Here is a 57,671-nt window from a genome sequence, read left to right on the forward strand (position 1 = left end):
ATGCGTTTTCGATATTCAGGTCTTCAGCGCAGGCCAGAAGGTCGGCGGGCGACTTGGCCTTGAGTTCCGCAAGATGCATAGAGGACTGCCCTGACTGGCAAGAAAGTTCAGATGGGGAAGGTCTGGACCACGTCATGCCCTGAACATCGGCCAAGGGGATCGGCCATTTGCATGCCCGCCTGCAAGGCGGGGGCGTTCAGGGAAGGGATGGTCCTGACAGGAGATGAGGAAAGCATTGGGCGGGTGAAGTCCGCCAATGTCTGGGGGCGGATACTAGTCAAAACCTCTGCCCTCGTCAAGACGGGCGCGGTTTTCCGGCAGGGGCAAGGGCAGGGACCCTGTGCGGTAGCACTGTGGTCGGGGTGCCTAGCTGATTCCGCCCAGCCAGCCTTTTTTCCAGAACCACAGCAGGGGCAGCACGGTCGTGGCCCCCATCAGCCCCAGCGCATACCAGTATCCGAACGCCCAGTTCAGTTCGGGAATGTTCCTGAAATTCATGCCGTAGATGCCGGCCACCAGCGTCGGGGCCACGCCAATGAAGCTAACCACGGTCAGAACCTTCATGACGCCGTTCTGCTCGATATTGATAAAGCCCAGCGTGGCGTCGAGCAGGAATTCCACCTTGTCCTGCGCCTGCGAAAGATAGGCGTCCAGCGATGACAGGTCGCGGCTGACGGTGGCAATGCGCGCGCGCAGGGCGCCGGGCAGGGTATAGGCGGCGGGCCCGATTTCTTCTTCCCCCGGGGTTGCGGGGGTGATCCGGCGCGTGCCCACGGAAAGGACGGGCATGGCCGACCCGGGGGCCGGGGCGGCCGCTGCGGCCTTGCGGCTTTCGCTCAGGAAAAGGGCGATCCGTTCCAGGCCCAGCAATGTGTCACGCATGCGTGAACACAGGCTGCCCGAACTGCCCACGCGCTGGAGCAGGTCGCGCTGCCAGGATGCAATGTTGCGCTTCACCCGTGTCTGGGGGCGCTGGCGGAAGATATCGTGCGAGAGTGTGTCCAGCAGGTCGCCCACGCTTTCGAGAATATCGGCCAGCCGGTCCACGATGGTCTCGATCAGGGTCACCAGAATTTCGCTGGCGTGGAAGACGACGCCATGGGGCGGGGCGATCACGCTGCCGGCGGCAGCCCCCGTCGCGGGCATGGCAGGCATGGCAGGAGCCTGTTCGGCCACGAGCTGCGTCACCGCCTCGAACGCCTGGTATGACTGGAAGCGGATGGTGAACAGCCGGTCCTCGGTCAGGATGAAACCCACCGGCATGGTCTGGAACTCGGTTCCCGTTTTCTTGAGCAGGGGGGAGGACAGAAAGGCAGCCCCCTTGCGCACGCTGATGCGCGACGAACTTTCAATAGCGTTCAGGTCCGCAAGGGTGGGCAGGGGCTGGCCGCAAAGCTGTTCGGCCAGGGCCTGTTCCTGCGGGGTGGGGTCCAACAGGTCCAGCCATACGCAGCCTTCGGCGTCGTTGGGGGTCTGAACGGCCTGCGCGGGCATTCCGGGCCTGTGGGCCAGAAACATGCGAGTCTCCCTTACTGTCCTGTCATGGCCACAAGCGCTGCCGGCCGGGAATGCTCCGGCTTCTCGCTGGCCGTGCGGGGTATGGCTGCCCTTGTGGCTGCCCGTGTCGTGGGGGGCTGGCCACAGGTGCATGTGGCTTTTTCTCCCCTTTCAGGCCCGCCGACTATGAAGCAGCTTTTCCCGTCCTGACAAGATTGCGGCGCGGGACGGTGCAATTCGGTATTGCTTCTGGTAAGCCGGTTCCACAGAAAAACGGACACGTCACAGTACCGGGAGCCAACGCCCATGCGGCCGCAACAGGGCATGATACCCTGGGGGCCGAATACCACGGCAGGCGGCCGGGCTGGAACACAAGGCGGCGAAGGAGCGGTAGAACTGGTAATGGTGAACCCGACTGAACAAGCGGCGATCCCCCGCGGGGGCAATTCCCTGCAAAGCCAACCCGATGGCAAGGGCCATTTCGGCGGTGTGCATGGCGGGCGTTTCGTGGCCGAAACCCTCATGCCCCTGATCCTGGAACTGGAAGCCGCCTATGCCAAGGCCAAGGCCGATCCCGCGTTCCAGGCCGAACTGGCCTATTACCTGAAGGATTATGTCGGCCGCCCCAGCCCGCTCTGGTTCGCCCGCCGCATGACGGAAAAGCTGGGGGGTGCGAAGATTTACCTCAAGCGTGAGGAACTGAACCATACGGGTTCGCACAAGCTCAACAACGTCATGGGCCAGATCCTGCTGGCCCGCCGCATGGGCCGCACGCGGATCGTGGCCGAAACCGGGGCTGGCCAGCATGGTGTGGCCACCGCCACCGTCTGCGCCCTGTTCGGCCTGAAATGCGTGATCTACATGGGTGCCACCGATGTGGAGCGGCAGAAGCCCAACGTGTTCCGCATGCGCCTGCTGGGGGCCGAGGTCGTGCCCGTCACATCGGGGGCAGGCACGCTCAAGGATGCGATGAACGACGCCATGCGCGACTGGGTGGCCAACGTGGCCGACACCTACATGCTGATCGGCACCGTGGCGGGCCCGCACCCGTACCCCGCCATGGTGCGCGATTTCCAGAGCGTGATCGGGGAGGAAACGAAGGCGCAGATGCAGGCCGCAGAAGGCCGCCTGCCCGACGTGGTGGTGGCCGCCATTGGCGGTGGGTCCAACGCCATGGGCATTTTCTACCCCTTCCTGGACGACAGCTCCGTGCGCCTGATCGGGGTCGAAGCCGCGGGCCACGGGCTGGACAGCGGCAAGACCGCGGCCTCCATCGAGCGCGGGCGGCCCGGCGTGCTGCACGGCAACCGCACTTATCTTCTGCAAAACGCCGATGGCCAGATCGAGGAAGCCCATTCGATCAGTGCGGGGCTCGATTACCCCGGCGTGGGGCCGGAACATTCCTGGCTGCACGATATCGGGCGGGCGGAATATGTCGGCATTACCGATGGCGAAGCGCTTGAGGCCTTCACGTTCTGCACGGAAATGGAGGGCATTATTCCCGCCCTCGAATCCGCCCATGCCATTGCCCATACCGTCAAGATCGCGCCCACCCTGCCCAAGGACGCCCTGATCGCGGTCAGCCTGTCCGGGCGGGGGGACAAGGATATCTTTACTGTAGCCGAACATCTGGGGGTCACGCTGTGAGCCGTATCGCCGCCCGTTTCAAAGCGCTTGCAGACCAGGGTCGCGGCGCGCTCATTCCCTATCTCGAAGCCTATGACCCGGACCGGGAGACCTCTCTCGCGCTGCTGAAGGCCATGCCCGCCGCCGGTGCGGACCTGATCGAGATCGGCATGCCGTTCTCCGATCCGTCGGCCGATGGTCCGGTCATCCAGGCCGCCGCCATCCGGGGGCTGAAGGCCGGGGCCACGCTGGTGGGCGTGCTGGACATGGTTTCCGCCTTCCGTGAGGACGACGCCACGACCCCGGTTATCCTGATGGGGTATGTCAACCCGGTAGAATCCTACGGCTACGAGCGTTTCTGCACTGATGCCGCCGCCGCGGGGGTGGACGGGCTGATCCTGGTGGACCTCCCGCCCGAGGAAGCAGAAGTGCTCGAAGGCCCGGCGGCCAAGGCGGGGCTCGATATCATCCGCCTGGTGGCCCCCACCACTACGGCAGAGCGGCTGGGCTATGTGCTCTCGCACGCATCGGGCTTTGTCTATTATGTCAGCATTACGGGCATTACCGGCACGCGCTCGGCCAGCGCGCAGGACCTGCGTGCCGCCCTGCCGCGCCTGCGTGCGGTAACAGACCTGCCCATAGCCATCGGCTTTGGCGTGCGCACTCCCGAACAGGCCGCCGAGGCCGCCACGATCGGGGATGCCGCAGTCGTGGCATCCGCCCTGCTGGCCACACTGGCCGAAACGCTGGACGATCAGGGCCGGGCGAGCGAACACACGCTACCGCGCGTTCTGAGCCAGATCGAAGACCTGGCCAAGGCCGTGCGCGCCACCGCCCGGACCCCGGCATGACGCTGCGCCCCATGGCATGACGGCGTCACCACGGATCTGCATTATCGGTGGCGGGCCCGCGGGGCTGGCGGCGGCCGAATACCTGGCCGAAGCCGGCTGCGCGGTCCAGATTCTGGACGCCATGCCCAGCTTCGGGCGCAAGTTCCTCATGGCCGGGCGGGGTGGGCTGAACATCACCCATTCCGAGGCATGGCCCACCTTTCGTGACCGCTACGGCCCCGCAAGCGCCTGGCTGCGGCCCGCGCTTGAGGCCTGGACCGCACAGGATATCCGCGACTGGATGACAGGGCTGGGGCAGGAAAGCTTTGTCGGCTCGTCAGGCCGGGTTTTCCCCACCGCCATGAAGGCATCGCCCCTGCTGCGGGCGTGGCTGGCCCGCCTGCGCGATCTGGGCGTCACCTTCACGCCCCGTGCCCGCTGGACCGGCTGGAATGACCAGGGACAGGCGGTTTTTACCCATGAACCACCCATGCCGAATGGGGTCGCCGGCACGGGTGGCGAAGCTGGGCAGGACAGTTTTTGTGTGCAGGCCGATGCCTTTGTGCTCGCACTGGGCGGGGCCAGTTGGCCCCGGCTGGGCAGTAATGGCGGCTGGGTGAATGAACTCACGCGGCGAGGTATCGCCATAGCTCCCCTCCAGCCCGCTAATTGCGGCTTTCGCGTGGGCTGGTCCGACGTGTTCGCGCAGCGTTTCGCGGGCACGCCGCTCAAGCCCGTAGCGCTGTCGTTCGAGGGCGTTCGGGTGCGGGGCGAGGTCACGATCACCCAGGGCGGGCTGGAGGGCGGGGCTCTGTACGCCCTGTCCACCGCGTTGCGCCAGAGGGCGGGCGAACACGGGCGTGCTGTCGTGCTGTGCGACCTGCGCCCCGACATGACGCAGGCCGATATCATCCACCGGCTGGCACAGGTGCGCGCGCGCGAAAGCCTGGCCAACCGCCTGCGCAAGGCCCTGCGCCTGCCCCCCGTGGCGGTGGGCCTGCTGCGGGAGGCCGGACCGATCCCGGCGGAGTCGGCCACATTGGCCGCACGGATCAAGACGCTGCCTGTGGTGCTGGACGGCCCGCAACCCCTGGCCCGGGCGATTTCGACAGCAGGTGGCATCACGCAGGACGCCTGCACGGAGCAGTTCATGCTGCGCGCCCTGCCCGGCGTGTTCGTGGCGGGCGAAATGCTGGATTGGGAGGCCCCGACAGGCGGCTACCTGCTGCATGCCTGTCTGGCCACCGGGCGGGCGGCGGCCCGTGGTGTGCTGGACTGGTTGCATGGGCAGGGGGCAAGGCGGTATCCCCCTCAACCATGAACAGCATGATTACGATGGGTGCGATCCCGGGTGGCGGCCCGGCGCAGATGGACCTTGGCGAACTTCTGGCCACACGACTTCTGGTCCAGGGCAATTCGGGCTCGGGCAAGTCGCATCTGCTGCGCCGGCTGCTGGAACAGACCGCGCGCGTGGTGCAGCAGGCTATTATCGACCCGGAAGGGGATTTTGTCAGCCTGGCCGAGAAATTCGGCCATCTGGTGATCGACGCCGCCGATCATTCCGAAGCCGCGATGCACGCGGCGGGCGAGCGCATGCGCGTGCATCGCGCTTCTGTCGTGCTCAACCTCGAAGGGCTGGATGCCGACCAGCAGATGCGCTGGGCGGCGGCTTTCCTGGGCGGCATGTTCGAAGTCCCGCGCGAACACTGGTACCCCGTTCTGGTGGTGGTGGACGAAGCCCAGCTTTTCGCCCCGGCCGTTGCGGGGGAGGTCTCGGACGAGGCGCGCCGGGCCTCGCTCGGGGCCATGACGAACCTCATGTGCCGTGGGCGCAAGCGCGGGCTTGCGGGCATTATCGCGACCCAGCGCCTGGCCAAGCTGGCCAAGAACGTGGCGGCGGAAGCCTCCAATTTTCTCATGGGGCGCACGTTTCTCGATATCGACATGGCGCGCGCCGCCGACCTGCTGGGCATGGAGCGCCGGCAGGCCGAAGCCTTCCGCGACCTTGCGCGCGGCACGTTCGTCGCACTGGGGCCGGCCCTGTATCGCAGGCCCACCACGGTGCGGATCGGTGCGGTGGAAACCGCCAGCCGTTCGGCAGGGCCCGTGCTGGCCCCGTTCGAACCGCCTTCCGCCCCCGTGCATGAGCTGATCCTGGCCCCTGTGCCGGTGCATGACCTGCCACCCCGCCCGCGCAGGCCCGCCCAGACCCCCATGCCCGACCTGCTGAGCCAGCTTGCCGCCCACGGGGAGGCCCAGGCCAGCGGCGCGCTGAACGGCGATGCACACGGCCAGTCCGATGCCGGGGCGGATGACAGGCCAGCCGAACAGGAGGAGGATACCTCGCCCCAGTCCCGGGCCGAGCGCGAGGCGCAGATGACCGCCATCCTGCGCGACATGCTGGCGGATGAGGACCAGGGTTTCCGCCCCGCCCCTGTTCTGTACCAGGATTTTCTGGTGCGCTGCCGCATTGCGGCCCTGGGGCGCAACGCGCTGGACATGCGTCGCTTCAACCGCCTGCTGGCCACCGCACGCAGCGGCGTGGGCGAGGACACGGCGGGTTCGCCCGACTGGCAGCAGGCCGAATCCCTGGCCAGCACCCTGCCTGAGGATATCCAGGCCGTGTTCCTGTTCCTGGCGCGTGCGGCCATCGAACGGCAGGCCTGCCCGTCGGATGCGCGGATCGCCCAGGTTTACGGCACCGTGTCCAAGGGCCGCGCCCGCCGCCTGCTGGGCTGGCTGGAAGACCGCAACCTGATCGTGCTGCGCGCCGATGGCGTGGGCCGCCGGGTGCTGACCTTTATCGGTTCTGGCTGGGAAACCCTGCCCGGTGCGGCGGAAGGCTGAGCGACATGGGAGCAGGATTTTTGGTGCATCCCGCCACCGGCCTGCCGCGCGTGGCGGGCCCGGCCGTGGGGTGCTTGCGTAAAAAAGTGCTGTTTTGCGGGCATGACGGGCAGGGCAGGGGATGCTATAGGCCGTGGCATGACGGATGACCCGCCCTTGAGCCCGGCCCTGCTGCCCTCCGGCTTTGTTGACCTGCTGACACCTGACGCCCGTACGGAAGCCGAGGGCGTTGCGACGTTGATGGATGTCTTTGCCTCCCACGGGTACGACCGTGTGCGCCCTCCGCTCATGGAGTTCGAGGAGACGTATCTGGCCGGTGCCGGCGCATCCCTTGCCGAGCAGAGCTTTCGCGTCATGGACCCCGATACGCGGCGCATGATGGTGCTGCGGCCCGACATCACCCCCCAGATCGCCCGCATGGCGGCGACTCGCGCAGGGGGGGCGGCGCGTCCGCTGCGTGTGTCCTATGCGGGAACCTGCGTGGTGGTGGCCCCGGTCGCGGCAGAGGAAAGCGGGCGCCAGGTCATGCAGACGGGGATCGAACTGATCGGCCCGGATTCGCCCCAGGCCGATGCCGAAATTCTGGCCGTCGGCGCGGAAGCGCTGGAACGGCTGGGCGTTACGGGTGTGTCCTTCGACCTGACCATGCCCCCGTTTATCCCCGCCCTGCTGGAGGAAGCGGGCATTCCCGCCTCCAGCCGGCCCGCACTCCTGCGTGCGCTGGACCGCAAGGACGCGGCGGCCGTGGCCGAACATGGCGGGGCGCTGTCCACCACGCTGACAGCCCTGCTCGAATCCAGCGGGGCGGCCGAACATGCCGTGGCCCGGCTGACCGGGCTGAACCTGCCGCCGCGCGCGCGCGCCATTCTGGACCGGCTGGTGGATACCGTTGCCGCGATCAGGGAAAGCCGCCCCGACTTGCGCCTGACAGTAGACCCGGTGGAATTCAGGGGCTGGAAATACCATACCGGCGTGTGCGTGACCGTATTCGCCACCGGCCGGTCCGAGGAACTGGGCCGGGGTGGGCGCTACCTGTGCAACGATAACGAACCCGCCTGCGGGCTGACCTTCCGCCCCGATGTGCTGTTCCGCCTCATTCCCGCCGCAGCCCCGCGCAAGCGCGTCTACCTGGCCCCCGATGCCGACCGGGCGGAGGCAGCCCGCCTGCGCGCGCAGGGCTTTGCCACGATCGGCGGTTTTTCGGCAGGCCCCCAGGCCATGGAAGACGCCCGGCGCCTGGGGTGCGATTTTGTATTGTCCGGCCTTGCGCGTACGGACGTTTCCTAGCATCCCCGCACCCGGTGCGGCTTCCTTGTGACCAGCAGACAGAGTTTTCAGGAGCAGACCCTCTATGTCCAACGTAACCGTGATCGGCGCCCAGTGGGGCGATGAAGGCAAGGGCAAGATCGTTGACTGGCTGGCCAGCCGGGCTGACGTGGTCGTGCGTTTTCAGGGTGGCCATAATGCGGGCCATACGCTGGTGGTGGGGAATCAGGTCTACAAGCTTTCGCTGCTGCCTTCGGGCGTGGTCAGCGGCAAGCTGGGCATTATCGGCAATGGCGTGGTGGTGGACCCCCAGGCCCTGCTGGCCGAAATTGCCCGCATTGCCGACCAGGGCCTGAAGGTCACGCCCGAGACGCTGAGCATTGCCGAGAACGTGCCGCTGATCCTGCCCGTGCATGGCGCGCTGGACCGCGCGCGTGAGGCAGCACGGGGCGAGCGCAAGATCGGCACCACGGGGCGCGGCATCGGCCCCGCCTATGAAGACAAGGTGGCCCGCCGCGCCATCCGCCTGTGCGACCTGGCCGAGCCCGAAACGCTGGACTGGAAGCTGGACGAGCTTTTGCTGCACCACAACACGCTGCTGGCAGGGCTGGGTGCGCCCACCTTCACCAAGGCGGATCTGCTGGCCTGGCTGGCCGATGTGGCGCCCAAGGTCCTGCCCTTCATGGCCCCGACATGGGACCTGCTGGACGATGCCCGCCGCCAGGGCAAGCGCATCCTGTTCGAAGGGGCGCAGGCCGTCATGCTGGATGTGGACCACGGCACCTATCCGTTCGTGACCAGTTCCAACACCGTGGCGTCCAATGCAGGCACGGGGTCGGGCATGGGGCCCGGGGCTGCGGGCTTTGTGCTGGGCATTGCCAAGGCGTACTGCACCCGCGTGGGTGAAGGCCCGTTCCCCACCGAACTGTTCGACGATACGGGCCGCCGACTGGGTGAACGCGGGCATGAATTCGGTACGGTTACCGGTCGGCCGCGCCGCTGCGGCTGGTTCGATGCCGTGCTGGTCCGCCATGCGGTGCGCGTGGGCGGGGTGAACGGCCTGGCGCTGACCAAGTTGGACGTGCTGGACGGGTTGGACGAAATTCGTATCTGTGTCGGCTATGAACTGGATGGGCGCAAGACCGAGCGCTTTCCCTCCGCCCCGGCGGCGCAGGCGCGTATCAAGCCGGTTTACGAAACCATCGAAGGCTGGAAGGAAACCACCCATGGCGCGCGCCGCTGGGCCGACCTGCCTGCCCAGGCCATCAAATACGTGCGCCGGATCGAGGAACTGGTGGGCGCGCCGGTCACATTGCTCTCCACCAGCCCGGACCGCGAAGACACCATTCTGGTCCGCGATCCGTTCGAGGGCTGAACAATACCCCAAGGGCCCGCAAAATGGCCGACTGAATATGAAGCCCCCGCCCTGTTGCGGGGGCTTTTTTATGGGAGTGTTCCTTGCAGACTGTTTCAAAAGTCAGTCGGGTCGGGCTGGGCGGGTCTTTTCTGGCCTGCATGCGTTGGCTTTTGAAACAGCCGCTTAACCTTTCAGCCGTTCGCGCGCTGGAGAAAGGGGCCATGCCCTGTCCGGCGGGCGGCCCGTTCGGGCCATGCGCGCGTGGGGGGCAGGGATATGCTGCATAATCAGACTCTGGTCATCGTGTTCAGGCTGGGGTAGCAGCGATCCATGAGCATGTCTTTTCGCAGCAGGATGAATGTGGCGGCCTTCTGGCCGCTGGTGCTGCTTGCGCTTCTGGCACGCCTGTCCTTTGGCAGCATGGCCCAGCCACTGTCTGTCTTCGACGACTCGTTGCGGGAATTGTCCAGGCTTTCCGTTCTTTGCGACGATCCCGCGCCCCTGTCCCACCCGGATGAAAAGCATCATGCATCCGACGATGATCAGAGCGGGTCGTTTCTGCTGGCCGAGGCGCTGGAACTGCTCTGCCTTGCACTCGGCATCTGCTTTCTTGCAGCGTTTTCCGTAAGTTGCCTGGACCCGGTCTGGGCCTTCCCGCCCGTTCGCGGTCCGCCCTTCTGCCGCTGGTCCTCGCTTTGCCCGCAGGGCCCGCCCGCCTGACCTGACTGTTACCGAGCCGCCTGCGCGCATCACGCGCGGGCTTTGCGTGTTGACTGTTCGGGTTCCCAATCCATGTCTTCCTGTTTTTGTACGGCCCGCCACCTGTGTGGCGCAACGGCGGGCGTCATTGCATTTCTCTGTGTCGCGGCCCATGCCGCAGCACCGCCGAAAAACGCGCCTTCCAGGGCGTGGCAGCACAAGCCTGCCCCCAATCCCCAAGGCACTTCCCCCAGGAGTGCGCAGGCGGGTCAGCCCGGTGCCAAGCCCCGTCCGGGCCCCGTGATCGGGCCCAAAGCTGCAGGCCTACCGGCTGTCGAGCATATTGTCGTCACGGGCATCAGCCGCGCACCGGCCACCATCCGCCCGGCGGGGCAGACAACCTATAGTGCGGAGGCAAGCAGTTTTGCAGGCCAGGTCGGCCAGAGCGTTGCCGATATGGTCGTCACCATTCCCGGGGTCAGCTTTACGCAGGGCAACGGCCCGCGTGACACGGTTGTTTCGGTCCGTGGGTCGGGCGACAGGCAGTCCTACGGGTTGAAGAATCTCCAGGTTCTCGAAGACGGTTTTCCCATGACCCAGCCGGACGGCACGGCCCGTGCCGACCTGATCGACCCGCACGCCTATGACGGTGTGGATGTGTTCGAAGGACCGGCCTCGACCGTGTATGGCAATTACGCCATCAACGGCGCCATCAATTTCCGGACCCGCCAGGGGGCGGATATCCACGGGCTGGAACTGGGTTCGGATTTCGGCAGTTTTGGCATGGTCAACACCTACGCCACGCTGGGGCTGGGAAACCACGCCTACGACCTGATGGTGTTCGGCAGCAATGTGCGGGGCAACGGCTTTATCGCAAACAGCCATTACGATACCTCGACCGAAAATATCCGCCTGCGGGTCAATCTTGCACCGTCTGACCGGCTGATCTTCAAAGTCGTCAACAACATCACGCATGCCAATCTGCCCGTGCGGCTCTCTCTCGATCAGTATCGCGCCAATCCCTATCAGCATGGCTGCGCCGATGCGTCGGCGGCTGCGGCCGGGTGCGCTTCTGTCAATCTTCTGCTCAACGGCCGGTTCGGGGCCAGGGAAGCCGTAAGCCCGCAGGCCGCCGGGCTGGGGCGGTTCGATCGCCGCACGATAATCGGCCTGCGGTGGGAGCATGATTTCAGCAGCCGCACGACATGGCGCAACCAGTTCACCTACGATCAGCGCCATATCGACCAGCCGACATCCCCCACCTCTTTCGTGGGGCCGTATAATTCCTACAATGCCAGCAGCGATGTCACGAACCGGGCCAGTATCGGCGGAACGTCGCTGGAAAGCTTTGCCGGCATAAGCTTCGATTATCTCGATTACGGGTATCAGACCTACAATATCCTGCCGCTGGGTGGTGCCGCGCGCGGGGCCATGAGTTCACAGTCCTACGGCCATCAGTGGAACCTGGGCGCGCGCTTTCAGGAAGACTGGCATTTCGCACCGGACTGGCACGCCGTGGTGGGGCTTGGCGGCACCTATTCCGATATCGGGGCGACCCAGGCGCTCTATGCCTATTCAGCCGCAGCCACGACCAGCAACCTTGTTACGGCCAACCGCTTTTTCTTTAACCTCGCACCCGAAGGGGCCCTGATCTACACGCCCGCCAGGGACTGGGCGCTGTATGCGCGGGTCGGGACTGCTTATGGCACGCCGTCCGCCTCGAACCTTTTTATCACCCCGCAAGGGCAGTATGGCAGCAATACGCAGCTAAAAAGCCAGAGCAGCGTGGGGGTGGACCTGGGGGCGGACTGGCGCCTGGGCAAGATCGTTCATGTGCAGGCAACGGGATTTTACGAATTCTATAACAACGAACTGGTCAGCCAGTCTGCTGGTGTCAACACGGTGGGGGCCTATACTTTCAATGCCCCTGCATCGCAGCATCGCGGGGTGGTGCTTGGCCTGGACTACACCCCCATGCCCCATATATTGCCGGGCGGGAAGATCGCGCTCAGCTACACCTACGACAATCAGGTCTACACCAATTATACGGAAGTCCTGTCCAACAGCCAGGTCTCGCGCGGTTTCAGCCGCAAGGGCGATCATATTCCCGGCGTCATTCCCAATTTTCTCAATGCGCGCTTTCTGTATGACCAGCCAACAGGCAGGTTCGAAGGGCTGGGCGGTTATGCGGAAGTCACCTGGCGGGACGCCTACTGGCTGGACAACGCCAATATGCTCAAGGCGCCGGGCTATGCCCTGCTCAACCTGGAAATCCATTACGATCCGCCCAGGCATATGGGCTGGGTGCATCGGCTGCACTGGTATTTCGAGGTACAGAATGTCGCCAACCAGACCTATATTGCCGGTGCGACCCCCATCAGCGACATACTGCTTGCCAACGGGCAGCAGGCCGGGGCCGGTAATCTCGGGGCCAGCACCGGCTCGATCTACGCCGGATCGCCCCGGGCGTATTTTGGTGGCGTGCGGCTCCGGCTTTGATCGGGGCGGGCTTTTTCGGGTGCGGGTTTTTTATCGGTCTCCTGCCTGCCGCCCGCCTAGCGGCCCGGGCGGGTTCCGATATTGCCGCGCAGGGTTGGCGCTTCATACTGCGTGCGGAACAGGCCGCGCCGCTGCAATTCCGGCACGACGGCGCGGGCGAATGTCTCGTGGCTGGACGGGGCCGTTACGGGATCGAGCACAAACCCGTCGCAACACCCGGAGGTGAAGATATCTTCCAGCCTGTCCGCAACCGTTTTGGGGGACCCCACGATCTGTTCGGGCAGCATCTTGCGGGCCGCCGCCAGGAACTCCGTTTTGGCGGTTTTCTGCAATTCCGAAACGTCTTCGATAATCGCGTGCATGCCCTGCGCCCCGGCTTCGGACCCCGGCTTGTCCTTGTCAGAAAGTTTGGTGACATCGACCCCGGCGGATGCGGACAGATGGGCTGCGTTCAGTTCTCCGACAACCAGGCTGTTGATGTAATCGGCCTTTTCGCGCGCGATGGAATCCGTCTCACCCACGATACAGGTGGCAAGCATGGCCACGGCGCAGTCACCTGGCCGCCGCCCGTTTTCGACAATCTTCTGCTTCAATGCGTCGTAATGCGCGCGGGCCTTTTCCCTGGGCGCGTAGAAGGTAAAGACAAGCTCGGCCCAGCGTGCAGCGAATTCCGTGCCCCGTGGGGATGACCCTGCCTGCATGAGAACAGGGTGACCCTGCGCACTGCGCGGAATGGTGATCGGCCCGCGCGTGCGCACGAAACGCCCTTCGTAATTGGCGTAGTGAACCTTGGCGGGATCGCCAAATATGCCGCGCTCCTTGTCCAGCACCCAGGCATCTTCATCCCAGCTTTTCCACAGCTTCATGCAGGCTTCGACAACCTCATCCGCCTGGTCGTAACGCAGATCCTTGTCGGGCAGGCTGGCAAGGCCGTAATTGCGCGCTTCAAGCTCGGTAGCCGATGTCACGATATTCCACGCCACGCGACCACCGCTCATGACATCGAGCGACTGCAAGGAGCGCGCCAGATGGTAGGCTGGCAGCAGCGTCGTGGACAATGTCGCCCCAAGGCCGAGATACCGCGTGGCCGCGGCCATGACGGGCAGAATCGTCATGGGGTCCAGATAGCTTACCTGCCCGCCGTACCGCACATAGGCATCGTAACCCCCGGCATGGATATCGTACAGGCCTTGCAGGTCCGCGAAAAAGCAGCCATCGAAACAGGCATCCTCCAGGGTGCGCGCGATATTTTCATACCGCGAGGGCTTGAGAATATCCCCCAACGTCGCCTCCGGGTGGCGCCAGCCAGCGGGATGCAGCGCGGTCGGCCCTGTCTTCAGATAAGCAAACAGGTTCATTTTTCTGGACATGAGGAATTTCCCGTAAGGCAGGCACCAGCAAAGGCTGAAAAAACACCGATAAAGACGCTACCCGGATTTGCAAGGCAGGATTTGCGGATCGTATCAGATAACGTCCGACCTGACGTGCCGCCCCGGCTTGCCGGGTGCCCTTGGGGAATGGTTCATCCAAGTTTTCTGCCCCAGCAGGGTCAGGGTGTCCGATCCAGCATTCTTTTGACCGCGTCCTTGCCGGGCTGGCCGTCCATCGTGACAATATCTTCCAGCCATGCGGACCATTCAGCGGGATGATCGCGCAGCCATTGCCAGGCGACAGTGGAGGGCTTGGTGCGGTTCTCCTCGATGGCCCGCATCATCGTATTTTCGTCCTGCACGCTAAAACGAATGCGTGTCAGCAATCGCGCGGCGTTCGGGCAGGCCTTGTCGTAACCGGCGCGGATCACGGTATGGACCGATGTTCCACCATCTGCGCCGAACACGCTTTCGCCCCCGGTCAGGTAACGGATTGGAAAGGTCATGTTCATCGGATGGGGTTCCCAGCCCAGAAACAGGATCGGCTGGTGTTTTTGAATATTACGGGCCACCTGGGACAGCATGCCCTGCTCGCTGCTTTCCACCAGGCGGAAATGGCCCAGGTTGAACTGGTTGTGCCTCAGCATGTTCAAAATAAGGGCATTGCCGTTATTGCCCGCCTCAAGCCCGAAGATCATGTAGCTCAGTTGCGGGCCCCAGGCCTGAATATCCTTGTAATCGCGCAGTCCGGCATTCCAGGTGTAATCGGGCACCGCCAGTGTCAGATGCGCCCCCGACAGATTGGTGGCCACCTGTTCGACACTTCCATCGGCCAGGAACGGCGCGATGGCCTGGTGCCCGATCGGCTCCCAATTACTCAGAAACGCATCCACCCGCCGGTCCCGCATGGAAACATAGGTCAACGCCAGGGTCAGCATGGGGGCCTGCGGCCTGTATCCCAGGGCATCAAAAAGCCGCACGGCGACAGAGGTCACCGCTTCCGCATCGGTCCAGCCCACATCGGAAAGGCGGATCGGCGCACAGGACGGCGTATCCGCGACCGGCAGGGCCGCGGCCCGCTGGGTGGGAAGCAGTGTGGACAGGAGCGTCAGCCCGACCAATACGATACGGCCCATCCGCCTGCAATGTTGCAACGCAGGTGCTGCGGCCGTGCCGAACAGGTATCGGAAAAAGGCATTATAACGCATTGCATTGCCTGTCGCGGGTTTGCTCTGGGGGGATGGGATGGGTCACCTCGTTTCAAATCAAGGGGTGTGCGGTTCGGCTCTCAAGCTCTTAGTGCATGATCAGACTGTTCCGCTATGTCAACAATCATTTCAGATACTTACGCGCCTTGCCCGGCCCGGTTCGCAGGGGCCTGCCATGGCGCCCTGTGGACTGCAATGGCGCATTTCCGCGCCTGGATGGTACGCGCCAGCCTGCGCAGGCCGTGACCGGCACCCGGGTCAGAAGCCAGCCCGAATGGTGCCGAAATACTGGCGCGGTGCGCCGACCAGGAAGGACTGGTAATCGCCGGTCATGGGCAATCCGTTCTCACCCATTGTGGAGATATATTTGACATTGGTCAGGTTGTAGACATTGAATTCGAACGTCAGATCCTTGAGCGGGCTGACTTTCTGGATCGTCTTGCCGAAGTGATAGCGCGCGCCAAGGGATTCGACCCAGTAATGGGGCACTTTCATATCGCCCGTATAGCTGAAATTTCTTGTTCCCACATAGCTTGTATCAAAATGCGCATCGAAATCGCGCCATGTGTAGGACAGGCTGTTTTTATACATCAGCCGCGGGTAGGACACGATCTGCTGTCCCTTCAACTGGTAAACGACGCCCGGTTCGGACAGATTGTTATCGTAGGTCGCATGATTGTAGCTGATGCTGTTATAGATCGACAGTCCACGGATCGGGGTCAGGGTCAGTCCCGCATCGACACCGTTCATGGTGACGCCGCCCACATTGGCCACGGTGGAGATCGGGTTGACGATCGTGCCCGAGGTAATCTGCTGCAAGCGGTTTTTGAAATTTGTGTGGTAGGCGTAAATCGAGGCCTGGGCGAACGTATCCGAAAACCGGTATCCCACCGCGTAGTTCCAGTCCGTCTCGGGCTTGAGACCGCCCTGTTTTTGCAGAAGATTGAACGTGCTCTGGCTCAGGGCGAAGGGCGATGCGCCCTGCTTGTAGGCTGCAAGGGGGTAGGACTTAACATTTTCCGTAATATCAAAGAAAAGTTCGTGATGTTTGAGGAAATGCCAGTCCGCGCTGATATGGGGCAGGAACGCCTTGGCCGTGGTGATCGAGCCCGAGGCAAGGGCGCTGGTCCCTGTATAGGATTCAAGATTTTGCGTGTCTCCCGCCCGCGCCGTTTGCAGCAGGGACCGGAAGCCGAAATGCAGCGCCAGATTGGGCAGGGGGCTGTACGTATCTTCCGCAAAGCCGGTCAGGCTGTTGGAATTGATCTGCTCGCCCCATAACGTGGCAAAAGGTGCGGGCAGGGAGCCAAGCGAATTGACCGGCGCGCCTTCGCCCAGCAGCGGTTCCTGGAACGCCGCGCGGCCGACAGAGGCATGCAGCCCTTCGTACCAGATACCGGTGCTGATATGGTTATGCGCGATATCGTAATGCAGGGCGGTGGTGAAGCCGCCCCGCTGGCTGTGCTGGAGCGTCATCTGGTCGATCAGCGGCGCCCCGTTGGGCGATGCCATATAGGGGCTGGCCCAGGTGCCGCGCATATATTGGCCGTGCCCGTAAACGACGCTGTCCCAGCTCAGCCGGTTCGTAAGCAGGAAATGGAAGTTCATGCCGCCAAGGTAATCGCGCGACAGCGTGCCGCCATCGTAATAGGACGCATCCCACGGATCTGACATTTTTTCGTAGCCTGCGGGCAATGACCCGCCGGGCAGGGCGTTCGCGGACAGGGCGGAGCGATAGGCCTTTGCATAGGCATTCCGTGTGCCGATGAAATTATCTATGTCATATCCGCCATTTTTCAACATATCGAACGACATGTCCTGGTAGTTGTACAGTTCTATGTCGCTCCAGTCGAAATAGGCAGAAATCGAACTGGATTCCCCGACCGGCTGGACAAACTTGGCATTGACCTGCTGCGAGAACTGGTTGCCCCCACCTTTCCATTTATGCGTGTCGTTGCGGGCGTAAGAAACATAGAAACGCGACCCTGCGGCGTTCAGGTCGCCCGAATCCCCCCGGAAATAGGTATGGAACATGTCGTTGCTGCCAAAGGTCTGAACGATCTTGGCACCCATCTTATGACTGGGATCGGAAGAATGAAACGCGACAGCCCCGCCCAGATTGCTGGTCGAGGCGGTATCTTCCGCCCCCGCGCTCATTGTCGCATCCATGCGCGAGACATTTTCCGACGTGATGGCGGCTACGGAATTCAGGCCGTTCATGCTATGGAATTCCTGATCGCCCAGCGGAATACCGTCCAGCGTCATGCCGATCTGGTCCTGGAAAAACCCGTGCATGTAAAACTGGTTGGACCAGGTATCCAACCCCAGCGGATCATCGGACTGAAACATCACGCCCGGCATCTGGGCCAGCACCTTCAACGGGTTGCTGCCCGGCACGGATTTGGCGATCAGGTCGCTGCCCACCACAACCGATGTCGATCGCGACTTGTGCAACCCCACCACGCTGAACGATTCGGCGCGCGATGCCACAATGTTTCGTGCCGCATTCCTGCCCACGGGCTTTCCACTGGCCCTGGCTGCATGCGAACCGGGTGCGGAAGCTTGTGCAACGGCTGCGGTCTTGGGGTGAGCACCCGATTGCGCGCTGCCTGGCGCTGCTTTTTTCGCCGCCAGCGCTTCATGCGAGGATGTGACGAGAAGCAGGCTGTAAAATGTGGAAACCAGGTGAATTTTCTTCATCTCAGCGCCTCTCTTGGCATGGAGGGATACAGTATGGTGCGGGCCGCGGGCCAAAGGTTGCTGACAGCCGCACCGCCAGCCCCCGTCACTGCGTGAACAAGGAACAGGCCGGTTTTCATGTGGCTTCGCTCTCGTGCCTGACAGCGGGATATCGTATTCATTCCGTAACGAGTATCGCCCGTGGCAAGGTTGGCATGCGTGACGGTTCACGCCCTTCGTGTCGCGATTTCGGCCATGATCGTGTCAGGAACGAATTGCCCCGGTCTTTCGGGTGGCACAGACGGGAAAGGAAAAAGACAGGATGGCGGACAAGGTGGTGGCCATTGGCGCGGACCCGGCAAGATAGCCCCGCAGGAATGGCATTATGGCGCTGCCCTTTCCTGCGCGAGAGGAAGCTTTGCGCAATAACTGCGCGATTTTTGTTGAAAACGTCCCTCCAGCCTTCGGGATAATCTTCATGACATGCCGTATCGGCTTTCTGCTTATTTCGCGCTTTTCAGCACTTGGCTTTCTCTGCGCCGCCGAACCGCTGCGCGTGGCCAACCGGATGGCCGGCGAAGTCCTGTACCAGTGGGAAATCCTCTCGCTCGACGGCAAGCCGGTCATGGCGTCGAACGCAATGCAGATGGAGGCGGCGCGTTCGCTGGCCAGCGCGGCCGGGGCCGACGCGCAGCCCCTGGACTGGCTGGTGATCTGCGCGGGGTTTTCGCCCCTGGCGGGGCTTGCGCGCACGCATGACCGGACATTGCGCATGCTGGCCCGGCGCGGCGTTCAGATAGGCGGGATCGATACCGGTGCGTTCCTGCTGGCCCGGGCGGGGCTGGGGCGGGAGACACCGATGACAATGCATTGGGAAGCCCTGCCAGCGTTTGTCGAGGCCTTTCCCGACTGGACCGTGTCGCAGGAATTGTTCGAGGACCATGGCGCTGTTTTCACCGGTGCGGGTGGCACGGCCTCGATCGATCTGATGCTGGCGCGCATTGCCACGCTGCGCGGGGCCGGATTTGCCCGGCTTGTGTCGGAACAGTTCATTCATACGGTCATCCGCCGGTCGGATGCTGCGCAGAAAGCGCCGCTGCGCGCGCGTTCGGCAGCCCATAACAGGCGGCTGGCGCGGGTGCTGGCGCTAATGGAACGCACGACCGACCGGCGGCTGGGGGTGGAGGAACTGACCGAAATCGCCTGCTGTTCAGAACGGCATCTGGAACGCATGTTCCATCACGAATTCGGTCGGGGAATGGTCGCCCATCATCGCAAGCTGCGCCTGGCCAAGGCGCGCACCATGCTGCGCGAAACCGACATGATGGTGACCGAAATCGCCACGGCCACCGGTTTCGAAAACCGGTCCAGCTTTTCGCGCGCCTATCGTGACGCATTCGGTATTTCACCCGGTGGTGACAGGATCGAACCCTGATCGCGCCCACCCGTTCGCTGTCGCGGGTTTTTGTCTTTTCCCGAACCGGCGCAATTCAGCCTTGACGTGATCATGGCTGAAATTGCGCCATGGATGGCGCAAACCGTCACGCATGCTTCCCGGCCCGCAGGCGATACTGCTAAAAAGGGGCAGACATGATGCCTGTCCGTCAAAACATGAGAGCGAAGCTGCATGAAAACCAGTCTGTTCATCACTTGTGCGGTTACGGGAGCGGGCGATACGGCTTCCAGCCACCCTGACCTGCCGATCACACCCAGGCAGATCGCGCAGGCCGCGATCGATGCGGCCAAGGCGGGGGCCGCGATCGCCCATATTCATGTACGCGACCCCCAGACAGGCAAGGCGGCGCGCGATGTTGCCCTGTACCGCGAAGTGGTGGAGCGTATTCGCGATGCCGATACCGATGTGATCATCAACCTGACTGCGGGCATGGGGGGCGACCTTGTGCTGGGCAGTGGTGAAGCCCCGCTGCCGTTCAATGCCGCCCAGACGGACATGATCGGCCCGACCGAACGCCTGGTCCATGTGGCGGAACTGCTGCCCGAAATCTGCACGCTGGATTGCGGGACGATGAATTTCTCGCTGGGCGATTATATCATGGTCAACACGCCATCCATCCTGCGCGACATGGCGCGGCAGGTGCAGGCGTTGGGCGTGCAGCCGGAACTGGAGGTTTTCGATACCGGTCATCTGGTCTTTGTCAAACAACTGCTCAAGGAAGGCCTGCTGGACGCCCCTTTGATGATCCAGTTGTGCATGGGCGTGCCTTATGGCGCCCCCAATGACCTGCTGACCCTGCAATCCATGGTCAATGCGCTGCCGGCGGAATGTGTCTACAGCATGTTCGCGCTCGGGCGCTTCCAGCTTCCCTATGTCGGGCTGGCCCCCATGGTGGGTGCCAATATCCGCGTGGGGCTTGAGGACAATCTTTATCTGTCGCGTGGCAAGCTGGCCAGCAACGGCCAACTGGTCGAACGCGCCGCGACGATTCTGAGTGCGATGAATGTCGAGGTCATGGGCCCCCAGGCGGTGCGTGATCTGCTCAAGCTCACGAAGAGAGGCTAAGCCGATGAGCGGACAGGATTTTTCCCCCAGACGCTGCGTGCTGATCGGTGGCGGTGTCATCGGGGCGGGTTGGGCCGCGCGCTTCGTGCTGAACGGTCTGGATGCTGTTCTTTACGATCCCAGTGCCCAGTCGCGGGCGCGTGCCCAGGCCATTCTGGACATGGCGCGCGCGGCCTGGATGCGACTGCTGCCCGGCGCCCTGCCGGCGGAAGGGCGCCTGCATCTCGCCACAACGCTGGAGGAGGCACTGGAGGGTGCTGATTTCGTGCAGGAAAACCTGCCGGAAATCGAAACCCTGAAATTCGACGTGCTGGCGCGCATCGACGCGCTGCTTCCCCCTTCGGTGCCGATTGCTTCTTCCACTTCGGGGCTGTTGCCCACACGGTTGCAGGCGGGGTTGCGCCACCCCGAACGGTTCGTGGTCGGCCATCCCTTCAACCCCGTCTACCTGCTGCCGCTGGTGGAAATCTGCGGTGGTGAGCAGACCTCGGCCGAGACAAGGGACAAGGTTGCGGCCTTCTATACCGCCATTGGCATGCAGGTTCTGCATGTACGCAAGGAAGTAGACGGGTTTATCGCCGATCGCCTGCTCGAAGCCCTGTGGCGCGAAGGACTGTGGCTGATCGAGGAAGGTGTCGCAACCACGGCGGAACTGGATGACGCCATCCGTTATGGCGCGGGCCTGCGCTGGGCATTCATGGGAACGTTCCTGACCTATCGCCTGGCGGGGGGCGATGCGGGAATGAAGCATTTTCTCGCCCAGTTCGGCCCGGCTCTCAAGCTCCCGTGGACCAAGCTTGTCGCCCCCGAACTGACGGACGAACTGATCGAGCGTGTGGCCAGCCAGTCGGATACCCAGGCCGCAGGCGTGAGTGTGCGGGACCTGGAAAGCCTGCGGGACGAGGCCCTGGTCAAGATCATCCGCACGCTGGCCACTGTCGGGCCGCAGGGCTACGCGGCGGGTGCTACGCTGAACGCCTTTGCCGCGCGCCATGCAGGTGAGGGGGCGGATGGTTCGGTGGCGGCAGATGGCACGCTGACAAGCTGGCGCGGCATGGTACCGCTGGACTGGATCGATTATAACGGCCACATGACCGAACATCGCTATCTGCAAGTGTTCGGCGAGGCGACGGATCACCTGCTGGCCGCCATTGGCGCGGGGCCGGATTACGTTGCAACGGGGCATAGTTTCTATACGGTCGAGACGCATCTGCGCCATCTGGGCCAGGCGCATGAAGGCACGGCAATCATGGTGCGGACCCGCGTTCTGGACGCAGACGGCAAGCGGCTGCATATATTCCACACATTGACGGCGGTGGGGGACGATACGCCTTTGGCCACGGCGGAACATATGCTGATCCATGTCGATGCGGCACAGGGCCGCAGCGCGCCGATTCCCGATACCCTCGCCTCCGCCATTGCAACATTGTGCGCAGCCAAGGAGGCATTGCCGCCACCGGAAGGGGCAGGGCGCGCTATTGCGATGCCGCGACGGTCATGACCGCCCTGCGCCTGTTCCTTGCCGTGTTGCTGGCCGTGCGGGTGCTGACCGCCCCCACGACAGCCGCCACGGCGCAACCCGCCCCGGCCGGGGCCCAAACGGGGGCCCAGACGGGGGGCCAGGCAGAGGCCCACCAGATGGGGGCCCACCTGACGGGGCCGCACCTGACACTGGCGCAGTTCGACGCGGCCCGGAAGGTTGTCTCCCTGCCCGACGGGATAGACATGGCCTATATCGATATCGGCCCGCGGGACGGGCGGCCGGTTATTCTGGTCCATGGCTATACCGACAGCGCGCGGGACTGGTTTCCCGCGCTGGGGGCTTTCTCGCCCCATGATGACCGGCTGATTATTGTCGATCTGCGCGGGCATGGACGGTCCTCTAAACCCGCCTGCTGCTACGCCCTGGTGGATTTCGCCTGGGATATCCACCTGTTGATGGACCGTCTGGGCGTGCAGAAGGCCGATCTGGTCGGCCATTCCCTTGGCAGCATGATCGTTCAGGTCTTTGGCGAGACCTGGCCCGAGCGCGTCAGGCATGTGGTGCTGATTTCCTCGACGGGGGGGCCGTCTGCCGCCCCGACACCGCGCGAGCGGGCGGAACGCAAAACGGCCTTCGACTTCCGAACGCCGATCAGCCAGTTGCACGACCCGATCGATCCGAACTCGGCCTTCATGCGGGCGTGGTGGTCGTCCCCCACACCGGTCGATCCGGAATTCCTGAGCCGCCAGCGGGAGGATTCCGCACATATGCCTGCCGCCGTGTGGCTTGCCGTGCTGGACCAGGGCCTGACCGGTTTCGACCCGCAGCCCGGTCTTGCGCGCCTGAAAGCGCCGTGCCTGCTGATCTGGGGTGAAAAGGATCCGATCATGGTGCCCGAAGTCCGTCATTCCCTGATCGCCGCCCTGCCCGGTGCCCAGGTGGCGATCTATCCGGGGCTGGGGCACAATCCGTTCTGGGAACAGCCGAATGCCGTGATCGGGCGGATCGACCGGTTTTTAAGCGGTTTATGACCCGGAACGTGCCAGGAATTTTCTGGAGCCCACACGCGGGGAGGGAGGTAGTATCACCGCAGTACTGTTACCCTGACGCTGCGCGAACAGGGCATGGAAGCGGAAGGGTTGCATGATAAGGCGTTTGCTTGTGGTGTATGTCGTCCTGTGCGCGCTGCCCGTGGCCTGTTCCGATGACCAGGGTTCGGGTGCGATGCATGAGGCGGTTTCCACCTGTTTTGCGCGGTATCCCTTTAAAAAGGGCAGCGCGTATGACCGGTTCATGTGCATTACCGAGGCGCATCTGAAATACGGTCCCAACGCCATCGGCCCGCGTTATGACCTGGTGTCGCAGGTCGATCTGGCCTCGCTGCGTATTGGTCTGGATGTGGATGCGGGTACTCTTACGGTGCCGCAGGCGCAGACGGAACTGAACTGGGTCACGACCAAGGCCCAGACGATCGCGTTCCACAAGCCCAGCACCCCGGTGCCGACCCCGCACGAACGCCAGGAGGTAACCCTGCCCGCGAAATATCAGGTCAACAGATAAAAGTTTTTGGTGAAGCTTTTTTCAAAAAGCTTCAAAGAACGTCATCTTTAAAAAAAAGGCGACGCCCAAAGACTCTTATTAATTACCCCCGGGCATGACACCGGGGGCCAGGGTTGCAGCGAAGAAAATGCCCGTTATTGCGTGCGAGGAATAATGACAGCATCCGAAGATTTCTTGTCCGGATTAAGCAGAGTCATGCCCGACTGGGGTGAATAGGTCGCACCGGTCGACTGGTTGGGGGTGACGGGCGAATGGAAGGCGGAAACCGGGCCGAACACGCCACCGGCGGATTTGTTCATTGTCCCTTCCGGCTGGCGGGCGCAGCCGCGGGTAATAATGGAACAGATCCCGTCCGTTCCGATCATTTCATCGTTGTTGCCGGTATAATGCACATCGGACACCCGGTCATGATCCAGGCGGATCACCGCCGAACAGGATGTTCCCCCGCCGCCGCCAAGCTGGGCAAGGGTGGTTGCGATATCGCCTACGGGAATAAGGGTCGAACCGCCATAGCTCGGCTGTGGCTGGGTTCCGGTATAGACAAAGATCTGCGTCGTATCGTTGATCTGCTTGGTGGCCGTGGGCAAGCCGGCACAGGCCTGCAGATCGTAGGATGTCATTCCGATCATGGTGATCTGCGCCTTGTGGGCAGCCCGCGAATCAAAATAACCGCACCCGCCCAAGCTCAGGAGAAGGGAGGGGACGGCGAGCCAACACACAATGCGACACTTCATTTCCTGGATGATCTCCAAACCTCGATAGGAATACGTCCCGTGGCACGCCCCATGGCATGCCCCGTGGCATGCCTGCCTGACAAGCCTAGTGCGCTCCTTCCAGTCGGCGCAAGGCCTGTTGCCGCGCAAAATGCGCCCCGCCCCGTTAAACAGGATATGAGAGAAAGGGGGTTATCATCCTGTGACCTATTGCTGAATGACGCGTGAACACAATAGGCCATTGCCTTGCGCCCGATGGGCTATCATCATGGGGCCTGTATCGGCGGCCCTTTCGAAAAGGCCATCTCGTGTCATGGCCCGCCATTGTAAACCATATTGGACATTCAGGGAGTTTCTGCCGATCATGTCGCTACTGCCTCGTTTCTCGTCGCATGCCCCGGCCGCGCTTATAGTGGCCCTTCTTGCACTTGGCGCGTGCGTCAACGGACAGCCTCCCGCGCCGCCCCTTCCCCCGTTGCAGAAAGCACCGGCATTCACAGTCGCCGACGCCACGTTCGCGCAGGCCCTCAACGACATGGACCTGACCCAGATCGCGCTTGCGCAAATGGTGCCCACACACGCCGCCCGCGCCGATCTGGCAGCACTTGGCGCAACCATCGCCAAGGATCTGACAGCAAACCAGGCGACACTGACAAAGCTTGTCTCACCGCACGCCATCAGCCTGGCGACAAAACCTTCCAGCGCCGACCAGAAGAATATCGACCAGCTCAAGGGTTTTCATGGCGCGGCATTCGACCGGCGTTATATCCGCTATTTTTCGCGCGACCAGGCCCGGATGAAGCCTGTTCTTGAAAGCGAAATTGCCAATTCAAAAAATCCGGACCTGGTCAAGCTCGCCACCGACACCAAAACCCTGCTTGCGGGGTATGCGGCGCAGCTTAAATAGTATTTCCCGTGCGCGCCCTGTTGGTGCGATCACCCGACGGCGACACATTGGGCCACGGGCGCACCAGCACCGTTGTCGCAAACATGGCCGGTCAGGAGGCGGGCAGCATGCGGGCAAGGTCGGTCGCGATCTCATGGGCGCTGGAATCGACGGGGATCATTCCGACCAGGTGGTTGTGGCCGTCCATCAGGTAAAGCAGGGAGCTATGATCCACCAGCCCGCTTGCCCCCTGGCCCGCATGGCGCCTGACCGTGACATGGAATTCATCCAGCACCGGCCCAAGCTGCGCCTGTGTTCCGCTTAACCCCACGATATCGGGCGAAAAGCGCGAGACATAGGTCCCGACCACCTGCGGCGTATCGCGCTCCGGGTCCACGGAAATGAAGATGGGTGTGACCGATCGCCCCTTGGGGCCAAGTTCATCCAGCGCGGCCGAGACGGTGGCCAAAGTCAGGGGGCAGACATCCACGCAATGGGTGTAGCCGAAATAGATCAGGGTATAGCGTCCCTTGAAATCGGCCTGGGTGACAAGGCGGCCATTGGCGTTTGTCAACCCGAAAGGCCCGCCAATGTCCGGCCCATGCCGCGTACCTACAAGGGCGCGAAATCCCGCAGCACCCGCCAGCAGCACAACAGCCACGCCCGCGATCAGCAGAAATGCCCTGCGGTCCTGTTGCGGGGTAGCCCCCTTGCGTGTTCCGGTGCGACGGTCCTGGCGTTTCATGCAGGTACTATAGGCGCAATCCGTTATTCCCGCACCCTGTTCCGTGGCGCGTGGAGGCTGTATCGCAAGGCAGCGCTGTTCTGATATTTATGGGGTTTACAGGACCGCTCGGCTCTGCGCTTTTGTGAACGCGTACCGTAACCAGGAAAGGCAGGCCGCTGAACACGCCCCACCCCGCATGTTCCATACATGGACCCGGCGTTATCCTGCGCTGGCTGGTGGTGCTGTGCGTCCTGCTGGGGCTTGTCGGCCAGCTTGCGTTGCAAAGCAACACACGTCTGGGTGAAGCACCGCGCGCGACCTTCGAACGCCTGACAGGGCTGCATATCGGCCCCGCCGCCCCGATAACACGCCAGGCCGCACGCCAGACAGCACGCCAGACGGGGCGGACAATGCCCGCCCCTGCCGCCATGGCGGGCATGAGCATGCCCGGCATGGATATGAGCGCCATGGCCATGCCAGCGGCACACACGCCCGACCGGGCCACGCCGGGCAAAATATCGGGGGCCGATCCTGCCGATCCTGCCGGTCCGGCCCGGGGCGGGCAGCATCATCACCATGATGACGGCTATTGCCCGCTCTGCCCGCTTTTACACCTGCCCGTAGTCGTTCTGGCGGTAGCGCTCGCGCTGGCCCTGCTCTGCCTAGTGCTGTGCGGCCTGGCTTACGCGCCCCCACTGCCCCGCATACCGTTCCGTGGGCGCATTGCGGTTCTCCCCCCCGCGACCGGACCGCCCGCTTTCGTCTGAAACACACTGAGCGCTGGCCGTCATGGGTTTTTCCCCCAAGGGGAAAGTCATGGCGCTGGCTGTTACCGTTTCAGACCAGGGCTTTTTCCATGACCTTGTCTTTTCTTCGCTGCGTTCCGCGCGCGGGCCTGCTGGCCTGTGTGGGCGTTGGTGCCATGCTTGCCGAAACACCCGCCCATGGCGCGGATACGGCCCAGCCTGTTCCGGTGGCTCCCATGCCGGCACAGGCAGCCAGCGGAACAGCGGCTGCCCATGCGCACTCCAGCCCCGTCAAGCCGGAGCAGATTACGGTCAACGGCATCAGGCATATGAGCACGACCACCGCGGATACGACCGATCTGTTCCGCCACAGCCTGGGGTTCAGCGCCTATTCGGGGGGTGGTGTTTCTGCCCTGCCGGTGCTGAACGGCATGGCGGATGATCGCGTCGCCACCTTTGTCGATGGCATGCGTATCCAGTCGGCCTGCCCCAATCACATGAACCCGGCCATGTCCTATATCGACCCCGATGCGGTCGAGACGGCCCAGGCCATTGCGGGCATCACCTCCGTCAGCCAGGGGGGCGACAGCACGGGCGGGACCATCGAGGTCAATCGCCGCGACCCCATTTTTTCCTCCACCGCGAAATTGCTGGTTACCGGGCATGTGCGCGGCGATTATCGCAGCAATGGCGGCGGGTCGGGCGCGTCCGGGTCGATCACCCTTGCCAATGACTGGCTGAGCCTGCGCTACACCGGCTCCTACAGCCACGCGAGCGACTACCACACGGGCGGGAACGAACAGCGTGTGCTGTCCACCAGCTATCTCAGCTTCAACCATGCCGTGACACTGGGGGTGAAAAAGGAGAACCACCTTCTGGCCCTGACCTTCGGCCAGCAGGATATTCCCTATGAAGGGTTTGCCAACCAGTACATGGACATGACCAACAACCGCTCCACCTTCGTCAACGGCAAGTACAAGGGCGATTTCAACTGGGGCACGCTGGAGGCACGCGGTTTCTGGCAACGGGTGGACCATGCGATGGACATGCTGTCCGACAAGGGCGGCCATACCGCCACCACCGGCATGCCCATGGATACCGCAACGCGCACGGCGGGCTATTCCATCAAGGCGAGCATCCCGCTGGGGCGCATTCATACGCTGGGGCTTGGCAGTTCCTTCGACCATAACGGGCTGAACGACTGGTGGCCCCCGCTTGCGGGCAGCATGATGATGGGGCCGGGCACGTTCCATAACGTCAATAACGGCCATCGCGACCGGCTGGGTCATTACGTGGAATGGAAAGCCCAGTGGCTGCCGCGTTTTTCGACCGAGCTTGGCATGCGTAGCGATCTTGTCATGATGAATACGGGCCCGGTTTCCCCCTATTCATGGACCAGCATGATGGACATGACCGACGCCATGGCGGCCCGGCAGTTCAATGCCGCAAAGCGCGGGCGGACCGACAGCAATTACGACGTGACGGCCCTTGCGCACTGGCACCCGCTCGACAGCCTGATGATCGATGGCGGTTATGCCCGCAAGACACGCTCGCCCAACCTGTATGAACGCTACGCCTGGGGCATGGGCCAGATGGCCACCACCATGATCGGCTGGTTCGGGGACGGCAACGGCTATGTCGGCAATATGAACCTGACACCCGAGATCGCCAATACCGCCAGCGTGACGCTGACCTGGCACGACCCGGTGGAACACGCGTGGGAGGTCAGGGTGCAGCCTTATTACACCTACACCCATCACTACATCAACGTGGTGCGGATCGGCGCATTTTCGGACGGGCTGTCGAAACTGCAATTCGCCAACCATAATGCGCAAAGCTACGGCATCAACAGTTCCGCCTTCGTGCGGTTGTGGAACACCACCACCTACGGCATGGGGGAACTGCGCGCCAACCTGAACTGGGTGCGCGGCCAGGACCTGGTGACGCATTCCGGCCTGTACCACCAGATGCCCACCAACGGTTCCATCACCCTGCATGAAAGCTGGCAGAACTGGACCGGCCATGTCGAAGTGACGCTGGTCAAGGCCAAGGATACGGTGGACTGGCTGCGCAACGAACCCCGCACGCCGGGCTATGCCCTGCTGGGGCTGGGGGGAAGCTACCGGTGGCGCAATATCACGCTCAACGGCAGTATCGATAACGTGCTGGACCAGAAATACTACCTGCCACTGGGCGGCCTGTCCCTGGGCGATTACGAGGCAACGGGCAATCTGGGCCCGCTGCCCGGACTGGGGCGTTCCTTCAACCTCAGCCTGACAGCCACGTTCTGACAGGAACGGGCAGGGGGCGCAGGTGACCTGGCCCCAAACGCGCATCCCGTAGCAGGGAACGCGCAGGGGGTGAGCCGGTGGCGGCCCGGAGGGCGGGCCACCAACCCGCGCGTGGTGTTACGGCGCGTCCGGCCTGAAGCGAATGCGCGCCAACCTGCTCTCCCGCCGGCTGACTTCTTTGGCCTTACTGGGCGGTGTAGCCGCCGTCGATCACCAGTTCGCTGCCGGTCATGAACTTGGATTCGTCAGAGGCCAGGAAAAGGATGCCGTAGGCGATATCCTCGGGCTCACCCAGATGACCGAGCGGGTGCAGGGCCACCAGTTTCTGGCGGGCGGCTTCGTCCTGCTTGGTCAGCCCCTGCACCATCGGCGTCCAGATATAGCCCGGATGGATGGAATTGACACGGATCTTGTAGCCCGATTGCGCGCAATGCAGGGCGGAGGACTTGGTGAACAGCCGCACACCCCCCTTGCTGGCGTTATAGGCCGCCAGTGTCGGGTCCCCGATCAGCCCCTCGATGGATGAGAGATTGATGATCGAGCCTCCTCCTTCATGCTTGCGCATGGCCTCGATGGCGTATTTCGTGCCCAGGAACACGCCGTCCAGGTTGATCGACTGCACACGCTGCCAGTCATCCAGGCTGGTGCTTTCCACCGTGCCGCTATAGGCGATTCCCGCATTGTTCACCGCAATGTCGAGCCGCCCGAAGGCCGCCAGCGTGGCGGCCATCGCCGCCTGCCAGTCTTCCTCCTTGCGGACGTCGAGCTTGACGAAAATGGCCTTGCCGCCCCCCGCTTCAATGTCGGAAACGACCTTTTTTCCCTCATCCTCGTTGATATCGGCGATGACGACCGCAGCCCCTTGCTGTGCCAGGAGCAGGGCTGTCGCCTTGCCGATACCCAGCGAGGCTCCACTGACAATCGCGACCTTGCCTTTAACGCGCGCCATTTTTCTTTCCTTTGCTTGTTGGGTCGGGACGGGTGGTCCCGTTGCCGGTTGGTGCCGCCGGGGGCAGAACGCTGTCGGGCAGCTTGGGGCGCATCATCGCCCGGCGGTCCAGAACGGGGCCGTCGGTTATGAAGGTGCCGTCCCCCACGGCATGCAGGGTCCTGCGTTCCTTGCGGGCCGGGTCGATATGGGCCGCCACCCCTTCCAGAATGACGATACCATACTGCTCGATAATCTCGACCACGCGGCATTCGATATTCGCCAGGCAGTCGCCCAGCAGGGGGGCCTTCACCTGGCTGGCCTTGTGGCGGCTCAGGCCAAATTTGGCGAACTTGTCCGTATCGCGCCCCGAACACAGCCCGATCCCCACCACCGTGTCGAGCATATCGACCGGTGGAATGGCGATCACGCATTCACGCCGGGTCGTGAGCGCATGCCACGAATAATTCCACTCACCCGTCGTAATGGCGAAACGCGCGGCGAAGTCCAGCACCATTGTCCAGGTAATGGTCATGACATTGTCGCGCTGCCCGTCATGGGTCGCAACAAGCGTCACGGGCCCGGACTCGAGGAAGGTAAACGCCCGGTCGAGCGGAAATGGTTTCATCGGCTCCCCCATGCAGGATCGGCTGCCTGCCTTCCTGATACAACAACGCCGCATGAAAAGCGTTGCGCTCGATCAATCCGCCCTGTCGTGCGGCGAAGAGCCATGTCGTGCGGACACAGGCCATGTGTGGGCAGGCAATGGGTGAGTGGGCGATTATGCACAGGCGGGAGTGTTACAGTCAGCTGGGTGGTTCGGGCGTGTTTTCATAAAAACGTCATACGTCGGTTTCATGTCCGATTTTTCTGGTAATTTCCAATGTTTGCGCGGGGCTGTCCTGTCATGTTTCCTTTGGTCGGGTGTGGGGAGAGTTGTTTTTTGTCATAAGCGCGTCATATCCTCAGGGCGGTCCGAAATAAGGCGAAATACGAATGCAAAAGCCAGATCTGCTGGTTGTCGAGGACGATCCGGCCCTTGCGCGGCTGATATGTTACAATCTCGAGAAACAGCATTACGTCGTCAGGCACGCACCTGACGGGGAAGAGGCCCTGGAGCAGGTACGCAAGCGCCGCCCCGATCTTGTGCTGCTGGACTGGATGCTGCCCGGTATTTCCGGGCTGGAGGTCTGCCGCCGTCTGCGTGAACAGCCCCGGACGGCGGCGTTGCCCATTCTCATGCTCAGTGCGCGGGGGGAGGAAACCGACAGCGTGCGCGGGCTCGATACCGGGGCGGATGACTACCTGGTCAAGCCGTTCGGCATGGATGCGCTCTTCGCCCGGGTCAAGGCCATCCTGCGTCGCGCGCCCCCGGCCGACAAGACCTTGCAGTTCGAGGACCTGAGCATGGACCGCGTCGCCCACAAGGTGGAACGCGGTGGCCGCCTTCTGGCCCTGGGGCCGACCGAATACCGGCTTTTGGAATTCCTGCTGCTGCACCCCGCGCAGGTCTTCTCGCGCGAGGAACTGCTCAAGCACGCATGGGAGCGCAGTTCCAGCGTGGAATTGCGTACGGTCGATGTGCATATCCGCCGCCTGCGCCAGACCCTGAACGAAGGGGGCGAGCCGGACCTGATCCGCACCGTCAGGGCACGCGGCTATGCGCTGGACAAACCCACGGAGCAGGACTGAGCCCGATTACATGAAGGCGCTCTGATCGTGCACGCATGGCTTGCCGCATGCTATGGACTGGTGGGGGGTGGCGTGCTGGTGGCGATGCTGCCAGCCCTTGCGCGCGCGGTTGTCGGGCGTGGGACAGAAACATCCGTTATCCCCGCCCGGCGCGCCAGCCGGGCGGAAGCCGCGTCCATGACGCTCGAACAGCTTATGGACTGCCTGCCCGCGGCAACCCTGGCCCTGAACGAAACACGCCAGCCCTGCGTGATATCGCCCGAGGCCCATCGGCAGTTCAAGGACTGCGTGGGCAGTATCATCCGCCATCCCGCCTTCCAGAACCGGCTGGACCACGTGCTGGCCGATCTGTCCGACAGCCCTGCCCCGGGCGAGGCCGTGGTGGTGCTCGATATTCCCCAGTACCGTGTGGTCCGCGCCTGGATGCGCAAGGCCACGGTTCCCTCGGCCCTGGTGCCAGAAGGCTACCGCAAGCCGGGTTTTTCCCCCACCACCCCGACCACGCTGATTTTTGTCGCCCTGCATGACGAAACCGAGGCTGTCGTGGCCGAACGCCAGCATACGGATTTCGTGGCCTTCGCCAGCCACGAACTGCGCACACCCCTTGCCGCGCTGCTTGGCTTTATAGAAACCCTTCAGGGCCCGGCGGCTGACGATCCCGCCGCCCAGAAGGAATTTCTGGATATCATGGCCGTGCAGGCCCGGCGCATGCAGCGCCTGCTGGACAGCCTGCTCTATCTCTCGCGCGTGCAGATGCAGGAACACCTGCGCCCGACCGATGTCGTGGCCGTGGGGGCCTTGTTCGATCATGTCCGGGCCGAGGCGGCAGGGCTGATGGCGGGCAAGAACGTGCGGCTGGAGGTCACGCCCGGGGCCGAGCCGGGCCTGAGTGTCGCGGGGGACGAAGTGCAGTTGCAGCAGGTGCTGATGAACCTGATCGAAAACGCGCTGAAATACGGCCTGGCCGATCGTGGCCGGCGCCAGGGCCAGCCCTTGTGCATTACCCTGAGCTGCGAACCACCCCCGCCCGATGGCTGCTGGCCGGGGGAACCGGGGGTGCTGCTGAATGTGACCGACACCGGCCCGGGCATACCCGCGCGCCATCTCTCGCGCCTGACCGAACGGTTCTACCGTGTGGCCAGAACGGCGGCCAGCGTGCAGGGCAGCGGGCTGGGCCTGGCCATAGTCCAGCATGTCGTCACCCGCCATGGCGGCCGCTTTGTCGTGGAAAGTGCGGTGGGCAAGGGCACGACATGCCGCATATGGCTGCCGGTTGTCCGCGGCCTGTCATAAAACCGTAACGGAACTGTCCTGAAAACATCACACCGTTTTGGTGTTTGCTCCTTTAAGCACCGGGGGCGCGGCATTGTGTCGCAGGCTCACTGCTAAGGGATTATAGCAACAATGCGTCTCTCAATCAGGTCCGGAGTATGTCTGGCAGCCGTTACGTGCCTTCTGGCCGCCCATCCCGCGATATCCCGGGCTGAAAGCGTGACCGGCGCGGGTTCCAGCTTTGCTGCCCCCATCTATGGCGCCTGGAGTGCAGCGGCCCAGTCCGCCACCGGCGTGACCGTCAATTATCAGAGCGTGGGCTCCAGCGCAGGCCAGAACCAGATCCTGGCCGGCACTGTCGATTTCGGCGCCTCCGACGCGCCCATGGATGTCCAGAAGCTCGAATCCGGGCACCTGTTCCAGTTCCCCACCGTCATGGGCGGGATTGTGCCGGTGGTGAACATCCCGGGCATGAAGGCCGATGCGATCACCCTCGACGGTGCCGTGCTGGCCGGGATCTACGCCGGTGACATCACCGCCTGGAACGATGCCAAGATCGCAGCGCTCAACCCCGGCGTGACCCTGCCTGACACCGCGATCGCGCCGGTGCACCGGGCCGATGGTTCGGGCACCACCTTCGTCTTCACCTCCTACCTTGCGGGTTCTTCCGATAGCTGGAAGCAGAACCAGGGTGCGGGTACCTCCATCAGCTGGCCGGGTGGCCTGGGTGCGCGTGGCAATGACGGCGTCGCCTCCACCGTGCGCAACACCGAAGGGGCTATCGGCTACGTGGAATTCGCCTATGCCAGCCGCAACCACCTGACGACCGTGCGCCTCAAGAACCGTGCCGGCACCAATGTCGCAGCAGGCCTGGACAGCTTCTCCCACGCAGCGGAAGCCGCGGATTGGAAAAATGCTTCGCATTTCGCGGTGGATCTGCTGAACACGCCCGGCAAGAACGCCTGGCCCATCGTGTCGGCCACCTATGTGCTGGTGCCCCTGCCCGCACGCAACCCCTCGCGCGATGCGGCGGTGCAGAGCTTCTTCGCCTGGGATTTCGCCAATGGCGACAGCACGGCCGAAAAGCTTGATTACGTGCCGCTGCCCAAGGCCGTGAAGGACAGCATCATCGCTGCCTGGAAAAGCGGAAAATAAAATAATTCAAGTAATTTAATAGAACGATCCGGACGTGTTTGTCCAAGAAAGCGGCTTTGGCATACAAGGCCGCTTTTTTAATAAATCCGTCATGCAACTATCATCGAAGCGTCACACGCAAGGCGGAACAGGCACGATATCCATCGCTCACCGTTTCAGTTTTGGAATCGCCCAGATGCGTCGTAATTCATTTTTTCCCTCTCTTGCTTTTTCCGCAGCCCTTATGGCGGGAATTGCCCCGATCGCGCAGGCAGCGCCGTCCGACGATGCGCAGCTCAGCGCGCTGAAAGCGGAAATGGCCGAAATGCGCCGCGAGATGATGGGCCAGATCTCATCCCTCAAGGCCCAGCTTGCCAAAAACGAAACCAACCAGAAACATCTCGGCTCGCGCCTGAACGATGTGGCCAACCGTCGCGGTGGCGCCTATCACAGCCAGGTGGCCTCGGGCCCGGCTGAAACCGGCGTGCAGTTCGGCGAAGAAGCGCCCCCGCACAAGAATATCCTGGCGGCGTCGGGCATTGGCCGTCCGCCTTCGGACCGTGGCGACACCATGTCGTGGAAGGATTTTCGCGCTGCCACCCAGGCTGATGAGGAAGTACGCGTCGGCGGCATGATCGTGGGCTTTCCCAAAGGGCGCTTCACGATTTCATCCGAAGACGGCGCTTACGGCTTCTCGGTCGGCCTTGCTTTCCATGAAGACTTCGGCGGTTTCCTGGGCAGCGGTCCGCGCGGCAACGAAACACGGGGTGATTTTTCGAGCTTTACCGAAAACGCCCGTCGTATCCGTATTCCGTTCACCTTCCGCTACAAGGACTGGGTGGCCAACGTAACGCCTGACTTCGGCGCGGGCAGTGCGGATGGCGCGGCAACGGACCAGACCCTGTATGAAGCCAACCTGAACTATACGGGCCTGCACAACACGATCCTGACGGTCGGTTACTTCCAGCCCCGCGTGACGGAAGAAGACTCCGAAAGCTCGAACGATTTTGAAATGATGGAACGTCCGGCCATTACCGATGCCGTGCGCAAGATCGCCGCAGGTGACGCCCGCTTCAGCTTCGGCGGCCTGCATTACGAAAAGCGCTGGTGGATTGCGGCCTACTTTACGGGGCAGAGCTTCGGCAACAGGTCGGCACTCAGCAGTGGCAGCGGTATTGTCAACAGCCAGACCGGTGGCACGTTCCGTGCGGCGGGCCGCCCCTATATGTCCAAGGATATCGATCTGCATGTTGGCGTGTCCGCCATCAGCGCGTTCAAGGTCGCCGCAACCTGTGCAACCGGCAGCAATGCTGCGTGCTCGCGCAGCTTCAGCTTCGGACAGTCGCCCGAGGTCAACCTGACGACCACCAACCTGGCGGTGGCCGCGGTCAGCAACGCATCCTCTGTCTGGGCTGCCGGCCCGGAACTGGGTTTCCGTTGGAAAAACCTGCTGTTGAAGGGTGAATACTACCATATCGGTGTCACGCGCGGCGATGCGGCGAATGTTGCGGGGCAGAACAATCAGGGTACCGTCAACCTCGAAGGGTATTATGGGTCCGCCAATTATACCCTGTTCGGCAAAGGGCGCGCCTATAACGAGAAGGAAGGTGCATTTGGTGCGCCGGGTGTCGAGCACGAGTTTGATCCGCGGCACGGCAGCTGGGGCGCGCTTGAGCTGACCGGTCGTTACAGCGTTACGGATTTTCATGACGTGGGCATTACGGGCGTGTCCAGCGGCGCTGGTATCGCCAACGGAACCCAGCAGACGGTCTGGTCCGGTGGCCTGAACTGGTATCCGAACCGTCATTTCCGCGTCATGCTTGATTTCAACCATTTCATGGTGACCGGCAACGGCAACACGTCGGCTGCCGTGATCAACGAATACGGTCGCACCGGCAATTCGCTGGCAGCGCGTGTTCAGGCGGCGTTCTGATTTAAGCCAGAGGCACAGTATTTCAGCATGGTTTTAACGGAAACGGGCCATTCCAGCGGAATGGCCCGTTTTTCTTTACAAAAGATTCTGGGGCGCGGGCAAGGCTGCGCCGTTTAACGGGGGCCGTAATAGCCAGGCCCATACCCGCCCGAGCCATAAGGCCCAGGAGCGTAGCCGCCGGGCGCATAGCCACCCCCGCCGTAATTGCCCTGCCCGTAATATCCGCCGGGGGCCGGGGCGTTATAGACAGGCGGGACGCCGGGAATGACGTTGTGGTAGGCCGCCATGCATTGCACATAGGCATTGTTGTACTGGACCTGAATGCCGCGCTGGCGGCCCTGGGAATAGGCACCCCCGCCAATGCCACCGCCCACGGCACCCGCCGCGGCCCCGATCCCCGCACCCGTGCCGCCACCCACGGCGGCCCCGAGCCCGGCCCCCAGTGCGGTTGCCGCTATGCCGCCGATCAGGGCTTTTTCGTTCTGGTGGGCGGCCTGGCCCCGCACGGCCTGTTCGGCCTGCGAGCGGCAGAAATTCTGTTCCTGCACGAAGGTGCCGTAATCCTTCCCCGGGGTGGGCAGGACCTGAACGGTAGGGCCCATGGGGGTTTCGGCGCAAGCACTCAGCAGTAAGACCGGTATTACCGCAAGGAACGCTTTGTTCGGGAGCATATGGTGTTTTTCCCTCTGGTTTTCGCTACGGAATACAATCCGCAAATATGTCATTTTTCAGGTGAATGCAGCCGTGCAACGCGCAAGCCCGTGGCGGCGTTGCACGGCCTTGCCACCCGCGCACGGCCCGCTTGCGAAGGGGTGCGACACCGCAAGGATGCGAGGCCGCCATCATGAGCCTGAATGCTTATGAAAGGTTTTAAAGCCTGTTTTAAAAAGCCCCATCATCGGCCGCCTGATACGCGTTTGTGGCATATCGCCATGCGTGGCCCGTTCAGGGGCGTGCCGCAAGGTTGGTGACAAGAAGCTGGTTGATCCGGAACCCCTCCACATCCACCACTTCGAAACGGAAGCCCGCGGCATCCACCCGGTCGGTCCTGCGGGCCATGCGGCGCAGGCGGTGCATGACAAAGCCGCCGATCGTATCGAACTGTTCGTGGCCGGGCAGGGCGGTAATCTGCAATTCGCGAATGACATCGCCAATGGGGGCGGCGCCATCCACCAGCCAGGACTTTTCGTCGCGCCTGACAATGGCCTGTTCTTCGAACGGGCTGGCCAGCCCGTCCATCAGCACGCCCATGATATCCTTGAAGGTGATCAGCCCCACGACCAGCCCGTATTCGTTCACGATCAGGGCAAAGCCGGTACCATGGCTGTCGAACTGGGCCAGCGTGTCCCACAGGTGCAGCGTTTCGGGGACGGACAGCACATCGCGCCGCATGCGGGCTATGGGGTTGTCCGTCGCCTTGCCCCGTGGCGCGTCGGCAGGGTTGACCACGGAGGCCAGCACGTCTTCTGAGCGGATGGAGCCGATAACCCTGTCCAGCCCGCCATTGCACAGCGGATAGCGCGAATACGGGGCCGCGCGCACCTTGTCGTAATTATGCTCGGGCGTATCCTGTATATCCAGAAACACGATTTCATCACGCGGGGTCATGGCGGAGGTGACGGAACGGTCCTGCAACGCCAGCACGTTGCCGATCATCTGGTGTTCCTGCTGCAACAGCGCGCCCGACGCCGTGCCCGCCGCCAGGATGGCGTGCAGGTCTTCGGGGGTGACGGGCTCCACGGCGGAGGCTGCGGGAATTTTCAGCGCACTGAGGATCGCATCGGAAATCTTGGAAAAAATCCAGACGAACGGGTAGAGCACGCGCAAGGCCAGCCGCAGGAACCAGCCCACGGACAGCCCGACCTTGTCGGGGTTGTTCATGGCCACGCGCTTGGGCAGAAGGTCCGCGAACAGCACGAACATGCCGGTCACGAACACAAAGCAGAAAGCCGAAGACAGGTTCTGCGCGCGCCACGCCGACAGGCCCCAGCCTTGCAGGCTTTGCGCCAGAGGGGGGGCCAGCATTTCGGAACTGACAATACCGCCCAGAATGCCCACCCCGTTCAGGCAGATCTGGATCGCGGTCATGACCTGTCCGCTATTGCGGCGCAGGGCAAGGAAGGCCTGCGCCTTGCGGTCGCCTGCATCCGCACGGGTGCGCAGCCTGACCTCACGCGCGGCGGCGAAGGAAATTTCGGACAGGGAAATAAGGACGCTGAAGGCGATCAACAGCACCAGGGCCAGCAGGCCCATAAAAAACAGAAGCACGAGAATATCCGGCACGAAGTGGGCCTTGCGGCCAATTTACCCAATCATAGTCCTGCCCGGTCGCGATCCCTAATGTATTTTTGAAAGGGGCAGGGGTGCGGATGGCTTCAAAAAACTGTCAGCAACGCGACAGGGGGGCTTTGCTGGCGTTAGTGCTGCGCTACCGTGCGCGTAAAGGGGGCGCATGGGCGGCCTTGTGCCGTTTTTCCCTGTTCTGACATGACGGAATATAGAATGTTCGAGGCGCTGTACGTCGAAAAAACTCCAGCCGGGCAGACAACCACCCTGCGGCAACTCTCCGAACAGGATTTGCCCCAGGGCGATGTGACAATCCGCGCCCGCTGGTCTGACCTGAATTACAAGGATGCCCTGGCCGTGACCGGGCGCGGCCCCGTTGTGCGGACATGGCCCATGGTGCCGGGCATCGACTGCGCGGGTGTGGTGGAAAGTTCCTCCAGCCCTGCCTTTACTCCGGGGCAGGAGGTCGTGCTGAACGGCTGCGGGGCGGGGGAACTGCACTGGGGCGGCTTTGCCCAGCGCGTGCGCGTGCCCGCGCAATGGCTGGTGCCCCTGCCGGCGGGGCTGAGCGCATACCATGCCATGGCGCTGGGTACGGCGGGTTTTACGGCCATGCTGTGCGTGCTCGCCCTTGAGCGCGAAGGCGTCAAACCCGCCAGCGGCCCGGTTCTGGTCACGGGGGCAACGGGTGGGGTCGGCAGCATTGCCGTCATGCTTCTGGCAGGCCTGGGGTACCAGGTGGTGGCGGTTACGGGTCGGCTTGCCGAACAGCCCTACCTGCATGCGCTGGGTGCGCAGGACGTGCTGCCCCGCGCGCATTTCGAAGCCCCCTTGCGCCCGTTGGAAAAAGCCCGCTGGGCCGGCGCGGTGGATGTTGTTGGTGGCCATGTGCTGGCGGCCGTATGTGCCTCCATGCGGCCTTCGGGCGTGGTGACGGCCTGCGGGCTGGCCGGGGGCATGGATTTTCCCGCAACTGTCGCCCCCTTTATCCTGCGCGGGGTGACACTGGTGGGGATCGACAGCGTGACCTGCCCGCCCGCGCTCAGGCTGGCGGCGTGGCAACGCCTGGCGGAGGTAATAGACCCCGCCAAACTGGATACGCTGACACGCTGCGTGCCGCTGGCCGATGTGCCGCAGGCGGCACTCGACCTGCTCGAAGGCCGGAGCAAGGGACGTATCGTGGTCGATATTCCGCAGTAAAACCGGCAGTAAAACCGGGCGGGATGGCGTGGAGCGAAGCCACGCAAACGCCCGGTGAAAGCCAGCCCCGCCCGCGACCGGCCGGGCTTCACCCGCCCTGACCCGGGGCGGGGGTATAATCAGCCGGCTACTTCAGGCTTCCAGCCCGCCATCGACGGGAAAGGCAGCGCCCGTGACATAAGAGGAGCGCGGCCCCGCAAGGAAGGACACCATGGACGCGATATCCTCCACCTTGCCGTAAGCGCCCGTGGCGACAAAGCTTGCGATCAGGGCCGCGACATCGCCTTCGGCCGGGTTGAGTTCCGTATCGATCGGGCCGGGTTCGACCACGTTGACGGTAATGCCGCGCGGGCCCAGGTCCCGGGCGACACCCTTGGCAAAGCCGCGCAGGGCGGCCTTGGTGGCGGCGTAAAGCGAAATACCGGGAAAGGGTGCGCGTTCCCCGAAAGCCGAGCCGATATAAATGATCCGCCCACCCTTGGTCATGTGCTTTGTCGCTTCCATGGTCTCGACCATGGCTGCCCGCACGTTCAGGTTGAGGATATGCTCGATCTGCTCCAGGCTCATCTCATCGATCGGGCCGGAAAAGAACGTGCCCGCATTGCAGATCAGCGCATCGATCCGGCCAAAGGCGGCCAGTGTCTGGGTAATGACCGCGCGGTTGCCGTCCATTGAAGCCCCATTGGCCTTGATGGCAACGGCCTTGCGGCCCAGAGCGCTGATTTCGGCCGTGACCTGCTCGGCCGCCGCGACGTTGCTGGAATAGGAAATGGCGATATCGTAGCCATCGGCCGCGAGGGCGCGCGCGATGGAGGCACCGATGCCACGGCTGCCGCCGGTGACGATGGCAACGCGATGTGTCATGAGCAAAAACCTTTCTCTGTCATTCTGTCGATCCGCCCGTTCGCGCTTGCTGGCGTTGGGGCGGCACCGGCTTGCGGTGTCAGTCCAGCCCCAGCATGAGGCGGATATTCTGGAGCGCTGCCCCGGACGCACCCTTGCCCAGGTTGTCCAGCCGTGCGCTCAGCAGGGCCTGGCGGTTGCGCGGGCTGCCATGCACGCGCAGTTCCATCCTGTCGCTTCCGGCCAGGGCTTCGGCCGACAGGGTGGGTTCGGGGGAGAGAACACGCACATGGTCCTGGCCCGCATAATGCGTGGCCAGCACGGCGTGCAGGTCCTCGGCCGTGACATGCCCCGCCAGATCGTCAAGATGCAGCGGGATGGAGACAATCATGCCCTGGGCGAAATGCCCGGCAGAGGGCACGAAAACCGGTCGGCGGGTCAGGGCGGCGTGTTTGTGGATTTCGGGCACATGCTTGTGCTCCAGCGCCAGGCCGTACAGTTCAAAGGCCGGCCCGCCATCGCGTTCATGCGCTTCGATCATGCTGCGGCCACCGCCACTATAGCCGCTGACCGCGTTGATGCAGACCGGGTAATCGGCTGGCAGCACGCCCGCGCGCACCAGGGGCCGCAGCAGGCCAACCGCCCCCGTGGGGTAGCAGCCGGGGTTGCTGACGCGCGGCGCGGTGGCAATGGCGTTCGCCTGTTCGGCTTCCAGTTCGGGAAAGCCATAAACCCAGCCCGGATCGGTACGGAACGCCGTGCTGGCGTCCAGAATGCGGGGGGCGGCATCTCCCAATGTCGCGGCAAGGGCCACGGCCTCGCGCGAGGCATCGTCGGGCAGGCAGAGCACGGCAAGGTCTGCGGCCTGCATGGCGTCGCGCCGCGCCGCGGGGTCCTTGCGCCGGGCCGGGTCGATGGAATGCAGCGTGACAGGCAGGGCGGCCAGGCGTTCGCGTATGCCAAGACCGGTGGTGCCTGCTTCACCGTCGATGAAAATGATGGGTTGGTGTGCCATGCGTTGCTTCCTTCGGTACTGGCCGGGCCTTTCGGGCAGAATAGGCGCATCGGCCAGCCCCGCATAGACGGCGGGGGTTTTTATGGCACAATGCGCTGGCAGGAAAACCCCGCAACCGGCGGGAAGTAGGCAGGAGCAGGGCGCAGGGCATGACCGTATCTTCAGCACCATCGGGCGCACCGCATACGGGTTCGGGCACTGGCGGGCCTGTCAGCAAGGCGGGCCATGAAGTTGCTACCGAACCGGGTCACGAACCGGACCATAAAGGGGGCAGCGAACCGCACAACATCTCTGCCGCCGGCCCGCACGAGGCAGCGCGGCAACTGGAGCGCCTGCTTGCCCTCATGGCCCGGCTGCGCGATCCCGCGGGGGGGTGCCCGTGGGACCGGGAACAGACATTCGAGACCATAGCCCCCTACGCGATCGAGGAAGCCTACGAGGTGCTGGACACCATCCAGCGGCAGGACTGGCGCGCCTTCCCCGATGAACTGGGCGATCTGCTGCTTCAGGTCGTGTATCAGGCGCGTATGGCCCAGGAACGCGGGCTGTTCGATTTTGCCACCGTCGCGCGCATGGTGACGGAAAAAATGATCCGCAGGCACCCGCATGTGACCTTCGGCCCCGACGTGCTGCAAGGCGCACGGCCGGCGGACGCGGCCAATCCCACGGCGCAAACAGGCCCTGATGCGCCGACTGCCCCGGCACAGGCCATGCCCGGTCAGTGGGAAAAGATAAAGGAGCGTGAACGCCAGAAATCGGCAGCACTGGGGCCCGATGGCACGGCCGCGGCGCCGCCCGGGGCGCTGGCTGGCGTGCCGCCATCGCTTCCGGCCTTGCTACGCGCATCCAAGCTGGCCAGCCGTGCCGCCCGCGTGGGGTTCGACTGGCCCGATGTGGCGGGTGTTATGGAGAAAGTGCGCGAGGAAATAGACGAGTTTGCGGTGGAAATGCAAAGCGGCGATCACCCACGCATGCGCGACGAAATGGGGGATATCCTGTTTTCCGTCGCCAGTCTGGCGCGTCGGCTGAACCTGGACCCCGAAGCCTGCCTGCGCCAGGCGTGTGACAAGTTTACCCGCCGTTTTGAAGGTGTGGAGGGCCATCTGGCGGCCCAGGGGCTTTCCATGTCCGAGCAGAGTGTCGAAACGCTGGATGCGTTATGGCGCAAGGTCAAGAAAGCCGAAGCGGCGGCGGGGAAATAAAAAAACCGCCGCCCATGGTCACGGGCGGCGGTTTTCCGGGCGGGGCTTTTGGGCCTCAGCCTGCGGCAGATGGGCTGCCGCCCGCCAGGTAGTCCATCACCCTGCGTGAAAAGACGTTGATATCCTTGGGCGTATCGCCATTCTGGATACAGGCGACATCAAGCAGGATATGCGCCAGCGCATCGATGTTTTCGCCCGCCTGCACCTTGGCGGCGAGCGTATGCATGACCGGGTGCTTGGGGTTCAGTTCCAGAACCGGGGCGGACTCGGTCATGGCATGGCCGCTGCGCTGCATCATTCTCAGCAGTTGCATGTCCGGCCCGCCTTCGGGCGCGCTCAGCACCATGGCGGAAGACACCAGGCGGTCTGTCGCGCGTACGTCGGACACACTCTCCCCCAATGCGGTTTTCAGTGCGGGCAGCAGCACGTCCATATCCGCCTTCTGGGCCGGTGTTTCGTCCAGGATGCCGAATTTTTCAAGATCGTTCAGGCCATGCGCCACGTTGCACAGCTTCTTGCCTTCATAGGTGCCAAGCCGTTCGGGCCAGAAGGAATCAACCGGGTCGGCCAGCAGCAGAACCTCGATCCCGCGCGCCTTGAACCCTTCGATCTGCGGTGACGCAGCCAGGATTTCAGCACTTTCACCCGTGACGTAATAAATGCTGTCCTGTTCGGGCTTGATGCGCGTGATATATTCGTCAAGCGAGGTCAGGCCATCCACCGCGCTGGAATGAAAGCGGCTCAAAGCTGCGACTTCGGTGCGGTAGACCGGATCGTCCCACATGCCTTCCTTCAGCACGGGGCCGAAGTTTTCCCAAAATGGCGTGTAGGTTTCCATATCCTTGCTGCGGGTTTTCAGCTCGTTCAGGACCTTGCTGGTCACCGCCTTGCGAATGCGCGCAAGCACCGGGGTCGCCTGCAACATCTCGCGCGAAACGTTCAGCGGCAGGTCTTCCGTATCGACAACACCTTGCACAAAGCGCAGCCAGGACGGCAGGATTTCGGCATCGTCCGTTATGAACATACGCCGGACATGCAGCCGCAGCTTGCTTTCACGCACCTGTTCGGCAAATTCGAGCGGGCGGGTGGAGGGAATGAACAGCAAGGCTGAAAATTCCATCGTGCCTTCCGCACGCCAGTGCAGCGTATCCCACGGCTTGTCGAAGTTGTGGGTCAGGTGACGGTAGAATTCCTCAAGCTGTTCTTCCGTCACCTCGCTGCGTGGCTTGCGCCACAGGGCCGTGCCGTCATTGGCGGCTTCTTCCTGCCCGTCGCGCAGGATGGTGACAGGCCAGGCGATATGGTCGGACCATTTGCGGATAATGGCCTGCAACCGCCACGGATCAAGGAACTCGTCCGCGTCGGATTTGATATGCAGCGTAATATCCGTGCCCGCCGTCTCACGCGTGGCGGGTTCGAGCGTGTAAGATCCCTTGCCGTCCGAAGACCAGCGCCAGGCCTCGTCCGAACCAGCCCGGCGGGACACCACGTCCACCTTGTCCGCCACCATGAAGGCCGCGTAAAACCCCACCCCGAACTGGCCGATAAGGCTGGGGCGGTCTTCGGGCTTGGCGTCTTCAAGCTGCTGGCCGAAGGCGCGCGTGCCGGAGCGGGCAATGGTGCCCAGGTTGTTTACCAGTTCGTCACGGCTCATGCCCGCGCCATCGTCGCTGATCATCAGCAGCCGGGCATCCCTGTCCGGGTTGATGCTGATCTTGGCATTCTCGGGCAGGGCGCGCGCGCCATCCGTCAGCGCTTCGAACCGCCTGCGATCGGTGGCGTCGGCGGCGTTGGCCACCAGTTCGCGCAGGAAGATCTCGCGCTCGGAATAAAGGGAATGGACCACCAGATCGAGCAGACGTCCGACCTCGGCGCTGAATTCACGCGTCTCGCTGCCTGGGTTTGAAGCATTGCCTGGGGCTGTCTCTGTCATACCTGATTCCCGCGTCTGTTATCGGTGCCCACGCAATAAGGAATGAATGGAGTCGTGGGACATCCCGCACTGTTTTTTATCATATAGACAGACATGTAAATGCCGTAATGTGTTTTCAATGCCCCCGGACGCTCTCTAGCGACGATGGGCCGAAAAATCATCCAGCAGGGCCTCCACCAGCCGGGCGATGGCATCGGCCAGCCGCCCGAATCCCGCATGCGGGGCGTGTGTGGCCTCATCCATATACAGGCTGCGGCGGATTTCGATCTGCAAGGCATGCTGGGGCGTGCGCCCGTCATGCGGTCGGCCGTAATGCTGGGTGATGTAGCCGCCCGCATAGGGCGTATTGCGCGCGGTACTATACCCCAGCCCCTGCACGATCCGTTCCGCCGTTTCCACGAACGTGTTGGCGCAGGCCGCGCCATGCCGATCACCCAGCACGAAATCGGCCGTTTCGTTATCGGGCATGTCGGGCATGGAATGCAGGTCCAGCAATAGGCACAGCCCGTATCGGCGGCGGGTCTGGTCCAGCAGGTCGGCCAGGGTGGTGTGGTAGGGCATCCAGTAATTGCGGATACGCAAGGCGGCCTCGGAAAAGGGCAGGCGCGCGCGGTAAATGGGGCGCTGGTTGCCCGTCATGCGCGGGATGGAACCCAGGCCCGCCAGCCCGCGTTCGGTCGGGCGCACGAAAGAGGGAATGGTGCCGTGGAACATGCGTGTATCCAGGTCCCAGGCGGCGCGGTTGGGGTCGCAGAACACACGCGGAAAAGTTGCCTGCACCAGCGTCGGCCCCAGCGCGTTGGCGGGTTGGGCCAGAAGGTCGATATAGCTGTCCTCTCCACTGCGCAGCACGGCCAGAGGCTGGCGCGACGCCTGGACGAAACGCTCGGGGTAGAAGCGCCCCGAATGGGGTGATGCCAGGACAATGGGCGTCTGGACCGTGCCGGAGACCATGACCGGTGGCGGTGCGGCCTGGCGTTGGGCCATGTCCACCACGGCCCCTTCCACTCCGGGCAGGGTGGGGGGGAAGGTGGCGAGTGCGCTGGGCAGAAGGGCGTGCATAAAATTTTTCATCTCCCGCCATTTTGGAGGCTTGCGCGCACAACGCAAGAAGGATAAAAGGCCACCACACATCGGGAATGGGCGCATAGCTCAGCGGTAGAGCACTACCTTGACATGGTAGGGGTCACAGGTTCAATCCCTGTTGCGCCCACCATTCCCGGATCGCAGAATTCTGCGGTTTTTGCCATGTCATTCCACCAAAGCAAAAAGCCTCTCAGTGGCAATTATCGGCATTAACCGGCACGTAACAGCAATGCGTGTCGTGCTAAATCTGTGCCAGATATTTCACTATTGTTCCCGTTTCTGGCAAATCTTGCCGTTGTCTGCCTTGAGTTTGATACGCATCTGGCATCCTTTTGGCGTAACGAGCTACGATTCTCATCACTGACCAGACAAGGGCCGGCAATTGGAGCTATGGCGGCGCAGGGAAGGTCACATCGCAAATCAGCCCTTAGGGGGCAGCTCCTCGCGTCTCACTGATCCGGGCGTCGGTCGCCATGGGCGTGGCCCATGGCCTGAAGTTCGATGGTCGGGGCAGGTATTCTGCTGCTGCATGTATGAGCGTTGTTTTTGGTGCGCTCGCATCCCGGGAATTGTAGTCGATAATGCTGCGCGCGCCCATACTGTTGCGGGCCAGTAGAAAAAATCGGTTCAGGTCGTGGTGGCGTCCTTCTGGGTGCGTGCGATAAATAACCGCATAAGCGGCATTCCAGCGTTACATGAGCGCATCATTTTCTTCATAGTCCTGATATGCTGGCACTCCGTGCATTTCCTGGGGCAAAGCGCCCGGCATCTACGGGGCGGATCGCACCGTTCTTCGATGGCCTGATGCCAATAGAATTTGGCATAAATCCTGAATCTAGATTAATTATGTGATCGTACGCATCAAAACCCGAAACATGCAGGTGGTTAAGGAATCGCGATCGTGTTGTGAGTTTGAATATAAAACACATAACCCATGCAGCCAGGGCGCCCAAGATGACATCAAAGCTAAAGCTATTTATTCTATATTTTTTATTTTCTGCGATTGCCGGGCTGTCATGCTTCGTGTTTGGCAATCACATGTATATCGATTCCGATGAGGCCAATTACGCCCTGGCAGTGCAGGATATGGCGCAGGGGAACTTTTTTTTAAAGAAATGGATATTCTCGCCGGATAATTTTTGGGTCATTGATTTGATGGGGATGCATGTCCTTACCACTCTATTAGGAAGCACACCCGTTATACCTCATGTTATGGCGGCTTTGTGGTGGGGCGGTGTTACGTTTCTCTGCTTGATATTGTGCAACATGTCCTGCAAAGAGCCGTCTTGGAAGCGTTGCCTTCCCGTTATAGTGTTCATAGCGCTGATGCCACTTTACGATCATGGGCCGGAAAACTTCATAACCTACATACCTTATCATGTCGGTACGGTATTTTACGGATTGTGTATTTTCGTGGCCATACAGGCCCTTCTTGACGGAAGAAATAACATCCTTCCTCTCTTGATGGTGTTTTTGTGTGCCACACTGATATCGACATCTGATTTCTTTGGTGTCGTGACAGCGATAATTCCAGCATTTGCGGCATTGATTTTCAATATGAAATCAGACCGGGTCCGACGGTCTGTCTCTCAAATAACCGTGGCGCTCCTATGCGGATTTATTATGTCGAAAATCCTCCACGGTCTTGTTGCCAGGAATGGGGGATTTCATGCACTGGACATTCACCCAAGATTTGTCGCGTTTGATGCCCTGCCGACCCGTATAATATACACGATCCAGTCTGTGCTTGATTTCTTCGGCGTGGATTTTTTTGGAAAACGGCTGGGAAGTTCATTGATTTGTATGCTGCGGGCGATTCCTTTTGTGGGAATGGTTTATGGTGTCTTTCTATTGGTAAGGAAAGTCACGCCAAGCACATTCAATAGATATGATTATTTGTCTCAGGCGTTTTTCATCGGGTTTTGTATAGATTTCCTGGCGGCCTTCCTGTCGGATTTTTACTTGGAAAAAGAAGATATCATCAGATATTTTCTGCCGTCATTCCTGTATTTCGTATTATTTTTTGCCAGAACATGTCGCATAACGCCCGCCATGTTTTATGTGCCCATATTGGTAACACTGGTCATTTATCCCTTTGCATGGAGGAACATGTCCCGCCAGAAAGCTGACCCTTTTCATGTCGGTCATCAGCTTAATGCAAGCCCTCTCATTCACGTTCTTAACGATAACAACCTGCACAGAGGGTACGCCGGATATTGGGAAGGCTCCCTGGTCACCTATCAGAGTGGGGGAAAGATTGTATCCCGAGCGATATATGATGAACATGCTTCCGATCGTCAGAAGAAATGTAATCTCTATCCCTACCAATGGCTATCCAGACTGGATTGGTATGCCAAACAGAATATCGCAGATGAAAAATATTTATTCTTTATAACGCACAACTCTGTTCCGAATGATAATAAAGAGATGCTCCGTAGGCGGGATGTGTTCAATACGTTCGGAACTCCGGTTAAGTCTTTGAGTGTCGGTGACAATACCAATATAGATATCTATGAAGAAAGCACTGTTGAGGCCTGCTCAAGCCTGTTCATAACATATCTGTTCGACAGGGACGACCCGCCCCGGGCGATCGGTCAGCGATAATCTGGTCGGTGGGTTGGTTCCCGCTTTTTCGGGCTATTCCAAAAAAGCTTCCGCCCTGTGCCGGGTCGTCCGATGCACTTTGCCTTGCCAGGTGTCGTTTTCGCGACCGGTTGCGGGGCAAAGTGCTGGCATGTTGCTGATGGATGGAAGAGCTGGTCCAGGCATTACGCAATCGCTGTGCCTTTTATGGACCGCCTTGGCCTGCTCTTTTCGAACCAAAAAGAGCAGGCATGACAGTGTACGTTTTAGCGCAAGGCGGCACGGAGCGGTCTAGTTTTCAGGCGAGGTTTCGGCGTGGGGCGGTGTGGTTTTCGGGTAAGTTCCCGTTCCGCTCTTGTATTTGCCGGGCTGGGTCGTATGGGACGGTGCCAGGGGCGCTTTTGTCGTCTCGCTCGAATCCGCGGGCTTGTTGTTGGGCGGCGGCTGGGTGCCGGGCTGTTCGTCAACGGTGCGGGGGTTGTTCCACAACTTGTCTGACGGTTCCACGCGCTTGCCGCTTTTATCCTGCGCGGCGGGCGGCGATTTGCCGACCTGCGATGCAGCGGAATTGGCCGTAGGGGCCGTATTGCTGCCAGCCTGCGCCAGGGCAAGTGCCGGTGTTGCGACAAGTGCCGTTCCCAGAAGGAGAGAATGGAATTTGAATGACATGATCTTCCTCTCTGTATCGTGTCATGAAAGCCTCCTCACAGAACGGGCGGGTTTTCCGAGGGTTCCCTTTTTCTTTTGCGGCCTTGCAGGCATGCCCTTGCAGGCGCGTGTTTTGCCTTCCAGTTTTGCTGCTCAACCGCCCGTTTTGGGGGCATGGTTTTCCAGCCAGGTCCGCACGACGTGCAGGTCGCGCACGATGGCCAGGGCTTTGGCGCGTACATCCTGCGTGGGTTCCAGCAGGTCGGGCACGACAATCACGCGAATACCTGCCGCATGGGCCGCCATGGCACCCGAATGGGAATCTTCCAGCGCCAGGCAATAAGGCGGTTCCACGCCAATGGTTCGGGCGGCTTTCAGGTAAGGTTCGGGGTTGGGTTTGCCACGGCTGACATCGTCGCGGGTGATAATGGCGTCAAAGCGTGTGTCCAGGCCTACAAGGCGCAGATGGTGCTCGGCCCGGTACCGGCTGGATGATGTGGCAATGGCGCGCGGCAGGCCCAGCCGGTCCAGCAGGTCGAGCAGGGGCAGCACGCCGTCCTTCAGCGCCAGCCGTCCGGTATCGACATAGCCGCGCAGGCGCACTTCCTGCTGTTCGAAAAAGCGTTCGAGCGGAAAATCCGCCCCATAGGTGTCGCGCACCAGCTTGCGGCATCCATCGGCCGGAACGCCGATCATGCGGCGGCAGAATGCCATGGGCACATCATGCCCCATGTCGCGCCCGGCATCGACCAGGGCTTCCATGGCCAGTGTTTCGCTGTCCAGCAGCAGCCCGTCCATGTCGAATACAACGCCGTGGACCGGTGGTGCGTCCTTTTGCGCCAGAAGGGCCAGTTCGGGGGAAAATACGGTCTGATCGGTCATGCTTCTTTGTGTCCTGTTTCCTGTCCTGGGTTTAGGCGGCCAACCTGCGCAAAAATGCGGGAACATTATCCTGCGAAAGCTGGTGCAGCATGCTTGCGACAGCGTGAACCTGCCTGTCATGGTCGGGCAGTTTGGGCCCGAACACGTCCTGCATGGCCAGGAAGGCGCTGGCCTGTGCGTGGTGGTCGCCCCGCGTGGCGGCGCAGGCGCGTTGCAGGGTTTCAAGGCGCGGGTCTGTCAGCGTCATGCCGGCCCCCTGTTCATGCAGGGCGCAGCAGCGGATCCATGCGGCGATCAGTAGTGTAGCCCCCGGCGCGGGCCGCCCTGCCAGCAGGTTGGCGCGCATGGGGGCCATGACCCGATCCGTCATCTTGACCGAACCGTTGCGGCCGATCCGCGCGGCTTCATGCACGATGGAGGGGTTGCGAAAACGCTCCATCAGGCTTTGCGTATAAGTATCCAGCTCATCGGGGGACAGCGCGACCCCGGCGGATTGTTCGTCGCGTATGAAGCGGGTTGTCAGCCGTGCCAGTGCCGGGTCGTTCATGGCGGCGGCCACGGTGTCCAGCCCGGCCAGTGCGCCCACATAGCCCAGCAGCATGTGGCTGCCATTGAGCATTTGCAGCTTGGCGCGCTCGAACACGCTTACATCCGATACGAAACGCGTGCCCGCATGGGCTTCCCACATGGGGCGGGGGCCGTCGAACGGGCCGATGATCCACTGGAACCACGGTTCGGCCGAAACCGGAACCTTGTCTTCCAGCCCGCCGAGCAGGTGCTTTGCGTCCGCCCTGTCCTGCGCTGTGGTGGTGGGGGCAATACGGTCGACCATGGTATTGGGAAACTGCACGTTGCGTTCTATCCATTCCGCAAGCGCATCCTGCCCCTGCAATGCCGCGAAATCGAGCACGGTCTGGCGCAGGGTGGCGCCGTTTTCGGTCACGTTGTCGCAACTCAGGATAACCGGTGGCGCCCCGCCCCGTTCGCGCACACGCGCAAGGCCCGCGGTCAGGATGCCGACAGCCGTGCGCGGTCGCGTGGCTGCCAGATCGGCGCGGATGGCGTCGGCCTGCGGGTTCAGCCTGCCTGCGGGTGTCAGGTGGTAGCCGCTGGCGGTCACGGTCAGCGTGACGATACGGGTCTGGGGCATGGCCATTCGTTCGGGCAGGCCCAGCGCGTCATCCCCCGCAAAGATGCTTTCATGAATGGAGCCGATGACCGAGGCGGACGACCCCTGGGGTTTTCGCGTCAGCAGGGTGTAAAGGTTATCCTGTGCCCGCAGGTGACGGGCCAGGCCCGGGCGGCGCATTGTCGCGGCCGTAATGCCCCATTTCAGTCCTGTCTCGCCTTCGGCGTTGATAGCGGCCTGCGTTGCCACGGCCTGATGCGCGCGGTGAAAGTTACCGCACCCAAGATGGACAATTCCTGTGCTCAGCATCGCCGGATCGAAAGCCGGGCGACGGACAGGATCAGGCAGGCAGGATAGGGCGGCATGGTTAAGGAACATGGCGCGATATCTCCTGTAAGTTATTGCACGATGAAGCTGCGTTCTCCGTCAGTAAATATTCATACATCGAAACTATATATACATAAACTTATCGAATAAGTAAACCGGAAATGACTCATTCTATCATTCAATAGGATGTCTTTGATATCATGTATGTTTTTGAAAGAATCACGATTGTTTTCTTTTTCGAAAAATTTCCCCAAATATTTTCGGAATACTTGATGTATCGGCGCGGGACGATGCGGGGCCCTTCCGCCGCGGGCCGGCACCGCAGGACCATAAAAACGCGACCTTGGGGGGACTTGCGCGTTATGGCGAAGGGAACGCCGTATTTTCGCCACCTGATATGGGCTATGTTCGGTGTGTTCAATGGTTGGCACTGGCCAGCTATATTTGATGGAGGTCTCGCGTGAGAACGAGAGCAATTGCATTGGCCATGGTTGCGTGCCTCGGTGCGGCACCTTTGACAGCCGCCCTGGCGGACGATCGCGGGGGGCCGGGAGGCCGCGGGGGGCCAGGCGGCCCCGGCGGGCATGGTGGCCCCGGCTATGGCGGCCCCGGTCGTGGCGGTTACAGGGGTGGTCCCGGCTACGGTGGCCCGGGCTGGAGAGGTGGCCCACCCATGCGGTGGCAGCGCGGCCAGCGTTACTGGGGCGGCGATCCGTGGATTGACAACTGGCGCGCCTATCCCGGCCTGTATGCGCCGCCTTATGGCTACAGGTGGGTGCGCTCGGGCGATCAGTTCCTGCTGACGGCCGTGGCGACCGGCATGATCTCGGCCATTATTGCCGGATCCATGCGCTAGGCTGGCCTGCCCTGCGGCACGAAGAACGGGTGGCCCGAAAGGGCTGCCCGTTTTTTTTATACCCGTTTTTATACCCGCTGGCCTGCATGCCCCAATCTGTTCGTTTCGGGTCTGGTGGTTTATACAGTCGCCACAAGCAAGGAAGGGGACGAGGGAATGGACGTCAGAGCAGCGGTAGCGTTTGAGGCAGGGAAGCCGTTGGAGATTGAGACGGTGCAGCTTGAAGGCCCGCGTGGGAGCGAGGTTCTTGTTGAGATCAAGGCGACGGGCCTTTGCCACACGGACAAGTATACGCTCTCGGGCGCGGACCCTGAGGGGCTGTTTCCTGCCATTCTGGGGCATGAAGGGGCGGGTGTGGTTGTCGAGGTGGGGCCGGATGTGCGGCACCTCAAGCCCGGCGATCATGTGATTCCGCTGTATACGCCCGAGTGCCGGGAGTGCAAATCGTGCCTGTCGCGCAAGACGAACCTGTGCACGGCCATCCGTGCCACGCAGGGCAAGGGGCTGATGCCCGACGGCACGTCGCGCTTTTCGTTCAAGGGCCAGCCGATCCACCATTACATGGGCTGTTCGACCTTTGCGAACTACACGGTGCTGCCCGAAATTGCGCTGGCCAAGATCCGGCCCGACGCGCCGTTCGACAAGGTGTGCTACATCGGCTGCGGCGTGACGACGGGGATCGGTGCGGTGCTGTTCACCGCGAAGGTCGAACCTGGTTCGACGGTGGTGGTGTTCGGCCTTGGCGGGATCGGCCTGAACGTGATCCAGGGTGCCAGGATGGTTGGGGCCGACAAGATCATCGGCGTGGACATCAACCCCGGGCGTGAGGCGATGGCGCGGCAGTTCGGGATGACGGATTTCGTGAACCCGCGCGACCTTGGCCCGAACGGGGATATCGTGGGCCATCTTGTGGAACTGACCGGAGGTGGCGCGGACTACACGTTCGAATGCGTGGGCAACCCGACGCTGATGCGCCAGGCGCTGGAATGCGCGCATCGCGGCTGGGGTGTCTCGACGATCATCGGTGTTGCCTCTGCGGGGCAGGAGATCAGCACGCGTCCGTTCCAGCTGGTGACGGGTCGGCGCTGGATCGGCTCTGCCTTCGGTGGGGCGCGGGGCCGGACGGATGTTCCCAAGATTGTGGACTGGTATATGGAGAACCGGATCAACATCGATGACCTGATCACGCACACGCTGCCGCTGGAGCGGATCAATGAAGGGTTCGACATGATGGCGCGCGGGGAGAGCATTCGCACCGTCGTCGAATACTGACCCCACCACCCCGGCCCCCCGGCACAGGGGGCCGGGTGCGTGAAGCCCGGCCCGGTCCCGCCCGTCCCTACAGCAGGGCGAGCACCGTATCCGCCGGGCGGCAGGCCTTTACCCCCTTGGGGGTGACGACCACAGGACGGTTCAGCAGGGCAGGGTGGGCGGCGATGGCGTCCAGGATCTGCGTATCCGTCACGTCGGGCTTGTCCAGCCCCAGCTCGGCGCAGAGCTTTTCTTTCGTGCGCAGCAGGTCGCGCGCCCCCAACGGATCTTTGCGCGCCAGTTCCGCCAGCGTATCCCTGCTCGGGGGTGTTTTCAGATACAGGATAATATTCGGTTCGATACCGGCGTTGCGTACAAGTTCCAGCACCGAGCGGGACGTGCCGCAGGCGGGATTATGGTAGACTGTAACACTCATGCGTATACCCTTTGTAAAATGACAGCAGTGTTACATTTTGCCTCCTTCTGTCAAAAGTCCGCGCCGCAACCCGCCTTGGGGAGGCGCGTTACCCGGGGCCTGTTCGGCAATGGCGCGGGCCGGACCGAAGGGGCGCGCAGGCCGCAATGAAAGCAGGGGCGCATGGGCAGGTTTTTTAACATGCGGCTGAAATGGCCCGCAGGCCTGCGCAAGGACATGCTGGCGGGTTTTTCCCTTGCCTCCATGAACATCGCGCAGGTCATGGGCTATGCGCGCATCGCCGGAATGCCTGCGATCAGCGGGCTTTATACCGTTCTGCTGCCGCTGGTGGCCTTTGCGATATTCGGGTCTTCGCGCCATCTGGTGGTGGCGGCGGATTCCGCTACGGCGGCTATTTTTTCCTCCGGCCTGGCAGGCATGGCCCCGGCGGGCAGTGCGCCCTACATGGCGCTGGTCAGTGTCGTGGCCTTGCTGAATGCGTGCTTCCTGCTGGTGGCGCGGTTGTGCCGGCTGGGTTTCCTGGCCGATTTTCTTTCCCGCACGGTGCTGGTGGGCTTTCTGGCCGGGGTGGGCGTGCAGGTCAGTATCAGCATGGTGTTCGACATGCTGGGTCTTGTTTCCAATTCGCGTAATGGCGCGCTGCAACTGTTCGAACTCGGCCATCTCTGGCCCCATGCCCATGGGCTGACACTGGTGCTGTCTGTCGCGGCCTGCGTGGTGCTGCTGGCGGGGCAGAAGCTGCTGCCGCACTGGCCGGTGGCCCTGCTGGTGGCGGCAACGGGCATTGCCCTTGGCTGGGGCTATGCGCTGCCCGCCCATGGCGTTGCGGTTCTGGGGCCGGTGCAGGGGGGGCTGCCATCCCTGCGGGTGCCGCTTGTGGGCTGGGACACGCTTTTGGCACTCCTGCCCGTTTCGGCTTCGTGCGTGTTCGTCATTATCGCCCAAAGTGCCGCGACATCGCGCGCCTATGCCTATCGTTTTGGGGAAAGCGTTGATGAGAACAAGGATATTCTGGGCCTGAGTGCCGCCAACGCCGCAGCGGGGCTGAGCGGCACCTTCACCGTCAATGGCAGCCCCACCCAGACCGCCATGGCGGTGCAGTCAGGGGCCACAAGCCAGCGCGCGCAGCTTGTCTTTGCGGCGATCACCCTGTGCGTGCTGCTGTTCCTGACCGGGCCCTTGCAATACCTGCCGCGCTGTATCCTGGCCTCCGTCGTGTTCTGCGTGGCTGTGGGCATGGTGGATGTGGCGGGCCTCATGCGCATCCGGCGCGAAAGCCCCGGGGAATGCACGCTGGCCCTGGTCACGGCGGCAACGGTGGTCAGTATCGGGGTGGAGCAGGGCATTTTCATTGCCATTGCGCTGTCCCTGTTCCGGCATGTGCGCCACAGCTACAAGCCGCATACCCTGGTGCTGCGGCCCGATGCCGCCACAGGTGCGATGGAGGCCGAACCCGTGCGCGCGGGCATGCAGACAGAACCGGGGCTGGTGATCTACCGTTTCTGCGCCGATCTGTTCTATGCCAACTGCACGCTTTTTGCGGAAGATATCACCCTGCTTGTCAATTCGGCCCCGCAGCCGGTGCATTGCCTGGTGGTGGATTGCAGCGCCATTACCGATATCGACTATTCCGCCGCCGCCGTCGTGCGCGATGTGCTGGCCCGGTTGCAGGCGCGACAGGTGCATGTCTTTTTCGGGCGGGTGGCACCTTATGCGCTGGCGGATATGGAACGCCACCGCATTGCCCTGGTCCTGGGGCGGCAGAATATCTATGCGCAACTGCATGTAGCCATCGCCGCCGCCCGCGCCGCTTATGCGCAAAGACCGCCCACGGCGTAAGGGGCCCCATATTCGCATCCTGACCCGTCGGGGCTTGACGGGCGATCCGCAACGCCGAAGGCGCCGCCTCGCGAAAACGGATAAAGGTTTTTGGTGAAGCTTTTTTCAAAAAGCTTCAGAGACTGCCACCTTTAAAAAAAGGCTCATGTGTCCCGCCCTGTCAGATATGGCGCAGCCCTTGCCAGATCATGTAGAGGGCCACGGCAAAAATCACCCCCGCGAACAGGGTTGTCAGCCGCCCCCGGCTCCCGGCCATGGCGCGGGCGGTGCGGGTGCCGCCAATGCTGCCTGCGGCCCCGCCGGCTACGAACAGGGCGGCCAGTTCCCAGTCCACATAGCCCGAGGCCATATAGCTGAGCGCCGTGCTGAACCCGAAGGCCGAGACCGCGACCAGTGACGTGCCCACGGCGTTGAGTATGGGCATGCCGGTCGAAGCCATAAGCCCCGGCACGATCAGGAACCCCCCGCCAATGCCGAAAAAGCCCGAGAGCATGCCCGTTCCGAACCCGTAGCGCATGACCCGGGCCGCGTTATGGCGGTTCAGATCGGCGCCGGGGGTGCCAGCACTGTTGCGGCCACGCAGCATCAGGATGCCCACCCCGATCATGAGGACTGCGAACAGCAGCAAAAGGCGCTTGCCATCCACCGCCTTGCCCAGGCTTGCCCCTATGAACGCCCCCAGCACGCCGCAGGGCGCGAAAACCCCCGCACAGCGCCATTTGACCGTATGCGTGCTGGCGTGCTGGGCCAGGCCGAACAGGGCGTTGATCGCCACGGCCAGCGCGCTGGTGCCAATGGCCATATGGGGGTTGGAGACACCCACCACGTAAACCATGAGCGGCACCGCCAGGATGGACCCGCCCCCGCCGATCAGCCCCAGCGTGAAACCGACAAGTGCCCCCGAGAACAGTTCAAGGCCGATATGAAGCAGGGAAGGGGCAGACAGGACCAAGGGGGAACCACGCGGATAAGGACGAAGCAGGCGGGAGCGAAAAAGGCAGGACAGGATCAGAGCGTATTGATGGGGATCTTGATATAGCTGACGCCGTTTTCCTCCGCCTCGGGCAGGTGGCCCGCGCGCATGTTGACCTGCACCGAAGGCATGATGAGGTTGGGCAGCGACAGCCCGGCATCCCGCTTGGTGCGCATGTCCACGAACGCATCTTCGCTGATACCGTCATGGACATGGACATTGGCCGCGCGTTCGGCGCCGATCGTGGTCTCCCACGCATAGCTGTCCCGGCCGGGGGCCTTGTAGTCATGGCACAGGAACAGCCGTGTCGCGGGCGGCAGGCTGAGCAGGCGGCGGATGGAGCGGTAGAGCATGCGGGCACTGCCGCCGGGAAAATCCGCCCGGGCGGTGCCGTAATCGGGCATGAACAGCGTATCGCCTATAAAGGCGGCATCCCCGATGACAAAGGCCATGTCGGCGGGGGTATGGCCGGGCACGTGCAGGGCCGTGGCCCTGAGCGTGCCCAGGCTGAACTGTTCGCCGTCGGTAAACAGGTGGTCGAACTGCGAACCGTCGCGTGTGAAATGCGTGCCCGCATTGAAAATGGTGCCGAAGGTCTGCTGCACCTGCACGATATCGGCACCAATGCCGATCTGCCCGCCAAGCTGGCTTTTCAGCCACGGTGCCGCGGACAGGTGATCGGCATGGGCGTGGGTTTCAAGCTGCCAGATGACATCGAGCCTGTTCTCGCGCACATAATCCACGATCTTCTGCGCGGATGCATAGGACGTGCGGCCCGATGCGGGGTCGTAATCCATGACGCTGTCGATAATGGCGGCGGCACGGGTTGCGGGGTCATGCACGACATGCGTTGCGGTGAAGGTTTTCTCGTCAAAGAAACTGTGCACGCAGGGGCGGCCTGCCGGATTGTCCAACATGTCCAGGACCTGGCGTGTGGCGGCGGCGATGGCAGGATCCGGCATGCGGACCTCCTATAATTTATCACTTTCAGTAAGCATGTATATTTATTTTCATTAAATGTGAAACTGTCTTGTGTCAAGACTTCGTCCTCGCGTAAAGAAACTTCATGACTGATCACGTGCCCGACCCATGTTCCGCCATGCCGGTGCCCGCATCCCTCAAGATCGGAGATGCCGCACCCGATTTCGTGGCCCGCACCACGCGCGGCCCACTGACGCTCAGCGCCCTGCGCGGGCAATGGGTGCTGCTGTTTTCGCACCCGGCGGATTTTACCCCCGTCTGCACCAGCGAATTCATAGCTTTCGCCAAGGCCGCCCCCGCCTTTGCGGCCATGGGCTGCGCGCTGGTCGGGCTTTCGGTCGACAGCCTGCCCGCCCATCTGGCCTGGGTGGATGCCATTCGCCAGCGCTTTGGCGTGACCATTCCCTTCCCCATTGTCGAAGACCCGTCCCTGGCCA

48 protein-coding genes and 1 tRNA gene (2 of these 49 running past the window's edge) are annotated in these 57,671 nt (G+C 62.4%); 28 read left to right on the forward strand and 21 right to left on the reverse strand.

The window, feature by feature from the left end:
• Together rho and J2D77_RS07265 are read right to left on the reverse strand one after the other, a co-directional pair.
• Positions 1 to 79 carry the beginning of a transcription termination factor Rho gene (gene rho, locus J2D77_RS07260; RefSeq protein WP_207845569.1) on the reverse strand. 1,220 nt of this gene lie to the left of the window's left edge, so the window shows 79 of its 1,299 coding nt (coding positions 1-79); the start codon lies at positions 77 to 79; its stop codon lies beyond the left edge, outside the window.
• Between the two features lie 287 nt (positions 80 to 366).
• Positions 367 to 1,494, reverse strand: a complete 1,128-nt coding sequence (locus J2D77_RS07265) for a magnesium transporter CorA family protein (RefSeq protein ID WP_207845721.1) — start codon at positions 1,492 to 1,494, stop codon at positions 367 to 369.
• A 405-nt stretch (positions 1,495 to 1,899) separates the two neighbouring features.
• On the opposite strand from J2D77_RS07265, the gene trpB reads away from it, so the two are divergent.
• From trpB to J2D77_RS07305, 8 genes are all read left to right on the forward strand, one after another.
• A complete protein-coding gene (trpB, locus tag J2D77_RS07270) occupies positions 1,900 to 3,144 on the forward strand; it encodes a tryptophan synthase subunit beta (RefSeq protein WP_207845570.1) in 1,245 nt (414 codons plus the stop codon).
• Complete coding sequence (gene trpA, locus J2D77_RS07275; RefSeq protein ID WP_207845571.1) at positions 3,141 to 3,974, forward strand: tryptophan synthase subunit alpha; 834 nt, start codon at positions 3,141 to 3,143, stop codon at positions 3,972 to 3,974. Before trpB ends, trpA begins: the two co-directional genes overlap by 4 nt.
• A gap of 16 nt (positions 3,975 to 3,990) precedes the next feature.
• On the forward strand, positions 3,991 to 5,274 hold the full coding sequence (locus tag J2D77_RS07280; protein ID WP_207845572.1) for a TIGR03862 family flavoprotein: 1,284 nt from the start codon (positions 3,991 to 3,993) through the stop codon (positions 5,272 to 5,274).
• Positions 5,271 to 6,800, forward strand: a complete 1,530-nt coding sequence (locus tag J2D77_RS07285) for an ATP-binding protein (RefSeq protein WP_207845573.1) — start codon at positions 5,271 to 5,273, stop codon at positions 6,798 to 6,800. Before J2D77_RS07280 ends, J2D77_RS07285 begins: the two co-directional genes overlap by 4 nt.
• Before the next feature lie 102 nt (positions 6,801 to 6,902).
• On the forward strand, positions 6,903 to 8,087 hold the full coding sequence (locus tag J2D77_RS07290) for an ATP phosphoribosyltransferase regulatory subunit (RefSeq protein WP_407927086.1): 1,185 nt from the start codon (positions 6,903 to 6,905) through the stop codon (positions 8,085 to 8,087).
• A gap of 64 nt (positions 8,088 to 8,151) precedes the next feature.
• Complete coding sequence (locus J2D77_RS07295) at positions 8,152 to 9,441, forward strand: adenylosuccinate synthase (RefSeq protein WP_207845575.1); 1,290 nt, start codon at positions 8,152 to 8,154, stop codon at positions 9,439 to 9,441.
• A 312-nt stretch (positions 9,442 to 9,753) separates the two neighbouring features.
• Positions 9,754 to 10,143 carry a hypothetical protein gene (locus J2D77_RS07300; RefSeq protein ID WP_207845576.1) on the forward strand — a complete coding sequence of 130 codons (390 nt, stop codon included), beginning with the start codon at positions 9,754 to 9,756 and terminating at the stop codon, positions 10,141 to 10,143.
• Between the two features lie 72 nt (positions 10,144 to 10,215).
• Entirely contained in the window at positions 10,216 to 12,621 is a 2,406-nt protein-coding gene (locus J2D77_RS07305; RefSeq protein ID WP_230975566.1) for a TonB-dependent receptor family protein, read from the forward strand.
• Between the two features lie 56 nt (positions 12,622 to 12,677).
• Here the strand turns inward: J2D77_RS07305 and J2D77_RS07310 are convergent, their stop codons facing one another.
• The 3 genes from J2D77_RS07310 to J2D77_RS07320 form a co-directional block, all read right to left on the reverse strand.
• Entirely contained in the window at positions 12,678 to 13,991 is a 1,314-nt protein-coding gene (locus J2D77_RS07310; protein WP_207845577.1) for an NtaA/DmoA family FMN-dependent monooxygenase, read from the reverse strand.
• A 179-nt stretch (positions 13,992 to 14,170) separates the two neighbouring features.
• Positions 14,171 to 15,199: a glycine betaine ABC transporter substrate-binding protein gene (locus tag J2D77_RS07315; RefSeq protein ID WP_207845578.1), complete on the reverse strand. Its 1,029-nt coding sequence runs from the start codon at positions 15,197 to 15,199 to the stop codon at positions 14,171 to 14,173.
• Positions 15,200 to 15,457: 258 nt separating this feature from the next.
• Complete coding sequence (locus J2D77_RS07320; RefSeq protein ID WP_207845579.1) at positions 15,458 to 17,899, reverse strand: TonB-dependent receptor; 2,442 nt, start codon at positions 17,897 to 17,899, stop codon at positions 15,458 to 15,460.
• A gap of 457 nt (positions 17,900 to 18,356) precedes the next feature.
• Between J2D77_RS07320 and J2D77_RS07325 the strand changes: the two genes are divergently transcribed.
• The 5 genes from J2D77_RS07325 to J2D77_RS07345 all read left to right on the forward strand — a co-directional run bounded on the left by J2D77_RS07325 (position 18,357) and on the right by J2D77_RS07345 (position 23,442).
• A complete protein-coding gene (locus J2D77_RS07325; protein WP_207845580.1) occupies positions 18,357 to 19,313 on the forward strand; it encodes a GlxA family transcriptional regulator in 957 nt (318 codons plus the stop codon).
• A gap of 192 nt (positions 19,314 to 19,505) precedes the next feature.
• A complete protein-coding gene (locus J2D77_RS07330) occupies positions 19,506 to 20,399 on the forward strand; it encodes a BKACE family enzyme (RefSeq protein WP_207845581.1) in 894 nt (297 codons plus the stop codon).
• A gap of 4 nt (positions 20,400 to 20,403) precedes the next feature.
• The gene (locus J2D77_RS07335; RefSeq protein WP_207845582.1) at positions 20,404 to 21,900 is read left to right on the forward strand and encodes a carnitine 3-dehydrogenase; all 1,497 of its coding nucleotides are present in this window, start codon (positions 20,404 to 20,406) and stop codon (positions 21,898 to 21,900) included.
• A complete protein-coding gene (locus J2D77_RS07340) occupies positions 21,897 to 22,913 on the forward strand; it encodes an alpha/beta fold hydrolase (RefSeq protein WP_207845583.1) in 1,017 nt (338 codons plus the stop codon). Before J2D77_RS07335 ends, J2D77_RS07340 begins: the two co-directional genes overlap by 4 nt.
• A 112-nt stretch (positions 22,914 to 23,025) precedes the next feature.
• Positions 23,026 to 23,442, forward strand: a complete 417-nt coding sequence (locus J2D77_RS07345; RefSeq protein ID WP_230975567.1) for a hypothetical protein — start codon at positions 23,026 to 23,028, stop codon at positions 23,440 to 23,442.
• 134 nt (positions 23,443 to 23,576) lie between these two features.
• On the opposite strand, the gene J2D77_RS07350 is transcribed toward J2D77_RS07345, so the two are convergent.
• On the reverse strand, positions 23,577 to 24,071 hold the full coding sequence (locus J2D77_RS07350) for a hypothetical protein (RefSeq protein WP_207845584.1): 495 nt from the start codon (positions 24,069 to 24,071) through the stop codon (positions 23,577 to 23,579).
• A 448-nt stretch (positions 24,072 to 24,519) separates the two neighbouring features.
• Between J2D77_RS07350 and J2D77_RS07355 the strand changes: the two genes are divergently transcribed.
• Positions 24,520 to 25,062: a DUF4142 domain-containing protein gene (locus tag J2D77_RS07355; RefSeq protein ID WP_207845585.1), complete on the forward strand. Its 543-nt coding sequence runs from the start codon at positions 24,520 to 24,522 to the stop codon at positions 25,060 to 25,062.
• 91 nt (positions 25,063 to 25,153) lie between these two features.
• Here J2D77_RS07355 and J2D77_RS07360 read toward each other — a convergent pair whose 3' ends face one another.
• Complete coding sequence (locus J2D77_RS07360; RefSeq protein WP_207845586.1) at positions 25,154 to 25,786, reverse strand: SCO family protein; 633 nt, start codon at positions 25,784 to 25,786, stop codon at positions 25,154 to 25,156.
• Positions 25,787 to 26,004: 218 nt separating this feature from the next.
• On the opposite strand from J2D77_RS07360, the gene J2D77_RS17250 reads away from it, so the two are divergent.
• A complete protein-coding gene (locus tag J2D77_RS17250; protein WP_331000079.1) occupies positions 26,005 to 26,535 on the forward strand; it encodes a DUF2946 domain-containing protein in 531 nt (176 codons plus the stop codon).
• 215 nt (positions 26,536 to 26,750) lie between these two features.
• Positions 26,751 to 28,805 carry a TonB-dependent receptor gene (locus J2D77_RS07370; protein ID WP_407927093.1) on the forward strand — a complete coding sequence of 685 codons (2,055 nt, stop codon included), beginning with the start codon at positions 26,751 to 26,753 and terminating at the stop codon, positions 28,803 to 28,805.
• Between the two features lie 184 nt (positions 28,806 to 28,989).
• Here the strand turns inward: J2D77_RS07370 and J2D77_RS07375 are convergent, their stop codons facing one another.
• Both J2D77_RS07375 and J2D77_RS07380 read right to left on the reverse strand, forming a co-directional pair.
• A complete protein-coding gene (locus tag J2D77_RS07375; protein ID WP_207845587.1) occupies positions 28,990 to 29,754 on the reverse strand; it encodes a glucose 1-dehydrogenase in 765 nt (254 codons plus the stop codon).
• Positions 29,741 to 30,361 (reverse strand): flavin reductase family protein, encoded by a 621-nt coding sequence (locus J2D77_RS07380; protein ID WP_207845588.1) that lies wholly within the window; start codon positions 30,359 to 30,361, stop codon positions 29,741 to 29,743. The genes J2D77_RS07375 and J2D77_RS07380 overlap by 14 nt, the downstream gene beginning before the upstream one ends.
• A gap of 368 nt (positions 30,362 to 30,729) precedes the next feature.
• Here J2D77_RS07380 and phoB point away from each other — a divergent pair, with 368 nt between their 5' ends.
• The 4 genes from phoB (at position 30,730) to J2D77_RS07400 (ending at position 35,764) form a co-directional block, all read left to right on the forward strand.
• Positions 30,730 to 31,425: a phosphate regulon transcriptional regulator PhoB gene (gene phoB / locus J2D77_RS07385; protein ID WP_207845589.1), complete on the forward strand. Its 696-nt coding sequence runs from the start codon at positions 30,730 to 30,732 to the stop codon at positions 31,423 to 31,425.
• Positions 31,426 to 31,452: 27 nt separating this feature from the next.
• A complete protein-coding gene (locus J2D77_RS07390) occupies positions 31,453 to 32,718 on the forward strand; it encodes a sensor histidine kinase (RefSeq protein ID WP_331000080.1) in 1,266 nt (421 codons plus the stop codon).
• Between the two features lie 111 nt (positions 32,719 to 32,829).
• Positions 32,830 to 33,852 (forward strand): phosphate ABC transporter substrate-binding protein PstS, encoded by a 1,023-nt coding sequence (pstS, locus tag J2D77_RS07395; protein ID WP_230975569.1) that lies wholly within the window; start codon positions 32,830 to 32,832, stop codon positions 33,850 to 33,852.
• 166 nt (positions 33,853 to 34,018) lie between these two features.
• Entirely contained in the window at positions 34,019 to 35,764 is a 1,746-nt protein-coding gene (locus J2D77_RS07400; RefSeq protein WP_207845727.1) for an OprO/OprP family phosphate-selective porin, read from the forward strand.
• Between the two features lie 113 nt (positions 35,765 to 35,877).
• Here the strand turns inward: J2D77_RS07400 and J2D77_RS07405 are convergent, their stop codons facing one another.
• Together J2D77_RS07405 and J2D77_RS07410 are read right to left on the reverse strand one after the other, a co-directional pair.
• A complete protein-coding gene (locus J2D77_RS07405; protein WP_230975571.1) occupies positions 35,878 to 36,366 on the reverse strand; it encodes a glycine zipper family protein in 489 nt (162 codons plus the stop codon).
• 343 nt (positions 36,367 to 36,709) lie between these two features.
• Positions 36,710 to 38,032: a hemolysin family protein gene (locus J2D77_RS07410; protein WP_207845590.1), complete on the reverse strand. Its 1,323-nt coding sequence runs from the start codon at positions 38,030 to 38,032 to the stop codon at positions 36,710 to 36,712.
• Between the two features lie 234 nt (positions 38,033 to 38,266).
• Here J2D77_RS07410 and acuI point away from each other — a divergent pair, with 234 nt between their 5' ends.
• Positions 38,267 to 39,250 (forward strand): acrylyl-CoA reductase (NADPH), encoded by a 984-nt coding sequence (acuI, locus tag J2D77_RS07415; RefSeq protein WP_207845591.1) that lies wholly within the window; start codon positions 38,267 to 38,269, stop codon positions 39,248 to 39,250.
• A gap of 132 nt (positions 39,251 to 39,382) precedes the next feature.
• Here the strand turns inward: acuI and J2D77_RS07420 are convergent, their stop codons facing one another.
• Together J2D77_RS07420 and argC are read right to left on the reverse strand one after the other, a co-directional pair.
• Complete coding sequence (locus J2D77_RS07420) at positions 39,383 to 40,114, reverse strand: SDR family oxidoreductase (protein WP_207845592.1); 732 nt, start codon at positions 40,112 to 40,114, stop codon at positions 39,383 to 39,385.
• A gap of 79 nt (positions 40,115 to 40,193) precedes the next feature.
• Positions 40,194 to 41,108 carry an N-acetyl-gamma-glutamyl-phosphate reductase gene (gene argC / locus J2D77_RS07425; protein WP_207845593.1) on the reverse strand — a complete coding sequence of 305 codons (915 nt, stop codon included), beginning with the start codon at positions 41,106 to 41,108 and terminating at the stop codon, positions 40,194 to 40,196.
• 344 nt (positions 41,109 to 41,452) lie between these two features.
• Here argC and mazG point away from each other — a divergent pair, with 344 nt between their 5' ends.
• Positions 41,453 to 42,310: a nucleoside triphosphate pyrophosphohydrolase gene (gene mazG, locus J2D77_RS07430; RefSeq protein ID WP_230975639.1), complete on the forward strand. Its 858-nt coding sequence runs from the start codon at positions 41,453 to 41,455 to the stop codon at positions 42,308 to 42,310.
• 55 nt (positions 42,311 to 42,365) lie between these two features.
• Here mazG and htpG read toward each other — a convergent pair whose 3' ends face one another.
• Positions 42,366 to 44,243 carry a molecular chaperone HtpG gene (htpG, locus tag J2D77_RS07435; protein WP_207845595.1) on the reverse strand — a complete coding sequence of 626 codons (1,878 nt, stop codon included), beginning with the start codon at positions 44,241 to 44,243 and terminating at the stop codon, positions 42,366 to 42,368.
• Positions 44,244 to 44,378: 135 nt separating this feature from the next.
• Positions 44,379 to 45,305, reverse strand: coding sequence for an N-formylglutamate amidohydrolase (locus J2D77_RS07440; protein ID WP_230975572.1), 927 nt, complete (start codon positions 45,303 to 45,305; stop codon positions 44,379 to 44,381).
• A gap of 79 nt (positions 45,306 to 45,384) precedes the next feature.
• On the opposite strand from J2D77_RS07440, the gene J2D77_RS07445 reads away from it, so the two are divergent.
• Both J2D77_RS07445 and J2D77_RS07450 read left to right on the forward strand, forming a co-directional pair.
• Positions 45,385 to 45,459 (forward strand) — tRNA-Val (locus J2D77_RS07445).
• Positions 45,460 to 46,283: 824 nt separating this feature from the next.
• Positions 46,284 to 47,933, forward strand: coding sequence for a hypothetical protein (locus tag J2D77_RS07450; RefSeq protein ID WP_207845597.1), 1,650 nt, complete (start codon positions 46,284 to 46,286; stop codon positions 47,931 to 47,933).
• A gap of 270 nt (positions 47,934 to 48,203) precedes the next feature.
• Here the strand turns inward: J2D77_RS07450 and J2D77_RS07455 are convergent, their stop codons facing one another.
• The 3 genes from J2D77_RS07455 to J2D77_RS07465 form a co-directional block, all read right to left on the reverse strand.
• Positions 48,204 to 48,581, reverse strand: a complete 378-nt coding sequence (locus J2D77_RS07455) for a hypothetical protein (RefSeq protein ID WP_207845598.1) — start codon at positions 48,579 to 48,581, stop codon at positions 48,204 to 48,206.
• 132 nt (positions 48,582 to 48,713) lie between these two features.
• Entirely contained in the window at positions 48,714 to 49,442 is a 729-nt protein-coding gene (locus J2D77_RS07460; protein WP_207845599.1) for an HAD family hydrolase, read from the reverse strand.
• A 31-nt stretch (positions 49,443 to 49,473) separates the two neighbouring features.
• Positions 49,474 to 50,949, reverse strand: coding sequence for a mannitol dehydrogenase family protein (locus tag J2D77_RS07465; RefSeq protein ID WP_207845600.1), 1,476 nt, complete (start codon positions 50,947 to 50,949; stop codon positions 49,474 to 49,476).
• Between the two features lie 409 nt (positions 50,950 to 51,358).
• On the opposite strand from J2D77_RS07465, the gene J2D77_RS17515 reads away from it, so the two are divergent.
• Together J2D77_RS17515 and J2D77_RS07475 are read left to right on the forward strand one after the other, a co-directional pair.
• Positions 51,359 to 51,754, forward strand: coding sequence for an RcnB family protein (locus J2D77_RS17515; protein WP_207845601.1), 396 nt, complete (start codon positions 51,359 to 51,361; stop codon positions 51,752 to 51,754).
• A 156-nt stretch (positions 51,755 to 51,910) separates the two neighbouring features.
• The gene (locus J2D77_RS07475; protein WP_207845602.1) at positions 51,911 to 53,026 is read left to right on the forward strand and encodes an S-(hydroxymethyl)glutathione dehydrogenase/class III alcohol dehydrogenase; all 1,116 of its coding nucleotides are present in this window, start codon (positions 51,911 to 51,913) and stop codon (positions 53,024 to 53,026) included.
• Between the two features lie 67 nt (positions 53,027 to 53,093).
• On the opposite strand, the gene arsC is transcribed toward J2D77_RS07475, so the two are convergent.
• Positions 53,094 to 53,441 carry an arsenate reductase (glutaredoxin) gene (gene arsC / locus J2D77_RS07480; protein ID WP_207845603.1) on the reverse strand — a complete coding sequence of 116 codons (348 nt, stop codon included), beginning with the start codon at positions 53,439 to 53,441 and terminating at the stop codon, positions 53,094 to 53,096.
• A gap of 162 nt (positions 53,442 to 53,603) precedes the next feature.
• Here arsC and J2D77_RS07485 point away from each other — a divergent pair, with 162 nt between their 5' ends.
• The gene (locus J2D77_RS07485) at positions 53,604 to 55,280 is read left to right on the forward strand and encodes a SulP family inorganic anion transporter (RefSeq protein WP_230975573.1); all 1,677 of its coding nucleotides are present in this window, start codon (positions 53,604 to 53,606) and stop codon (positions 55,278 to 55,280) included.
• A 160-nt stretch (positions 55,281 to 55,440) separates the two neighbouring features.
• On the opposite strand, the gene J2D77_RS07490 is transcribed toward J2D77_RS07485, so the two are convergent.
• Positions 55,441 to 56,226: a sulfite exporter TauE/SafE family protein gene (locus J2D77_RS07490; RefSeq protein WP_207845729.1), complete on the reverse strand. Its 786-nt coding sequence runs from the start codon at positions 56,224 to 56,226 to the stop codon at positions 55,441 to 55,443.
• Positions 56,227 to 56,288: 62 nt separating this feature from the next.
• Positions 56,289 to 57,215 (reverse strand): MBL fold metallo-hydrolase, encoded by a 927-nt coding sequence (locus tag J2D77_RS07495; RefSeq protein ID WP_207845604.1) that lies wholly within the window; start codon positions 57,213 to 57,215, stop codon positions 56,289 to 56,291.
• A 104-nt stretch (positions 57,216 to 57,319) separates the two neighbouring features.
• On the opposite strand from J2D77_RS07495, the gene J2D77_RS07500 reads away from it, so the two are divergent.
• A protein-coding gene (locus tag J2D77_RS07500) for a peroxiredoxin (RefSeq protein WP_230975575.1) crosses the window boundary here: on the forward strand, positions 57,320 to 57,671 show its 5' portion. Its footprint extends 308 nt past the window's final position; 352 of the gene's 660 nt are visible here — the first part of the coding sequence; its start codon is at positions 57,320 to 57,322; its stop codon lies beyond the right edge, outside the window.

This window comes from Acetobacter garciniae (assembly GCF_017377735.1).
Lineage (GTDB): Bacteria > Pseudomonadota > Alphaproteobacteria > Acetobacterales > Acetobacteraceae > Acetobacter > Acetobacter garciniae.

What these genes read in the sequence shown, in the direction of transcription:
- arsC (WP_207845603.1), bottom strand. Translation starts at nt 53,441, where the DNA reads ATGAGTGTTACAGTCTACCATAATCCCGCCTGCGGCACGTCCCGCTCG.
- pstS (WP_230975569.1), top strand. Translation starts at nt 32,830, where the DNA reads ATGCGTCTCTCAATCAGGTCCGGAGTATGTCTGGCAGCCGTTACGTGC.
- J2D77_RS07305 (WP_230975566.1), top strand. Translation starts at nt 10,216, where the DNA reads ATGTCTTCCTGTTTTTGTACGGCCCGCCACCTGTGTGGCGCAACGGCG.
- J2D77_RS07405 (WP_230975571.1), bottom strand. Translation starts at nt 36,366, where the DNA reads ATGGGCCCTACCGTTCAGGTCCTGCCCACCCCGGGGAAGGATTACGGC.
- J2D77_RS07345 (WP_230975567.1), top strand. Translation starts at nt 23,026, where the DNA reads ATGATAAGGCGTTTGCTTGTGGTGTATGTCGTCCTGTGCGCGCTGCCC.
- J2D77_RS07280 (WP_207845572.1), top strand. Translation starts at nt 3,991, where the DNA reads ATGACGGCGTCACCACGGATCTGCATTATCGGTGGCGGGCCCGCGGGG.
- J2D77_RS07310 (WP_207845577.1), bottom strand. Translation starts at nt 13,991, where the DNA reads ATGTCCAGAAAAATGAACCTGTTTGCTTATCTGAAGACAGGGCCGACC.
- J2D77_RS07285 (WP_207845573.1), top strand. Translation starts at nt 5,271, where the DNA reads ATGAACAGCATGATTACGATGGGTGCGATCCCGGGTGGCGGCCCGGCG.
- htpG (WP_207845595.1), bottom strand. Translation starts at nt 44,243, where the DNA reads ATGACAGAGACAGCCCCAGGCAATGCTTCAAACCCAGGCAGCGAGACG.
- J2D77_RS07290 (WP_407927086.1), top strand. Translation starts at nt 6,903, where the DNA reads ATGACGGGCAGGGCAGGGGATGCTATAGGCCGTGGCATGACGGATGAC.
- J2D77_RS07380 (WP_207845588.1), bottom strand. Translation starts at nt 30,361, where the DNA reads ATGAAACCATTTCCGCTCGACCGGGCGTTTACCTTCCTCGAGTCCGGG.
- J2D77_RS07440 (WP_230975572.1), bottom strand. Translation starts at nt 45,305, where the DNA reads ATGCACGCCCTTCTGCCCAGCGCACTCGCCACCTTCCCCCCCACCCTG.
- J2D77_RS07360 (WP_207845586.1), bottom strand. Translation starts at nt 25,786, where the DNA reads ATGAAACGCCAGGACCGTCGCACCGGAACACGCAAGGGGGCTACCCCG.
- mazG (WP_230975639.1), top strand. Translation starts at nt 41,453, where the DNA reads ATGGCCCGGCTGCGCGATCCCGCGGGGGGGTGCCCGTGGGACCGGGAA.
- J2D77_RS07350 (WP_207845584.1), bottom strand. Translation starts at nt 24,071, where the DNA reads ATGATCGGAATGACATCCTACGATCTGCAGGCCTGTGCCGGCTTGCCC.
- phoB (WP_207845589.1), top strand. Translation starts at nt 30,730, where the DNA reads ATGCAAAAGCCAGATCTGCTGGTTGTCGAGGACGATCCGGCCCTTGCG.
- J2D77_RS07325 (WP_207845580.1), top strand. Translation starts at nt 18,357, where the DNA reads ATGACATGCCGTATCGGCTTTCTGCTTATTTCGCGCTTTTCAGCACTT.
- J2D77_RS07320 (WP_207845579.1), bottom strand. Translation starts at nt 17,899, where the DNA reads ATGAAGAAAATTCACCTGGTTTCCACATTTTACAGCCTGCTTCTCGTC.
- J2D77_RS07420 (WP_207845592.1), bottom strand. Translation starts at nt 40,114, where the DNA reads ATGACACATCGCGTTGCCATCGTCACCGGCGGCAGCCGTGGCATCGGT.
- J2D77_RS07465 (WP_207845600.1), bottom strand. Translation starts at nt 50,949, where the DNA reads ATGTTCCTTAACCATGCCGCCCTATCCTGCCTGCCTGATCCTGTCCGT.
- J2D77_RS07450 (WP_207845597.1), top strand. Translation starts at nt 46,284, where the DNA reads ATGACATCAAAGCTAAAGCTATTTATTCTATATTTTTTATTTTCTGCG.
- J2D77_RS07375 (WP_207845587.1), bottom strand. Translation starts at nt 29,754, where the DNA reads ATGGCGCGCGTTAAAGGCAAGGTCGCGATTGTCAGTGGAGCCTCGCTG.
- J2D77_RS07300 (WP_207845576.1), top strand. Translation starts at nt 9,754, where the DNA reads ATGAGCATGTCTTTTCGCAGCAGGATGAATGTGGCGGCCTTCTGGCCG.
- argC (WP_207845593.1), bottom strand. Translation starts at nt 41,108, where the DNA reads ATGGCACACCAACCCATCATTTTCATCGACGGTGAAGCAGGCACCACC.
- acuI (WP_207845591.1), top strand. Translation starts at nt 38,267, where the DNA reads ATGTTCGAGGCGCTGTACGTCGAAAAAACTCCAGCCGGGCAGACAACC.
- J2D77_RS07495 (WP_207845604.1), bottom strand. Translation starts at nt 57,215, where the DNA reads ATGCCGGATCCTGCCATCGCCGCCGCCACACGCCAGGTCCTGGACATG.
- J2D77_RS07295 (WP_207845575.1), top strand. Translation starts at nt 8,152, where the DNA reads ATGTCCAACGTAACCGTGATCGGCGCCCAGTGGGGCGATGAAGGCAAG.
- trpB (WP_207845570.1), top strand. Translation starts at nt 1,900, where the DNA reads ATGGTGAACCCGACTGAACAAGCGGCGATCCCCCGCGGGGGCAATTCC.
- J2D77_RS07355 (WP_207845585.1), top strand. Translation starts at nt 24,520, where the DNA reads ATGTCGCTACTGCCTCGTTTCTCGTCGCATGCCCCGGCCGCGCTTATA.
- J2D77_RS07335 (WP_207845582.1), top strand. Translation starts at nt 20,404, where the DNA reads ATGAGCGGACAGGATTTTTCCCCCAGACGCTGCGTGCTGATCGGTGGC.
- J2D77_RS07485 (WP_230975573.1), top strand. Translation starts at nt 53,604, where the DNA reads ATGGGCAGGTTTTTTAACATGCGGCTGAAATGGCCCGCAGGCCTGCGC.
- J2D77_RS07475 (WP_207845602.1), top strand. Translation starts at nt 51,911, where the DNA reads ATGGACGTCAGAGCAGCGGTAGCGTTTGAGGCAGGGAAGCCGTTGGAG.
- J2D77_RS07265 (WP_207845721.1), bottom strand. Translation starts at nt 1,494, where the DNA reads ATGCCCGCGCAGGCCGTTCAGACCCCCAACGACGCCGAAGGCTGCGTA.
- J2D77_RS07370 (WP_407927093.1), top strand. Translation starts at nt 26,751, where the DNA reads ATGCCGGCACAGGCAGCCAGCGGAACAGCGGCTGCCCATGCGCACTCC.
- J2D77_RS07340 (WP_207845583.1), top strand. Translation starts at nt 21,897, where the DNA reads ATGACCGCCCTGCGCCTGTTCCTTGCCGTGTTGCTGGCCGTGCGGGTG.
- J2D77_RS07460 (WP_207845599.1), bottom strand. Translation starts at nt 49,442, where the DNA reads ATGACCGATCAGACCGTATTTTCCCCCGAACTGGCCCTTCTGGCGCAA.
- J2D77_RS07315 (WP_207845578.1), bottom strand. Translation starts at nt 15,199, where the DNA reads ATGCGTTATAATGCCTTTTTCCGATACCTGTTCGGCACGGCCGCAGCA.
- J2D77_RS07330 (WP_207845581.1), top strand. Translation starts at nt 19,506, where the DNA reads ATGAAAACCAGTCTGTTCATCACTTGTGCGGTTACGGGAGCGGGCGAT.
- J2D77_RS07455 (WP_207845598.1), bottom strand. Translation starts at nt 48,581, where the DNA reads ATGTCATTCAAATTCCATTCTCTCCTTCTGGGAACGGCACTTGTCGCA.